This is a genomic window from Micromonospora sp. C97 (genome assembly GCF_018070385.1).
Taxonomy (GTDB): Bacteria; Actinomycetota; Actinomycetes; order Mycobacteriales; family Micromonosporaceae; genus Micromonospora; species Micromonospora parva.
The window spans coordinates 1-49,549 of the sequence record NZ_JAGPXU010000039.1; the positions used below are offsets into that span (position 1 = coordinate 1).

At 72.1% G+C, this 49,549-nt stretch carries 46 protein-coding genes and 2 pseudogenes; 27 read left to right on the forward strand and 21 right to left on the reverse strand.

The annotated features are described in order from the left end of the window. Together KBX26_RS30140 and KBX26_RS30145 are read right to left on the reverse strand one after the other, a co-directional pair. Positions 1-804 (reverse strand): annotated as a pseudogene (locus tag KBX26_RS30140) (chromosome partitioning protein); the annotation flags it as partial. 91 nt (positions 805-895) lie between these two features. Then, on the reverse strand, positions 896-1,939 hold the full coding sequence (locus tag KBX26_RS30145; RefSeq protein WP_210866957.1) for a diacylglycerol kinase family protein: 1,044 nt from the start codon (positions 1,937-1,939) through the stop codon (positions 896-898). Positions 1,940-2,063: 124 nt separating this feature from the next. Between KBX26_RS30145 and KBX26_RS30150 the strand changes: the two genes are divergently transcribed. From KBX26_RS30150 to KBX26_RS30170, 5 genes are all read left to right on the forward strand, one after another. Next, complete coding sequence (locus KBX26_RS30150; protein ID WP_030332147.1) at positions 2,064-3,353, forward strand: adenylosuccinate synthase; 1,290 nt, start codon at positions 2,064-2,066, stop codon at positions 3,351-3,353. Between the two features lie 164 nt (positions 3,354-3,517). Then, complete coding sequence (locus KBX26_RS30155; RefSeq protein WP_307857942.1) at positions 3,518-4,453, forward strand: type IV toxin-antitoxin system AbiEi family antitoxin domain-containing protein; 936 nt, start codon at positions 3,518-3,520, stop codon at positions 4,451-4,453. An 83-nt stretch (positions 4,454-4,536) separates the two neighbouring features. Beyond that, positions 4,537-5,787, forward strand: coding sequence for a phosphoribosylamine--glycine ligase (purD, locus tag KBX26_RS30160; RefSeq protein WP_210866958.1), 1,251 nt, complete (start codon positions 4,537-4,539; stop codon positions 5,785-5,787). A gap of 61 nt (positions 5,788-5,848) precedes the next feature. Beyond that, a complete protein-coding gene (locus tag KBX26_RS30165) occupies positions 5,849-6,370 on the forward strand; it encodes a SigE family RNA polymerase sigma factor (RefSeq protein ID WP_030332153.1) in 522 nt (173 codons plus the stop codon). After that, a complete protein-coding gene (locus tag KBX26_RS30170) occupies positions 6,363-7,148 on the forward strand; it encodes a hypothetical protein (protein ID WP_210866959.1) in 786 nt (261 codons plus the stop codon). Before KBX26_RS30165 ends, KBX26_RS30170 begins: the two co-directional genes overlap by 8 nt. Before the next feature lie 19 nt (positions 7,149-7,167). Here KBX26_RS30170 and KBX26_RS30175 read toward each other — a convergent pair whose 3' ends face one another. The 3 genes from KBX26_RS30175 to KBX26_RS30185 form a co-directional block, all read right to left on the reverse strand. Continuing rightward, positions 7,168-8,730, reverse strand: a complete 1,563-nt coding sequence (locus KBX26_RS30175; RefSeq protein WP_210866976.1) for an AMP-binding protein — start codon at positions 8,728-8,730, stop codon at positions 7,168-7,170. Positions 8,731-8,924: 194 nt separating this feature from the next. Next, positions 8,925-10,139, reverse strand: a complete 1,215-nt coding sequence (locus KBX26_RS30180; RefSeq protein ID WP_030332158.1) for an acyl-CoA dehydrogenase family protein — start codon at positions 10,137-10,139, stop codon at positions 8,925-8,927. 1 nt (position 10,140) lies between these two features. Further along, the gene (locus KBX26_RS30185; protein WP_179781631.1) at positions 10,141-10,593 is read right to left on the reverse strand and encodes an SCP2 sterol-binding domain-containing protein; all 453 of its coding nucleotides are present in this window, start codon (positions 10,591-10,593) and stop codon (positions 10,141-10,143) included. A gap of 68 nt (positions 10,594-10,661) precedes the next feature. Here KBX26_RS30185 and KBX26_RS30190 point away from each other — a divergent pair, with 68 nt between their 5' ends. Next, a complete protein-coding gene (locus KBX26_RS30190; RefSeq protein ID WP_030332161.1) occupies positions 10,662-11,300 on the forward strand; it encodes a TetR/AcrR family transcriptional regulator in 639 nt (212 codons plus the stop codon). Here KBX26_RS30190 and KBX26_RS30195 read toward each other — a convergent pair. Continuing rightward, entirely contained in the window at positions 11,275-11,946 is a 672-nt protein-coding gene (locus tag KBX26_RS30195; protein WP_210866977.1) for a DedA family protein, read from the reverse strand. The two genes, KBX26_RS30190 and KBX26_RS30195, sit on opposite strands and share 26 nt — an antisense overlap. Positions 11,947-12,113: 167 nt before the next feature. Between KBX26_RS30195 and KBX26_RS32845 the strand changes: the two genes are divergently transcribed. Together KBX26_RS32845 and KBX26_RS30205 are read left to right on the forward strand one after the other, a co-directional pair. Then, positions 12,114-13,265: a sensor histidine kinase gene (locus KBX26_RS32845; protein WP_210866960.1), complete on the forward strand. Its 1,152-nt coding sequence runs from the start codon at positions 12,114-12,116 to the stop codon at positions 13,263-13,265. Next, entirely contained in the window at positions 13,262-13,903 is a 642-nt protein-coding gene (locus KBX26_RS30205) for a response regulator transcription factor (RefSeq protein WP_030332168.1), read from the forward strand. Before KBX26_RS32845 ends, KBX26_RS30205 begins: the two co-directional genes overlap by 4 nt. Positions 13,904-13,928: 25 nt before the next feature. On the opposite strand, the gene KBX26_RS30210 is transcribed toward KBX26_RS30205, so the two are convergent. From KBX26_RS30210 to KBX26_RS30240, 7 genes are all read right to left on the reverse strand, one after another. Beyond that, the gene (locus KBX26_RS30210) at positions 13,929-14,546 is read right to left on the reverse strand and encodes a DedA family protein (protein WP_030332169.1); all 618 of its coding nucleotides are present in this window, start codon (positions 14,544-14,546) and stop codon (positions 13,929-13,931) included. A 186-nt stretch (positions 14,547-14,732) separates the two neighbouring features. Continuing rightward, positions 14,733-15,995, reverse strand: a complete 1,263-nt coding sequence (locus tag KBX26_RS30215) for an adenylosuccinate synthetase (RefSeq protein ID WP_210866961.1) — start codon at positions 15,993-15,995, stop codon at positions 14,733-14,735. After that, positions 15,992-16,951 carry a hypothetical protein gene (locus KBX26_RS30220; protein ID WP_210866962.1) on the reverse strand — a complete coding sequence of 320 codons (960 nt, stop codon included), beginning with the start codon at positions 16,949-16,951 and terminating at the stop codon, positions 15,992-15,994. The genes KBX26_RS30215 and KBX26_RS30220 overlap by 4 nt, the downstream gene beginning before the upstream one ends. Before the next feature lie 9 nt (positions 16,952-16,960). Next, positions 16,961-17,932 (reverse strand): serine/threonine protein kinase, encoded by a 972-nt coding sequence (locus KBX26_RS30225; protein ID WP_210866963.1) that lies wholly within the window; start codon positions 17,930-17,932, stop codon positions 16,961-16,963. Beyond that, positions 17,929-18,681, reverse strand: a complete 753-nt coding sequence (locus KBX26_RS30230; protein ID WP_210866964.1) for an NUDIX domain-containing protein — start codon at positions 18,679-18,681, stop codon at positions 17,929-17,931. The genes KBX26_RS30225 and KBX26_RS30230 overlap by 4 nt, the downstream gene beginning before the upstream one ends. Before the next feature lie 129 nt (positions 18,682-18,810). Then, a complete protein-coding gene (locus tag KBX26_RS30235; protein ID WP_210866965.1) occupies positions 18,811-19,677 on the reverse strand; it encodes a MaoC/PaaZ C-terminal domain-containing protein in 867 nt (288 codons plus the stop codon). Further along, positions 19,677-21,038 (reverse strand): 3-oxoacyl-ACP reductase, encoded by a 1,362-nt coding sequence (locus KBX26_RS30240; protein ID WP_210866966.1) that lies wholly within the window; start codon positions 21,036-21,038, stop codon positions 19,677-19,679. Before KBX26_RS30240 ends, KBX26_RS30235 begins: the two co-directional genes overlap by 1 nt. 55 nt (positions 21,039-21,093) lie before the next feature. Here KBX26_RS30240 and KBX26_RS30245 point away from each other — a divergent pair, with 55 nt between their 5' ends. The 4 genes from KBX26_RS30245 (at position 21,094) to purB (ending at position 27,455) form a co-directional block, all read left to right on the forward strand. Then, entirely contained in the window at positions 21,094-22,386 is a 1,293-nt protein-coding gene (locus KBX26_RS30245) for an acetyl-CoA C-acetyltransferase (protein WP_210862532.1), read from the forward strand. A 159-nt stretch (positions 22,387-22,545) separates the two neighbouring features. After that, on the forward strand, positions 22,546-23,580 hold the full coding sequence (locus tag KBX26_RS30250; protein ID WP_307857943.1) for a glycosyltransferase family 2 protein: 1,035 nt from the start codon (positions 22,546-22,548) through the stop codon (positions 23,578-23,580). Continuing rightward, positions 23,573-25,969, forward strand: coding sequence for a hypothetical protein (locus tag KBX26_RS30255; RefSeq protein ID WP_210866967.1), 2,397 nt, complete (start codon positions 23,573-23,575; stop codon positions 25,967-25,969). Before KBX26_RS30250 ends, KBX26_RS30255 begins: the two co-directional genes overlap by 8 nt. Positions 25,970-26,030: 61 nt before the next feature. Next, entirely contained in the window at positions 26,031-27,455 is a 1,425-nt protein-coding gene (gene purB, locus KBX26_RS30260; RefSeq protein WP_030332189.1) for an adenylosuccinate lyase, read from the forward strand. 102 nt (positions 27,456-27,557) lie between these two features. Here the strand turns inward: purB and KBX26_RS30265 are convergent, their stop codons facing one another. Further along, positions 27,558-28,121, reverse strand: a complete 564-nt coding sequence (locus tag KBX26_RS30265) for a YbjQ family protein (RefSeq protein WP_081883826.1) — start codon at positions 28,119-28,121, stop codon at positions 27,558-27,560. Between the two features lie 24 nt (positions 28,122-28,145). Beyond that, positions 28,146-28,826 (reverse strand): trypsin-like serine protease, encoded by a 681-nt coding sequence (locus KBX26_RS30270; RefSeq protein WP_210866968.1) that lies wholly within the window; start codon positions 28,824-28,826, stop codon positions 28,146-28,148. Positions 28,827-29,182: 356 nt separating this feature from the next. Between KBX26_RS30270 and purS the strand changes: the two genes are divergently transcribed. Genes purS through KBX26_RS30290 form a run of 4 tightly spaced genes read left to right on the forward strand, consistent with a single transcriptional unit; the run spans position 29,183 to position 33,611 of the window. Next, complete coding sequence (purS, locus tag KBX26_RS30275; protein ID WP_030332194.1) at positions 29,183-29,446, forward strand: phosphoribosylformylglycinamidine synthase subunit PurS; 264 nt, start codon at positions 29,183-29,185, stop codon at positions 29,444-29,446. Then, positions 29,443-30,126, forward strand: coding sequence for a phosphoribosylformylglycinamidine synthase subunit PurQ (purQ, locus tag KBX26_RS30280; protein WP_210866969.1), 684 nt, complete (start codon positions 29,443-29,445; stop codon positions 30,124-30,126). Before purS ends, purQ begins: the two co-directional genes overlap by 4 nt. 55 nt (positions 30,127-30,181) lie before the next feature. Further along, on the forward strand, positions 30,182-32,851 hold the full coding sequence (gene purL, locus KBX26_RS30285) for a phosphoribosylformylglycinamidine synthase subunit PurL (RefSeq protein WP_210866970.1): 2,670 nt from the start codon (positions 30,182-30,184) through the stop codon (positions 32,849-32,851). Positions 32,852-32,855: 4 nt separating this feature from the next. Then, positions 32,856-33,611, forward strand: a complete 756-nt coding sequence (locus tag KBX26_RS30290) for a 2-phosphosulfolactate phosphatase (protein WP_210863906.1) — start codon at positions 32,856-32,858, stop codon at positions 33,609-33,611. Positions 33,612-33,973: 362 nt separating this feature from the next. Here KBX26_RS30290 and KBX26_RS30295 read toward each other — a convergent pair whose 3' ends face one another. Then, positions 33,974-35,995 (reverse strand): hypothetical protein, encoded by a 2,022-nt coding sequence (locus KBX26_RS30295; RefSeq protein WP_210866971.1) that lies wholly within the window; start codon positions 35,993-35,995, stop codon positions 33,974-33,976. A 161-nt stretch (positions 35,996-36,156) separates the two neighbouring features. Here KBX26_RS30295 and KBX26_RS30300 point away from each other — a divergent pair, with 161 nt between their 5' ends. From KBX26_RS30300 to amcA, 5 genes are all read left to right on the forward strand, one after another. Next, positions 36,157-36,510, forward strand: coding sequence for a sterol carrier family protein (locus tag KBX26_RS30300; protein WP_030332202.1), 354 nt, complete (start codon positions 36,157-36,159; stop codon positions 36,508-36,510). 170 nt (positions 36,511-36,680) lie between these two features. Further along, the gene (gene purF, locus KBX26_RS30305; protein ID WP_210858206.1) at positions 36,681-38,219 is read left to right on the forward strand and encodes an amidophosphoribosyltransferase; all 1,539 of its coding nucleotides are present in this window, start codon (positions 36,681-36,683) and stop codon (positions 38,217-38,219) included. 57 nt (positions 38,220-38,276) lie between these two features. Further along, the gene (gene purM / locus KBX26_RS30310) at positions 38,277-39,431 is read left to right on the forward strand and encodes a phosphoribosylformylglycinamidine cyclo-ligase (protein ID WP_030332204.1); all 1,155 of its coding nucleotides are present in this window, start codon (positions 38,277-38,279) and stop codon (positions 39,429-39,431) included. Between the two features lie 130 nt (positions 39,432-39,561). Beyond that, positions 39,562-40,665 (forward strand): cyclophane-forming radical SAM peptide maturase AmcB, encoded by a 1,104-nt coding sequence (gene amcB, locus KBX26_RS30315; protein ID WP_307857945.1) that lies wholly within the window; start codon positions 39,562-39,564, stop codon positions 40,663-40,665. Continuing rightward, a complete protein-coding gene (gene amcA, locus KBX26_RS30320; protein ID WP_030332206.1) occupies positions 40,634-40,861 on the forward strand; it encodes a multiple cyclophane-containing RiPP AmcA in 228 nt (75 codons plus the stop codon). The genes amcB and amcA overlap by 32 nt, the downstream gene beginning before the upstream one ends. Positions 40,862-40,997: 136 nt before the next feature. Here the strand turns inward: amcA and KBX26_RS30325 are convergent, their stop codons facing one another. After that, complete coding sequence (locus KBX26_RS30325) at positions 40,998-41,213, reverse strand: DUF3073 domain-containing protein (RefSeq protein WP_030332207.1); 216 nt, start codon at positions 41,211-41,213, stop codon at positions 40,998-41,000. Between the two features lie 300 nt (positions 41,214-41,513). Then, entirely contained in the window at positions 41,514-42,596 is a 1,083-nt protein-coding gene (locus tag KBX26_RS30330; protein WP_030332208.1) for a Glu/Leu/Phe/Val dehydrogenase dimerization domain-containing protein, read from the reverse strand. A 193-nt stretch (positions 42,597-42,789) separates the two neighbouring features. Here KBX26_RS30330 and KBX26_RS30335 point away from each other — a divergent pair, with 193 nt between their 5' ends. Together KBX26_RS30335 and KBX26_RS30340 are read left to right on the forward strand one after the other, a co-directional pair. Next, the gene (locus KBX26_RS30335; protein WP_030332210.1) at positions 42,790-43,629 is read left to right on the forward strand and encodes a hypothetical protein; all 840 of its coding nucleotides are present in this window, start codon (positions 42,790-42,792) and stop codon (positions 43,627-43,629) included. Positions 43,630-43,879: 250 nt separating this feature from the next. Beyond that, positions 43,880-44,089, forward strand: coding sequence for a BldC family transcriptional regulator (locus tag KBX26_RS30340; RefSeq protein ID WP_007073996.1), 210 nt, complete (start codon positions 43,880-43,882; stop codon positions 44,087-44,089). A gap of 84 nt (positions 44,090-44,173) precedes the next feature. On the opposite strand, the gene KBX26_RS30345 is transcribed toward KBX26_RS30340, so the two are convergent. Continuing rightward, a complete protein-coding gene (locus KBX26_RS30345) occupies positions 44,174-44,563 on the reverse strand; it encodes a PPOX class F420-dependent oxidoreductase (protein WP_030332212.1) in 390 nt (129 codons plus the stop codon). Positions 44,564-44,617: 54 nt separating this feature from the next. On the opposite strand from KBX26_RS30345, the gene KBX26_RS30350 reads away from it, so the two are divergent. After that, a complete protein-coding gene (locus KBX26_RS30350) occupies positions 44,618-45,397 on the forward strand; it encodes a bifunctional 2-polyprenyl-6-hydroxyphenol methylase/3-demethylubiquinol 3-O-methyltransferase UbiG (protein WP_030332213.1) in 780 nt (259 codons plus the stop codon). Positions 45,398-45,446: 49 nt separating this feature from the next. Here the strand turns inward: KBX26_RS30350 and KBX26_RS30355 are convergent, their stop codons facing one another. Beyond that, positions 45,447-45,734: a hypothetical protein gene (locus tag KBX26_RS30355; protein WP_030332216.1), complete on the reverse strand. Its 288-nt coding sequence runs from the start codon at positions 45,732-45,734 to the stop codon at positions 45,447-45,449. Between the two features lie 177 nt (positions 45,735-45,911). On the opposite strand from KBX26_RS30355, the gene KBX26_RS30360 reads away from it, so the two are divergent. Then, positions 45,912-46,769 (forward strand): 3-hydroxyacyl-CoA dehydrogenase family protein, encoded by an 858-nt coding sequence (locus KBX26_RS30360; protein ID WP_210866973.1) that lies wholly within the window; start codon positions 45,912-45,914, stop codon positions 46,767-46,769. Next, positions 46,766-47,509, forward strand: a complete 744-nt coding sequence (locus KBX26_RS30365) for an enoyl-CoA hydratase/isomerase family protein (RefSeq protein WP_210866974.1) — start codon at positions 46,766-46,768, stop codon at positions 47,507-47,509. The genes KBX26_RS30360 and KBX26_RS30365 overlap by 4 nt, the downstream gene beginning before the upstream one ends. Before the next feature lie 66 nt (positions 47,510-47,575). Here the strand turns inward: KBX26_RS30365 and KBX26_RS30370 are convergent, their stop codons facing one another. Next, positions 47,576-48,919 carry an ABC transporter substrate-binding protein gene (locus tag KBX26_RS30370; RefSeq protein ID WP_030332221.1) on the reverse strand — a complete coding sequence of 448 codons (1,344 nt, stop codon included), beginning with the start codon at positions 48,917-48,919 and terminating at the stop codon, positions 47,576-47,578. 156 nt (positions 48,920-49,075) lie between these two features. Here KBX26_RS30370 and KBX26_RS30375 point away from each other — a divergent pair. Further along, positions 49,076-49,429: pseudogene (locus KBX26_RS30375) on the forward strand (hypothetical protein); the annotation flags it as partial. Positions 49,430-49,549: the final 120 nt, after the last annotated feature.

Sequence of the window (49,549 nt, forward strand, 5' to 3'; positions counted from 1 at the left end):
GCCGGCACCCGGGTCACCCCGTCGGCCTCCTGGTACGGCTGCCCCGGCGTACCGGCGGGTGAACCCTGCTGCCAGGGCGGTGGGTACCAACCCGGCGAGGGCGGGAACGGTCCCGGCGGTGGGGTCGGTGGCTGCGGGGCGATCCAGGGTGAAGGGCAGGTCCAGGTCGACACCCCCCGGCGCGACCGGAGCGGCGGTCGGAGCCCGGTCGCCGGGCGGTTCGTGCGCCTCCCCGGCCCGGCTGGCCACGTCGGGCGCGGCACCGGCCACGTCGTGCGGGGCGGGTCGGCCGTCCCCCGGCGCGGGGGCGACGTTCGGAACCGCAGCGGCAGCGGTCGCGGGCAGGCCGGCGTCACCTGACCCGCCGTTGCTTCCGGGGCCGGGTGCCGGCGGTGTCGGCTGGCCGACGGTCGCTGGCGGCGGGGGCACGGCAGCCGGATCGGTCGCCGGTGGCCAGCTCGGCTGCGCCGGCGCCCAACCCGACCCGACGCCGGACGGGCCGCCGGGCCCCCAGCCGGGGGCCGGGACGGCGCCGGTGAGCGACGGGTAGTCCGACGGCGAGGGCGGTGACTGGGCCGGGGCGCCGGGCTGGCCGGGAACCGGCGGTCGCCCGATCGGAGGCGCGGCCACCGGTGGCGTGACCGGCGCTGTGACCGGCGACGGCCCACCCCGTTGCTCGGCGACCGCAGCCCAGGGCGGGGCGGTGCCCCGGTCGCCCGGATCCGGCGGCCAGAGTGGTTCGATATCCCGCTCCGGCGCCGGCTGCTGGCCGGGCACCTGCGCCCGGTCGGCGTTCTCGTCCATTACGGCCCTCCCCAGTCCTCCTGCGAGGATAGGCCCATTCGCCGGGCAGGGCCGATCGGCGCAGGCGGGTCGGCCGGTCGATGCGTCGAGGTCAGCTCGACCAGACCGCCCAGGCCCCCGGCTCGATCCACCAGGAACGCTTGCGGGTCAGTTCGCCCTCGACACCATCGTCGAGGTACGGCACCTTGCCCTCCCGGGGCAGCACCGACACCGCCCGTCCACGGGCCCGCCGAACTTCGAGGCGTACCCGCTTGCGTCCCCAGGCCGAGCGGACGACAACCGGCACGGCCACCGCGACCTCGACCTGGCCGTCGGCCGGGTCCGGCGCGGTCAGCAGCGTGACGTCGTCGAGCGTCGCGTACCCGCCGGCGTTGCCGACCGCGCAGGCCAGCAGCGGTTCCGCGCCGTCGGTGAGAATGGTGTCGTCGACCTCCACCCGGGCGCGCCAGTGCAGCGGCCGGCCGGCGTCGTCGGCGGCGCCGAGCAGCGCGCCGTCCAGGGTCACCGAGCCGCCGTCGTTGCGGAGCAGGTCCAGTCGGCGCGGCGTGCCGTCCAGCACCGCGGCGGCCACCGCCGCCGGGTCCCGGGGCAGCCCGAGCTGCGCCGCCAGGTCCCGGTGGGTGCCGCCACGGGCCGGGTCGAGCGGGAGTACGGCCACCGGCGGCAGGTCGGGCAGGGTCCGGTTGCCGGGCAGGTCCGCCGGGCGCTTGCTGGGCGCCGGGGCGTACCGCTTGACCAGCCGGCGCAGCACGGCCCGCAACTGCCCGTCGCTGGCCGTGGCGACGACCAGCCGGGTCTTGCTGTCCGGGTCCGGCCAGGTGAGGCCGTCCGGGCGGGCCGGGCCGTCGAACCGGGCCAACACCGCGTCGATCTCGGCGTCGGAGCGGGCGGTGATCGTCTCCACCCGGGCGCCCCGGGCGTTCAGCGCGTCGGCGCAGGCCAGCACCGGCACCCGTGGCCGTTCCGTCGCGCACTTTTCGGCTTCGGCCTGATCGCTGCTTGGCCGGCCGGCGTCGGTCTGGCCCGTCGGGGCGGTGTCGGCCCCCGTCGCGCCGCCACAGCAGGCCCCGCCGCTGCCACAGGCCCCGGGAGCGTCCCGCTCCGAACCGAGGGTGAGCAGCACCACGTCGTACACGGAAGGAGCCTCCTGCCTCTCGACGCGACCCCTGCCGGCCACGCCGTCATTACTTGTTAACCTGACACCCCGGGCTCGCCGAGCGGTCGCCACCTGGCACCCGAGCCTTCTGGAGGCGGAAAAGATGCCAGCGATCGTGCTCATCGGCGCTCAGTGGGGCGACGAGGGCAAGGGCAAGGTTACCGACCTGCTGGGTGAGCGGGTCGACTACGTCGTGCGCTACTCCGGCGGCAACAACGCCGGACACACGGTGATCACCCCGGACGGCCAGAAGTACGCGCTGCACCTGATGCCGTCCGGTGCGCTCTCACCGGACGCGATGATCATCATCGGCAACGGTGTGGTGGTCGACCCGAAGGTGCTGCTCGCCGAGATCGACGGCCTGGCCGAGCGCGGCGTCGACGTGTCCCGGCTGCGGATCTCCGGCGACGCGCACCTGATCATGCCGCACCACCGGGCGCTGGACCGGGTCATCGAGCGCTACCTCGGCTCGTCCCGGATCGGCACCACCGGCCGTGGCATCGGCCCGGCGTACGGGGACAAGGTCGCCCGGATCGGCATCCGCCTCCAGGACCTGCTCGACCCGGGCATCCTGCGCAAGAAGCTGGAACTCGCGCTGCGCGAGAAGAACCAGATCCTGTTCAAGGTCTACAACCGCAAGGCGATCGACCTCGAGGCGACAGTCGAGGAGTACCTGGAGTACGCGGAGCGGCTCAAGCCGTACATCGCGGAGACCCGGGCGATGCTGTGGGACGCCCTGGACCGGGGCGAGACGGTGCTGCTGGAGGGCGCCCAGGCCACCATGCTCGACATGGACCACGGCACCTACCCGTTCGTGACCTCGTCCAACCCGACCGCCGGTGGCGCCTGCGTGGGCGCGGGCATCCCGCCGACCGCGATCAACAAGGTCATCGCGGTGAGCAAGGCGTACACCACCCGGGTCGGTGCCGGGCCGTTCCCGACCGAGCTGTTCGACGCCAACGGGGACCACCTGCGCAAGATCGGCGCGGAGTACGGCACCACCACCGGGCGGGAGCGTCGGTGCGGGTGGTTCGACGCTGTCGTGGCCCGGTACGCCTGCCGCCTCAACGGCGTCACCGACCTGGTCATCACGAAGCTGGACGTGCTCACCGGCCTGCCCAAGGTGCCGATCTGCGTCGGCTACGAGATCAACGGCGTGCGGGTCGACGACATGCCGATGAGCCAGACGGACTTCCACCACGCCAAGCCGGTCTTCGAGGAGCTCGACGGCTGGTGGGAGGACATCACCAAGGCCCGCACCGCCGAAGACCTGCCGGAGAACGCCCGCCGCTACATCGCCCGGGTCGAGGAACTCTGCAACACCAGGGTGAGCGTCGTAGGCGTAGGCCCAGGCCGAGAAGAAAACGTCCACCTCCACCCCCTCCTCCCCTAACCCACCCCCACCCCCCTTTCTGCGCGTTGATCATGAGGTTGACGGAGTGTTCGATCTACGAATGCCCCGTTAACCTCATGATCGACGGGAGAGCTGGCGGGTTTTGTCCACAGGGTTATCCACAGGGGTGGTCGGGTGGCTGGTGAACGGCCAGCGTGGTCGTCGTGGATCGTGCAGACCTTGTACGCGTCATCGCCGGCGACCAGGATGGCTTGATCACTCGAGCGCAGGCGTTGCGTGCCGGCTTCAGTCGACACGACATCGACCATCTGGTGACCGTCGGGCGGTGGCGACCACTCGCACGAGCGGTCTACCTGGTCCGTAGCCGCTCCATCGAATCACCGGACCGTCAGTGTCGTATCCGCGCCGCTGTGCTCTCGTTGGGCCCGCAGGCTCACGCGGTGTTCGGTACAGCGGCAGAGCTGCACGGCATTGCCGGTCTGCCGCGTCGCGACGAAATCCACGCGGCGCTTCCGGGCAGGGCGGCGAAGCTGGCGCGGGTGTCGGACCCTGCAATCGTGCTGCACCAACTCGAACACCCTCTGGGCGCCGTGGTGCAGGTGAACGGAATCGCGGCTACGGAGCCACGGCTGACCGTGTCCGAGATCATCCTGCGGGAGTGCCGGTACTCGGCGGTCTCGGTGCTCGATTCCGCCCTCAACCGGGGGCTACTCACGCCCGAATGCCTGGCAACCATTCCAGCGCTGATTCGAGGCCGACGTGGTGCGGTCGCAGCACGCGGCTACCTAGCTGAGGCGGATGGCCGGGCACAGTCGCCGCTGGAGACTCGCTCTCGACTGCGATGCGTCGACGGGGGAGTTCCACCGGACACGCTGCAGTTGGAGGTGCGTGACGACGACGGCTATCTGCTCGGCATCGGCGACCTGGGCTGGCGCGGTCCAAGGCTGATCGCCGAGGCGGACGGCCGAGACGCGCACGGCACCCCGGAGGCCGCCTACGCCGACCGTCGTCGCCAGAACCGCCTGGTCAATGCCGGCTGGACCATCCTCCGTTTCACCTGGCAGGACACCCTCCACCCCACCTACATCCCCCAAACGGTCCGCCAAGCGATCGCAGCCCTTCACGCCCGTCGATCATGAGGTTAACCGGCCAGTGGATCATCAGATGGCCCGTCAACCTCATGATCAACTATGCTGAGGCGGGGGACAGTAGGATCTCGGGCGTGCGGGTTCTTTTGGTGGGTGGCGGTGGGCGGGAGCATGCGCTCGCGCTCGGGTTGGCGGCGGACGCGGGCGTTTCGGCGCTGATTGCGGCACCGGGTAATCCGGGGATCGCGAGCGTGGCCGAGCTGCGGACGGTCACTGCGACAGACCCGGCCGCGGTGGCGGCGCTGGCCGTGGAGACGGCGGCTGACCTGGTGGTGATCGGGCCGGAGGCGCCGCTGGTCGCCGGGGTCGCCGATGCGGTCCGCGCCAAGGGCATCGCCGTGTTCGGTCCGTCCGGCGCGGCCGCCCAGCTGGAGGGCTCCAAGGCGTTCGCCAAGGACGTGATGACCGCCGCCGGTGTGCCGACCGCCCGGGCGTTCGTCTGCACGGACGAGGCGAGCACCGCTCGGGCGCTGGACGAGTTCGGCGCGCCGTACGTGGTGAAGGACGACGGGCTCGCCGCCGGCAAGGGCGTGGTGGTGACCGACGACCGGGCCGCCGCGCTGGCACACGCCAACGAGTGTGGCCGGGTCGTGGTCGAGGAGTTCCTCGACGGCCCGGAGGTCAGCCTCTTCGTGGTCACCGACGGCGAGGCGGCGCTGCCGCTGGTGCCGGCACAGGACTTCAAGCGGCTCGGCGACGGCGACACCGGGCCGAACACCGGTGGCATGGGCGCGTACGCACCGCTGCCCTGGGCCCCGCCCGACCTGGTTGACGAGGTCATGCGCGACGTCGTGCACCCGACCTTGGCGGAGATGCGCCGCCGGGGCACTCCGTTCGCCGGTCTGCTCTACGTCGGGTTGGCGATCACCGCCGCCGGCCCTCGGGTGATCGAGTTCAACGCGCGTTTCGGTGACCCGGAGACCCAGGTGGTGCTGGCGCTGCTGGAGACGCCGTTGGGCGGGCTGCTGCACGCGGCGGCCACCGGCACGTTGGCCGAGCACCCGCCGCTGCGGTGGCGGGACGGCAGCGCCGTGACGGTGGTGCTGGCCTCGTCGGGTTATCCGGCCTCGCCGCGCACCGGCGACGTGATCACCGGCGCGGACGGTCCGGGCATCATCCACGCGGGCACCACCCGCCGGGCCAGCGACGGCGCGTTGCTCTCCGCCGGCGGCCGTGTTCTCTGCGGTACGGCCACCGGCGCCGACCTGGCCGCCGCGCGCGACGCCGCGTACGCGCTGGTGGACGGGGTGGAGTTGGCCGGCTCGCAGCACCGCTCCGACATTGCCGCCGCCGCCATCGACGGCCGGATCACGATTCCCGGCTGAAACCGGGCAACCCCCGGCCGCCCCGCCGCCGTTTGAGCGGTGAGACGAGGGGGTGGCCGGAATGCCGGTCGATGTCGAGGGTTACCGCGACTACGTCGGTGCGCGGCTGGAGCCGCTGCGCCGTACGGCGTACCTGCTCTGCGGTGACTGGCACACGGCCGACGACCTGGTGTCGACGGCGCTGGTCAAGTTGCTCCGGCACTGGTCGCGGGTGTCCGTCATGGCCAACCCGGACGCGTACGTCCGGCGGACCCTGCTGCGGGTCTGGCTGGACGAGCGGCGTCGGCCGTGGCGGCGGGAGGCCGCCTGGGCCGAGGTGCCGGACAGCGCGGTCGCGGCCACTGGCACCGACGGCGCGGCGGACCGCCTGACCATCCTCGCGCTGCTGGCCGAGCTGCCGCCGCGTCGCCGTGCGGTCCTCGTGCTGCGCTACTTCTGCGACCTGTCCGTCGAGGAGACCGCGCAGGAACTCGGCTGTACTCCGGGCACCGTCAAGAGCCAGTCGGCGCGTGGTATCGAGGCGATGAGAGCCCGCCTCGCCCCGATGCCGGATCGAGTCGAGGAGGTACGCAACGATGGATGAGCTTCACGACCAGCTGCGTGCGGCGGTCGCCCAGGCGCCGCCGACTCGGATCGACGTGGACGAACTGATCCTGGCCGACCGGCGTCGCCGCCAGCACCGGGCGTGGGCGTTGACCGGCTCCGGGGTTGCCGTGGCGATGATCGCATTGACGTCGACGCTGGTCACCGGACCGTACCGGGACGCGCGGGAGCCGACGGCGAACACCGGCCCGTCACTCTGTGCCCAGCCGAACGCGTCTGCCGGCGGGTCCGAGCCGCCGTTCGAGCGGTCCGGCACGGCGCACCCGTTCCCGTCGGAGCCGCCGGCCGCCGCCGTGGTCCGACTGACCGTGGCGCTGCGCACCGCCCTGAGCGTCAACCTGCCTCGTGAGCTGACTGTCGATTCGGGGGTGCCCGGGTGTCCGCTGCCGCAGCTGTCGTACGAGCGCACGATAACGGGGTACGTCTACGGGGTGACGGTCAAGCTGTCCAGGGGTGGTGACCAGGGCGATCTGGTCATCGGGATGCGTCCGACCCTCGGGGCGGTTCTTGGATGCCGGGCCGGCCCGTCCGGTAACGACTGTTCGGTCGAGCGGTTCCCGGACGGGACCGAGGCGGCCTCGGGTACCGATGCCGACTCGGCGGGTGCCGGCTCCCTTACCGCGACGGTGCTGCGTCCCGATGGGACGACGGTGGTGGTCAAGCTGGATCAACCCGGTGCGTCCGTGGACCAGCTGTTGCTGACCGAGGATCAGCTGGTGACCATTGGCCGGTGGCCGGGTTTCAACCTGTACCCGTGAGCGACGCGCCTCCCAACCGTCAGCCGTAGTAGCGGCGGAGTTCCCGGGTGAGCACCTTCCCGGTGGCGTTGCGGGGCAGGTACTTCACGAAGATCACGTCCCGGGGCACGCTGAACCGGGCCAGGAAGTGCCTGACGTATTCGCGTACCGCCTCGGGGTCGAGCGTCTCCCCGGGGTGCAGGGCGAGGAACGCGGAGAGGCGCTGGCCGTAGTCGGGGTCGGGCACGCCGATCACTGCCGCCTCGCGGACCTGTGGCAGTTGCGCGAGCAGGTCCTCCACCTCGGACGGGAAGACGTTCTCGCCGCCGGAGACGATCATGTCGTCGGCCCGGCCGTCGACGAAGAGCAGACCGTCGGCGGTGAGCCGGCCGAGGTCGCCGGTGTCGAGCAGGCCGTCGCGGGTTTCCCGGTTGGCACCGGAGGTGTAGCCCTCGAAGAGCATCTCGTTGCCGACGAAGATCCGCCCGACCTGTCCGTCCGGCACGGGTTGGCCGTCGTCGTCGAGTATCTGCAGTCTGGTGCCGTGCGGTGGACGACCGGCAGTGGTGGGCGCCTGGCGCAGGTCCCGGGGGTCGGCGATGGAGGCCCAGGAGACCTCGGTGGACCCGTAGAGGTTGTAGATGACGTCTCCGTAGACGTCCATGAACGTGGAGGCCAGCCCACCGGGCAGGGCGGAGCCGCTGACCGCGACCACGGTGAGTGGCGGGCGCGGGTCCGGCGGGGGCACCTCCAGCAGTCGCTGCAGCATCACCGGTACGGCGAAGAGCGCGTTGCACCGGTGCGCGGTCAGGGCGGCGAGCGTGGCGGTCGGGTCGAAGCGACGGTGCAGCACGATGGTGGCCCGCAGCGCCAAACAGACCTGGAGGGCGGCGAATCCCCAGGTGTGGAAGATCGGCGCGGCGATCATCACCCGGTCCCGGGCGTGCAGGGGGATACGGTCGATGATGGACACCAGCGGGCCGAAGCCGCCGGGCGTGGGCCGTCGGGCGCCCTTGGGCGTGCCGGTGGTGCCGGAGGTGAGCACGATGATCCGGCCGTCGCGTTCCGGCGGGTGCAGGTCGCCCGGGAGCGCCCCGGCCACCAACTCCTCGCGGGCGCGTTCGTCGAGCCGGGTCAGTTCGGCGGGGAGGCCGAGGACGCGCTCGGCGAACTCGTCGTCGTGCACGAGCAGCCGCAGCCGCTGTTCCTCGGTGACGGTGCCCAGTTGGGCGGCGCTGAGCCCGGTGTTGACCAGCACGGCGTCGGCGCCGAGCAGGGTGGCGGCGACGATGGTCTCGATCAGCCCGTGGTGGTTGCGGCAGAGCACGCCGATCCGGTCGCCGGCCTGGACGCCGAGCCCGGCCCGCATCGAGCGGGCCATCCGTTCGGCCCGGTCGAGCAGTTCGTGGTAGGTCAGCTCGACGCCGTCCTCGTCGATGACGGCTGGACGGCCGGGGTCCCGGGCGGCTGCTTGGCGTAGCTCGCCTGCCAGGCTCCACCCCCACGTCCGCAACGCGTTGAGCTGCGAGGCGACCCGGATCGGGCTGCCGGGGGTGAGCAGCCCACGACGGGTCAGCGTGGCGACGATGAACGGCAGGTCCATGCCGCAGACCTCCTTGGGGTGGTACGCGGACGGGGCAGCGGCTACCCCGTCCATCAGGGCTTCTTTCTTTGATCATGCACTGGGCGCGGCTGAGGGCCCAGTTGGCGTCGGCGTGGGGTGACGAAGACGGCACAGATCGTGGAATCCGGGCCGCGTCGGCCCGACCGGCGCGAGGGCGGTCGGGCCGACGGCGGTCAGCGGATCTGCATCCCGGAGATGGCCCGGGAGATGACCAGTCGTTGGATCTCCGAGGTGCCCTCGAAGATGGTGTAGATCTTGGCGTCCCGGTACCAGCGCTCGACCGGGTGGTCACGCAGGAAGCCGGCCCCGCCGAGCAGTTGCACCGCCTTCTCGGTGACCGAGACCGCCACCTCGCCGGCCTTGAGCTTGGACATCGAGCCCTCGCCGGCGGTGAACGGGCGGTTGTTGCGGCCCATCCAGGAGGCCCGCCAGACCAGCAACCGCGCCGCGTCGATCTCCATCCGCATGTCGGCCAGCGCGAACGCGACCGCCTGGTTCTCGATGATCGGGCGTCCGAACTGGACCCGGTCCTTCGCGTAGTCCAGCGCGTACTCGTAGGCGGCGCGGGCCACGCCGAGCGCCTGGGCGCCGACGGTGGGTCGGGACAACTCGAAGGTGCGCATCGCGGCCTGTCCGCTGGCCCGTTGCCCGGAGCGGGCGCGCGCCAACCGTTCGTCGAGGGCGTCCTTGCCGCCGAGCAGGCAGCGGCCGGGGACGCGTACCCCGTCGAGGAAGACGTCGGCGGTGTGGGACGCGCGGAGGCCGAGTTTGCGCAGCTTACGGGTGGCGGCCAGGCCGGGGGTGCCGGGCGGTACGACGAACGCCGCCTGGCCGCGCGAGCCGAGCGTGGGGTCGACCGAGGCGGTGACCACGTGCACGCCGGCGATGCCGCCGTTGGTGGCGTACGCCTTCTGGCCGGTGAGCACCCACTCGTCGGTGGCCTCGTCGTAGACGGCCCGGGTGCGCATCGCGCCAACGTCGGAGCCGGCTTCCGGCTCGCTGGTGCAGAACGCGGCGACGGCCGGCGAGTCGACGTCGCCGAAGCACTGCGGCACCCACTCGACCATCTGGTCGGGGGTGCCGGCGCCGTAGATGGCGGCGACGGCGAGGGAGGTGCCGAAGATGCTCAGCCCGATGCCGGCGTCACCCCAGAAGAGTTCCTCGCTGGCGATCGGCAGGGAGAGCCCGGTCGGGTCGGCCCAGCAGGTGGCGAGGAACTCGAAGCCGTAGAGGCCGACCTTGGCGGCTTCCTGGATCACCGGCCACGGGGTGTCCTCGCGTTCGTCCCACTCGGCGGCGGCTGGGCGCACGACCTCGGCGGCGAAGCCGTGCACCCAGTCGCGTAGATCCCGCTGTTCCTCGTTCAGGTCGAGCGAGAACTCAGCCATGTCAGGCCTTGGGGATGTCGAACAGGTTGGCGATGTTGGCGGCGAGGCCGAGGTCGCCCTTCGCCTTCAGCTTGCCGGTCATGAACATCATCACCGGGTTGGCGCCACCGGAGACGATCTTCAAAAACTCGACCGGGCCCATGGTGAGGCTCAGCTTCGGGTCGTGCTGCGGGGTCTCGTTGACGACGCAGGTGCCGTCGGCGATGACCACCTCGTAGGTGTCGCTGCCGCCGTCGGGCCGCCCGGTGATGACCCAGTGGATGACCGCGTTGGTGGAACCGGCCCGGTCGGCGCGGAACAGCGACGGCATCCGGCCGAACACCTCGCCGAGGACCTTGTCCCGCATGTCGCCGGACATCACCTGGGCGATCTTGTCGTCCGGAGTGGACTTGACCAGCTGGGCGAACTCCTTGGGGCCGACGTTGGCGAAGGTGGCCGGGTCGAAGTCAGTCATCAGGTGCGCCTTCCGGAAGATTTGGCTACTCGCGCGTAACCCTACGCACGAGTAGGTATGCTCGCAAGGTGTCCACCGTCCCCGCCTTCAAGCGCCTGCCACGCGCCGTCCGCGAGCAGCAGATGCTCGACGCGGCCGTCAAGGTCTTCTCCCGACGCGGCTTCCACGCCGCCAGCATGGACGAGATCGCGGAGGACGCCGGCATCTCCAAACCCATGGTCTACGCGTACCTGGGCACCAAGGAGGAGCTCTTCGTCGCCTGCCTGCACCGGGAGGGCACCCGGATGATGCAGGCCATCGCCGGGGCGGCGGCCCCCGACCTGCCAGCCGACGAGCGGCTCTGGCGCGGGCTGAGGGCGTTCTTCGGCTTCGTGGGCGCGCACCGGGACGGCTGGGCGGTGCTCTACCGGCAGGCCCGGGGCGAGCAGCCGTTCGCCGGCGAGCTGGCCACCATGCGGGCCCGGCTGGTCGATGTGGTCGCCGGGATGCTCGACCACGCGCTGCGCGCCGAGGGCCGCGAGATCGCCGCCCTCGACCTGGAGGTCGTCGCGTACGCCCTGGTCGGCGCGACCGAGTCGCTGGCCGACTGGCTCGCGGACCACCCGGACGCCGACCCGGAGAAGACCGCCACCCGGATGATGAACGTGGCCTGGCTCGGTGCCGCCCAACTCCTGCACGGCGTCACCTGGCGTCCGCCGGTCGACTGACGGCCCCGGCGCGGACCGCGTCGCCGCCCGACTCGTCGGCCCGCGCCGCACGCCGCCGACGCCCGCGGAGCCAACGCACCACCTCGACGACCACCGTCACCGTCAGCGCGAGGCCCAGACCGAGCAGGAGTCCACGCAGCGGGTCCTGCTCGAAGGCCAACCCGCCCAGATAGCCGACCAGCGCCGAGTAGAGCCCCCACGACCCTGCGGCGAGCGCGTCGAAGGCCAGAAAGCGTCGCCGGGGATAGTGCACAGCGCCCATGGTGAGGGTGACAGCGGTCCGGCCGCCCGGCACGTAGCGGGCCACGGTGAGGATCAGCCCGCCGCGCGTCGCGATTCCCCGCCGGGCCCGGTCGACGGCGGCCCGGCGTCGACTTCCGGGCGGCAGCCGGTCGAGCAGCCGCGCGCCACCGCCCCGTCCGATCGTGTACGAGACGTGGTCGCCGACCAACGCCCCGGCGGCGGCCACCAGGACCACCGCCGGCAGGTACGGCGCGCCGGAGGCCGCGAAGACTCCAGCGGTGATCACCGCCGTCTCGCTCGGCACCACCGGGAAGAAGCCGTCGAGCACCGCGATCGCGAAGATCGCCAGGTACACCCAGGGCGAGGACATCGTCTCGTGCAGCAGGTCGAGTAGATCCATGATCCTGATGCTGGTGGGAGCGGCGGCTGCCGCCATCGGCCAGTGGTCAGCCGGGCCCCACTACTTAGGTCGCATCCGGCCCCGACGGCAGGTAGGGGTCATCCCTCACGCCACCCCGGTCTGGCCGCGCGGGACGCCTCGATCCGGCCGCCGAGCCCTAAGCTCGCAGCGTGGCCTCCAGCGCCGTCGCCGTCCGGCGGGCCGTCCAGCGGTACGCCTCGGTGCTGCTCGCCGTCACCGTCGCGGCAGCCGTCTGGGCCAGCTCGACCGGCGACATCGGCGTCCGCTCCCCGCTGCCGGGCGTCGTCGCGTTCGTCCTCGCGGTCGCCTCGGGTTGGGCCGCCGGCATGATCCGGACGCGCCGCTGGCCGTTGTTCCTGGCCGCGGCGGTCGGCTGGCTGGTGCTCGCCGCCGCTGCGGCCGGGGTGGTCGCCTCGTACCAGGCGGGCCTGCGGCTGCGCGGTCGACGGCTCGCCGGCTACCTCGCCGGTGCGGCGGTGGTGCTCGCCGGTGGGGTGCTGGTCGGGCTGGAGGTGGGCGGCACCCGCCGGATCACCACCGCCACCAGCGGCAACGTGCTGATCCTCGCCGCCGGTCTGGTCGGGCTTCCGTTGGTCTTCGGCCTCTGGGTGCGGGCGCGCCGGGACACCCTCGCCGCACTGCGGGACCGGGCCGAGCGGCTGGAACGCGAGCAGGAGGCCCGCGCCGACCAGGCCCGTGCCGAGGAGCGGACCAGGATCGCCCGGGAGATGCACGACGTGGTGGCGCATCGCGTCTCGTTGATGGTGGTGCATGCCGGCGCGCTGGAGGTGACCGCCGTGGACCCGGCGACAGTCGAGGCCGCCGCGCTGATCCGGACCACCGGGCGGCAGGCGCTCACCGACCTGCGTGAGGTGCTGGGCGTGCTGCGACAGGCCGGCCCGGCCGTGCTGCCGGAGCGCGGACTGGACGCGCTGGACGAGTTGATCGGGGAGTCCCGGGCCGCCGGGCTGCGGGTGTCCCGGCAGGACGAGGGTGTGCCGACGGTGCTACCGGCGACCCTGGGGCGTACCGCGTACCGGGTGGTCCGGGAGGCGTTGACGAACGTGCGCAAGCACGCCGCCGACGCCGAGACCGTCGTGGGCCTGCACTACCTGCCGGACGGGCTGGAGGTGCTGGTCCGTAACGGTCCGTCCGAGGGTGGGACGGCGCTGCCCGGTGCCGGCCAGGGGTTGCTCGGGCTGCGTGAGCGGGTGGAGTTGCTCGGCGGCCGACTGGAGGCCCGGCCCGCGGACGGCGGCTTCCTGGTTCGGGCTCTGATCCCGCTGGCGGATGCGGCGTGATCCGGGTGGTGGTGGTCGACGACGAGCACCTGGTCCGTGCCGGCCTGCGGCTGATCCTGGAGGCGGCCGAGGACATCACCGTCGTCGGTGAGGCGGCCGACGGTGCCGGCGCGGTGGAGCAGGCGCACCGGTTACGCCCCGACGTGGTGCTGCTCGACGTGCGGATGCCGGGCGTCGACGGGCTGACCGTCGCGCCCGAGGTGGTCTCCGCCGGACCGAAGGTGATCATGTTGACCACCTTCGACCTCGACGAGTACGTGCACCGGGCGTTGCGGGCCGGGGCGGTGGGATTCCTGCTCAAGGACACCCCACCCCGCGAGCTGGCCGCCGCCGTCCGGACGGTGGCCGCCGGGAACGCGATGCTCGCCCCGACGGTGACCCGGCGCCTGATCAGCTCGTTCGCCGAGCGTGGTCCGGCCCGTCGGGAAGCGGCCCGGCAGCGACTCGCGCCGCTCACCGCGCGCGAGCTGGAGATCGTCCGGGAGGTGGCGCGCGGGCTCGGCAACGCGGAGATCGCCAGACAGCTGACGATGAGCGAGGCCACCGTGAAGGCGCACGTCAGCCGGGCGCTGGCGAAACTCCAGGCGGGCAACCGGGTGCAGCTGGCCATCCTGGTGCACGACGCCGACCTGCTCTGACGAACGGCAGGCCGATCCGGCCCGGTCAGTGGCGGGCGGCGGCGCGGCGGTGCGCCCGGTGCCGCAGCCACCGGACGCCCTCGATGCCCAGCGTGACGATCACCGAGAGGCCGATCCCGGCGAGGACGCCCTTGACGGGGTGGCGTTCGAAGGCCAGCCCACCGAAGTAGCCGAGCAACCCGCAGTACAGGGCCCAGGTGACCGCCGCGATCGCGTCGTAGAGCAGGAACGACCGGCGGGGATACCGCACCGCGCCCATGGTGAGGGTGACCGCGGTCCGGCCGCCCGGCAGGTACCGGGAGGTGGTCAGGATCAGCCCACCGCGTCGGTCCAGCGCGCGGCGCGCCCACTCGGAGCTGGCCCGTCGGCGGCTGCCGTCGGGGAATCCGGCGAGCCGGTTCGCGCCGCCACCGCGCCCGATGGCGTACGACACGTGGTCGCCGGCGCAGGCGCCCACCGCGGCGGCGACGATCACCGCCGCCAGGTTGGGGTTGCCGCTGGTGGAGAGCACGGCGGCGGTGATGACGGCCGCCTCGCCGGGTACGGCCGGGAAGAACGCGTCGACCGCCGTGAGCCCGAAGATCAACAGGTACACCCACGGTGAGGTGACCAGCTGTCGGAGCAGGTCGAGCGCGGAATCCATGCCCCCATGCTCGCCGGGTACGACCCGCCCGGTGGCCGAAGCCGCGGGATCACCCCCACCTCGCCCTGCGCCGATCTTGCACTTTGTGCCTGGACCAAACCCTGCAAGTGCCGCGTAACGACAACCGAAAGTGCAAGATCGACGGGGTGGGGTGGGGGCGGGGCGGGGTTGGGTTGGGCGGGTGGGTTAGGCCGTGCGGGCCAGGGCCTGTGGGGCGAGCAGCGGGCCGTGTGGGGTCTTGTTGTCGGCGGTGGGGCCGTGTGAGGTGAGCACCACCGGTGTGTCCAGCTCCGCGCCTACCGCTGCTGGCCAGTCCTGCGGCGCTTCGTCGTACAGCGGGCGGGAGCGCAGCAGGCGGGCGGTGAGCGCGGCCTGCCGGTCCAGGTCACCCGGTGGGCCGGGGGTGAGCCGGTCGGTCGTGTCGTAGCGGCGGCAGATCCGTAGCCCGGGGCCGGCGAGGTCGAGGTGGGTCAGCGCCAGGCCGTCGACGTTGCCCGCCGCGGCGAGGGCGTACCGGTGGGCGACCGCGTCGAAGTGGCCGAACCGGAACCTGCCCTGCCACGGGTTGGTGCCGTTGTGCCGGTCGGTGAACGGCAGCGCCGGATCCTCGGTCACCAGCGGGCCGGCCCCGTGCCGGGTGGTGACGACGCGCAACACCCCGATCCGGGTCACGTCGCCGGGCCGGCCCGCCTCGGCGAGCAGACTGTCGACGTTGGCGAACGTGGTGGTGCTCCAGGTGGTGTACGGGTGAAAGCCGTGCCACTCGTCGAGTAGCACCCCCTGCGCACCCTCGAAGACGCAGGTCCCGGTGCGCAGCGCCCCGGCCAGCCAGCTGCTGTCGACGATGGCGACCCGCCCGGCGAACCCGGTGAACGCGGGCAGGCAGTCCTCGATCGGTGGCGCGTCCAGCGGGCCCAACTCGGCGGTCAACCGGTCCCGCAGGACGGTCAGCCGACGGCGCAGCAGTGCGGGGCTGTGGCAGTCGGCGACCCGTGGCGCGTCGTCCGGGTGGGCGAGACCGTACGCGACGGCCTCGCCCACCCCCAGCCCGCAGGAGCCGTGCCGGTCGGCTCCCCGGGCGATCTCGCGGGCCCGGTTGGCGGCCCGGTGGTACGGGGTGGCGAGCAGCGCGTCCCCGTCGACGGTCAGCCGGTCGAGCGCGTCGCTCACCCCGACCGTGGCGAGGTGGTCGGCCTCGGCGGCCAGCGCCAGCGGGTCCACCACGACGTGCCGGGACAGGTGCGTACGCACACCCGGATGGAACGTGCCCGCCCCGAACTGCGCGAACGTGTGGTGCCGCCCGTCGCGCAGCACGACGTTGTGTGCCGCCTGCGCGCCCCCGTTGAAGCGGACCACCGTGTGCACTCCACGGGTGGCGCAGAGCCAGTCCACGACAGTGCCCTTGCCGGCGTCGCCGTAGCCGAGGTCGACCACCGCCAGGTGCCTCACAGCCGGGTCACCCCGCTGGCGGTGTCGCGGAACGCCGGCAGCGTCGACACCTCGGCCCGCCGTCCCCGGCCCAGGCGGGCCAGCGCCTTCGACACGGTCCCGGTGGCCGTGGAGCCGGCCCGGTCCAGGTGGCGGAGGCCCTCGTCCAGGTCGATCGCCTGTTCGCCGAGGCCGATGGTGAGTGCGATGGTCTCGCAGACGGCGTCGAGGTCGTCGAGGACGACGGCGTTCTGCCCGAGCAGGTCCCGCCAGAAGTCGAGCACCGTGGCGTTGCCGGCGTAGTGGCTGCCGGCGGGGAGCAGGTAGTAGGTGTCCCAGCGGCGGGTCACCTCGTCGACGACCTGCCGCAGCGGCACGTCCTCGGCGAGGTTGTCGCCGGTCAGGGCGGCCACCTCCCGGGCCTTCACCTGCGGGTACGCCAGCTCGTCGCCGATGATGAACAGGTAGCCGCGTCGACCGCGCTTCTCCCAGTTGTCGGTGACGGTGTGCCGGGCCATGAAGTACATGGCCAGCTCGTACGACTCGCTCATCTGCCCGCCGCCACCGCCTTCGAGGACGATCCGGCCGAGGTCGTCGTCCATCCGGTTGTCCGACTCGAACTGGCCCACCTGCAACGGCACCCGGTCGCAGGTGGCGTCGCCGATGGCGCCGAACATGATCTGCGGGTCGCTGGCGTACCCCTGCCGTTGCAGCAGCCCGAGCAGCTGCGGCAGCTTGGTCTGCAGGATCCGTGGGACCGTGCGCATCGAGCCGGTCACGTCGAAGAGCACGGCGACGGGCGTCGACCTGGGGTGTTCGGCGGAGTCGCGGCTCTCGCGCATCGCGTCGCGGGGGTCGAGCGCGGGGTGCACGGTGCGCGCTCCGCTGTCGCTGTAGGAGAAGGCGCTCTTGCCGGTGGACCGGCGGTAGCGGTCGGCGGCGTCGTACACGTCGGTGGACCAGATTCCACTGCCCATGACAGCTCCTTAGGGGGTGAGGGTGAAGGGGCGGAAGGTGCGGGGCCCGTAGAGCCGGTCCAGCACCTGGTCGAGTTCGCGCAGCAGGCCCCAGGCGTCGTCGGGCCGGTCGGGGAGGCGGCGCTGACGGCAGCCTTGGGCGAAGGTGAGCAGCTCGCGCGGCGCGTGGCGGTTGAGCAGCGAGGTCATGCAGCGGGTGGCCATCCAGATGTCGGTGCCCGGCGCGCACTGCCGCTTCTGGGCGACCTCGGGCGGGTACCAGTCCTCGTGGCCGGGCACCAGCGCCGGGATCGTGCTGCCGACGGGGGCGGAGAAGCACCAGTCGACCAGCACCACGCCGTGGGCGTCCGGCTCGATCAGGACGTGTCGCGGCACTACCGCGCCGTGCACGATGCCGGCCCGGTGGGCCAGGCCGAGCACCACCAGCAGCCGCCGCCACATCCAGGCCACGTCCCGGGCGTCCAGCCCGTCCGGGTACGCGCGCCGCACCTCGTCGAGTGTGTGCAGGCCGGATGCGGTGGCGAGCACGTTGATCCGCCGTTCGGCGCCGGTCACGCTGTCGCGGTGCCGGAATTCGTCGACGAGCCTCGGCACGTACGGCAGGTAGCGCGGGTCGCCGCGCTCGGCGATGGTGTGCAGGGCGTGCGCCTCGCGGGCCATCAGGTCGTTGTCGGTGGGCTGTCGGGGCAGCTTGAGCAGCCGGTCGTCGCCGACGTCGTAGAGGTCGGCGAGATCGCCGGAGTGGACCGGCGCGCCGAGTCGGTAGTCGCCGAGGACGGTGACCCGCCGGGCCTGCCACCGGGTGGTGACGTGGATGAAGGCTTCGGTGGCTTCGGCGCGTACCGCCGGGTCGGTCGGCAGGCGGTCGGGGTGCAGGGCCGCGACCAGCTCGCGGTAGCGGCGGGCCGACTGATCGGTGCCGAACAGGTCGGTGTCGGTGCGGGCGGCAGCGACCAGGCGGATGGCCTCGGTGGTCCTCACCGCACCGTCTCCTCGCGGGCGGGGCGCAGAAGCGCCGGGTGCAGCAGCCGGGCGTCGCCGGCCCGGTAGAGCCGGGCGCGGGGACCGCCTCGGGCCCCACCGCGCTCGGTGCTGGCGCCGGTGCTCTCCACGAAGCCCGGCACGGAGAGCACCTTGCGGTGGAAGTTGCCGGCGTGCAGCGGGTGCCCCCAGACGGTCTCGTAGACGGCCCGCAGCTCGCTGATGGTGAACTCGGCGGCGAGGAAGCGGGTGGCGAGGGGGGTGTACTCCAGCTTGGAGCGGGCCCGTTCCAGCGCGTCGTCGATGATCCGGCCGTGGTCGAAGGCGAGCTGTCGGCTGGTCAACGCGGTCACCGGCAGCCAGATCGCCTCGTCGGCGTCGCTGCCGGCGGCGGGGTCCGGCAGGTCGGGGGCGAACGCGAGGTGGGCGATCGAGACGACCCGCATCCGCGGGTCCCGGTCGGGAGCGCCATAGCTGCCCAACTGCTCCAGGTGTACGCGGCGCAGCTCCTCGCCGCCGAGCCCGGTCTCCTCGGCCAGCTCCCGTCGGGCGCCGGCGGTCAGGTCCTCGTCGGGGCGGACGAAGCCGCCGGGCAGCGCCCAGTGCCCGGCGAAGGGTGCCTCGCCGCGCCGGATCAGCAGCAGGTGCAGCGCGTCCTCGCGGATGGTCAGCGCCACCACGTCGACGGTCACGGCGACCGACGGGTAGGCCCGGGGGTCGTACGCGGCCAGGAACTCCTGCTCGTTCATCGTGTCACTCTCATTCTGAGAACATCTCGCTGTGAGAACAACTTAGCGCATGGGGGCGCCGTTGCCAAGAGGGCGCAATCAGCGCACGGACGCTTCGGTGCGTTCAGCGCACGGGACGCTTCGGTGCGCTCAGCGCAGATGACCCGCCAGGTGTGGTCGGCCACGCGAGTCGTGCAGTGTGAAGCCGCCGTCCGGCAGCAGCGCGAAGCTCACAGTGCTCGGCAGCGGCACGGGCAGCTTGAAGGCGACCTCGACGGTGTACGCGTCGGGCAGTCGGGCCTCCAGCGCGGCCAGGCAGCGCGCCTTGCTCCACATGCCGTGCGCGATCGGCCGGCGGAAACCGAACAGCCGCGCCCCGAGTCGGGACGTGTGGATCGGGTTGTGGTCGCCGGAGACCCGCGCGTACTCCGTACCGATGCGCGGGTCCACCCGCCAGCGGGCGGTGGCCGTCGGCGGCGCGGGCCGTTCGCCCCGGTCGCGTCCGCCGGGCGTGCGCTCCCGACCGAGGTACGTCGAGACGCCGCGCCACACCTCCTCCCCGTCGACCGAGCCGACCAGCACCACGTCGACCTGCCGCCCCCGGTCGTGTGGGCGCAGATTCTCCGCGTACGTGGTGAAGTCGAGGGTCTCGTCGCCGGTGATCGGGCGGTGCACGGTGATCCGGTTGCCCACGTGCACCAGACCGAGCAGCGGGACGGGGAAGTCCGGCGCGGTCATCAGGCGTAGGGCCAGCGGGAAGCCCATGACGTGCGGAAACGTCGCGGGCAGCCGATCGCTCAGCCGGAACCCGCAGACCCGGTCGTAGTCGGCCAACCGCCCCCGGTCCACTGTCACCCCGCCCACCGTCAACTCGACCGCCGGCAGGTCGGGCCCTCGCCGCCCGCCCCCGAGGCCCGGCAGCGCGCCGAGCAACGCCCGTCGGTGCAGCGCCCCGGCCGCCGGCATCCGAGCCAGCTCGACACTGGTACGACCGCCCGGTCCCGACTGCCCGCCCATCACGCCCCCAGCAGGCTCTGCCCGCACACCCGGACCACGTTTCCGCTGACCGCGCCGCTGGCCGGCCAGGCCAGCCAACCGATCGTCTCGGCCACGTCCACCGGCAACCCGCCCTGGGCCAGGCTGTTCATCCGCCGGCCCGCCTCGCGGACCACCAGCGGGATGCGCGCGGTGAGCCGGGTCTCGATGAAGCCCGGGGCCACCGCGTTGACGCTGATCCCCCGTTCCCGCAGGGTCGGGGCCAGTGAGTCGACCAACCCGATCACGCCAGCCTTGCTGGTGGCGTAGTTGGTCTGCCCCCGGTTGCCGGCGATCCCGGCGATCGAGGAGACCGAGATGATTCGTCCGCCGGTCGGGATCAGCTCCCGCTCCAGCAGCACGTCGTTGATCCGCTCCTGGCTGGAGAGGTTGACGTCGATGACCTGGTCCCACCGGTCGGCGTCCATCCGGCCGAGCGTCTTGTCCCGGGTGATGCCGGCGTTGTGCACCACCACGTCGACCCGGCCGTGCCGGCTGGCCAGGTGCTCGGCGAGTCGGGTCGGCGCGTCCGGCGCGGTCAGGTCGAGTTGGACGGCGGTGCCGCCGATGTCGTTCGCCACCGCGGCGAGCGCGTCGCCGGCCGCCGGGATGTCCAGGGCCACCACCGTCGCGCCGTCGCGGGCCAGCACCTTGGCCAGCGCCGCGCCGATGCCCCGCGCGGCGCCGGTGACCAGCACCACCTGACCGTCCAGTGGGCGGTCCCAGTCGGCCGGGGTGCTCGCCGTGCCGCCGCCGACCCGGACGACCTGCCCCGACACGTACGCGGACCGCCCGGACAGCAGGAAACGGAGGGTCGATTCGAGGCTGGTGGCAGTGCCCGCGGCGAGGGTCGGGCCGTCGGCGCGGCTCACGTAGACGAGTTGCGCGGTGCTGCCCCGGCCGAATTCCTTGCCGATGCTGCGGACCAGACCTTCGAGGGCGCGCTGGGCCGTCGCCTCGCGGGGTGTCGCGCACTCCCGTGGCGGGGTGCCCAGCACGATCACCCGACCGCTGGGCAGCACGGCCCGGGCCTGCGGGTGGAAGAAGTCGTAGAGCTGGCGCAGCTCGGTCGAGTCGGTGACCCCGGTGGCGTCGAAGAGCAGTGCCCCGTACCGCTGCCCGGTGGCTGCCGGGTCGGCCAGCTCGACCCCGGCGGCGGTCAGCATCTTGGCGAGCGGCTCGGCGAGCCGGCCGCCGGTGGCCGCGCCGAGCAGCGCCGGCCCGGGCAGCAGCGGGTCGCCGGGGTGGTGCCGGCGCAGTCGGGGCGGGTCGGGCAGCCCGAGGCGCTTGACCAGCGCGCGGCCGGCGGCCGATTGGACGAAGCTCGCGTACCTGTCGGTCATGGGCGTAGCCTACTGGCGAGTAGGGTTTGAGCAACACATCTTGAGGAGGCGGATCGTGCAGAGCATCCGGCGGGTCGCGGTCATCGGGGGCAACCGCATCCCCTTCGCCCGTTCCAACTCCCGCTACGCGGACGCGTCGAACGCCGACCTGCTCGGCGCGGCGCTCGACGGCCTGGTCGCCCGCTACGGCCTGGCCGGGCAGCGGGTCGGCGAGGTGGTGACCGGAGCGGTGCTCAAGCACTCCCGCGACTTCAACCTCACCCGCGAGGTCGTCCTCGGCTCCCGGCTCGACCCGCACACCCCGGCGTACGACATCCAGCAGGCGTGCGGCACCGGCCTGGAGGCGACGATCCTGGTCGCCAACAAGATCGCCCTCGGCCAGCTCGACGTGGGCATCGCCGGCGGCGTGGACACCACCTCCGACGCCCCGCTCGCCGTCAACGAGGAGATGCGCCGCACGCTGCTCAAGCTCAACAGCGCCCGCACCCTGGGCGAACGGCTCAAGATCGCGGCGAAGCTGCGCCCGCTCCAGCCGTTCAAGCCGGACATCCCGCGCAACGCCGAGCCGCGTACCGGCCTGTCCATGGGTGAGCACGCCGCCCGAACCGCAGTGCGGTGGCAGATCGACAGGCGATCCCAGGACGAGCTGGCGCTGCGCTCGCACCAGCGGCTCGCCGCCGCGTACGACAGGGGCTTCTTCGACGACCTGATGACGCCGTACCTGGGGCTGACCCGCGACGCGAACCTGCGCCCGGACACCAGCGTGGAGAAGCTCGGCTCGCTCAAGCCGGTCTTCGGCACCCGTGGCCCGGACGCCGAGCACGCCACCATGACCGCCGGCAACTCGTCGCCCCTCACCGACGGCGCATCCACTGTGCTGCTGGCCAGCGAGGAGTGGGCGGCGGCGCACAACCTGCCGGTGCTGGCCTGGTTCAGCTGGTCGGAGACGGCGGCTGTGGACTTCGTCCACGGCGACGAGGGCCTGCTGATGGCACCCGCGTACGCGGTCCCCCGGATGCTGGCCCGCGCCGGCCTGACGTTGCAGGACTTCGACTACTACGAGATCCACGAGGCGTTCGCGTCGCAGGTGCTGGCCACCCTCGCCGCCTGGGAGTCGCCGGAGTTCTGCAAGGACCGGCTCGGCCTGGACGCGCCGCTGGGCGCGGTCGACACCGACCGGCTCAACGTCAACGGCTCGTCGCTGGCTGCCGGGCACCCGTTCGCCGCCACCGGCGGGCGGATCGTTGCCACACTGGCCAAACTGCTGGCCGAGAAGGGCAGCGGACGCGGGCTGATCTCCATCTGCGCCGCCGGCGGTCAGGGCGTGACAGCCATCCTGGAGCGCTGAACGCACGGTCCGTCCCTTATCGGGACGCCTGCCGGCGGGCGTTAACGGACCGTTCAGGAGTTGGTCCGCTGGCCGAGGGTTTACCACGCGATCGTGATCGTTGCCGCGCTCCCGGCGCGGGAACTGCTCACTCCTGCGTGCGGAACGGGGCGTGTCACCGTGGAGTCAGCCCTCAGCCGGACGACCACCCTCTCGGTGGTCATCCCGATGTTCAACGAGGCTGCGGTCATCCCAGCGCTGGTCGCCCGGCTGCGACCGGTGCTCGACGCGCTCGCCGTCGACTACGAGGTGGTCGCCGTCGACGACGGCAGCCGGGACGACACCGTGTCGGCGCTCTTCGACCACGGCCGGGAGTGGCCGCAACTGCGGGTGCTCCGGCTGCGGCGCAACAGTGGCCACCAGGCGGCGTTGACCGCCGGCCTGCACCGGGCCGTCGGCCAGTGGGTGGTCAGCCTCGACGCCGATCTCCAGGATCCGCCGGAGACCATCGCCGAGATGCTCCGGGTGGCCCGCGAGGACGGGGTGGATGTCGTCTACGGCGTTCGCGCCGACCGCAGCACCGACACGATGTTCAAGCGCAACACCGCCCGCGGCTACTACTGGGCGATGCGCCGGCTCGTCGGCGTCGACCTGCCCGCGCAGGCCGGCGACTTCCGGTTGCTCAGCCGGGACGTGATCGAGGTGCTGCGCCGGTTGCCCGAACGCGCCCCGGTCTATCGGCTGCTGGTGCCGTCGCTCGGCTTCCCCAGCGCCGAGGTGCGCTACGACCGGGAGGCCCGCGCCGCCGGCGAGACGAAGTATCCGCTGCGCCGGATGATGGCCCTGGCCTGGGAGAGCACCGCGAACTTCTCCGCCGCGCCGCTGCGCCTGGCCACCTGGCTGGGGATGTCCAGCTTCCTGCTCTGCCTCGCGCTGATCGTGTTCGGCATGGTCGTGCACGTCTCCGGCGCCACCATCCCCGGCTGGACGTCGATGTTCGTCGCGGTGCTGCTGCTCAGTGGGGTGCAGTTGATCTGCCTCGGCCTGTTGGGTGACTACGTCGGCCGGATCTACGCCACGGTGCAGAACCGGCCCGCGTTCCACATCGGGTTCGACTCCCGGGACGAGCGGGATGAGCCCGCGGGTGCGAAGCCCGTCGCACGGGGCGACGACCGTACGCCGAGCTTCGATTCGGTGGTCGGCGTCCGTGGCTGACACCCTGGTGGCCGAGCGGATCGACACCCCGACCCCGACGTCGCGCCGGACCGTTCTCGTGCCGCTGCTCAGCACGCTCCCGTGGGCGCTGGTGATCGCCGCGCTGCTCGTGGCCTGGTCGCGCGGCGGCGTGCCCACCCTGGACGTCGCGCGGTTCGGCGCGTACTGGGTCCTCGCGTTGGTGCTTCCCGGGACCCTGGTGCACCGCGCGCTGCGCGGCAGCCGGGGCAACCTCCCGGAGGACCTCGGCTACGGCGCGGCCACCGGCCTGCTGTTGGAGATCATCGCCTGGGCGTTGGCCGCCGCGACCGGTCAGCAGTCCCTGTTGCGGTGGTGGCCGCTGCCCGTCCTCGTCGCGTTCGCCGCCGTCCCCCGGCTGCGCCGGCACTGGCGGGTCGGCGGGCGCCGTCCACTGCCGCTGGCCTGGCACTGGGGGATGGGAGCGGCGCTGCTGCTGGTGCTGGCCTGGGGCTACACCCAGTGGCGGATGGTTCCGCTGCCGCCGGTGTACGGCAGCTACTACCAGGACGTGCTCTACCACCTGGGTCTGGTGCAGGAGCTGACCCGGGCGATGCCGTTCGAGTTGCCGCACGTCGCCGGGGAGGCGCTGCGCTACCACTACCTGTCCGACGCGCACATCGCCAGCGGCAGCATGATCACCGGAATCTCGCCGGCGGTGGTGCTGCTGCGACTCTGGCTGGTGCCGGTGATCGGTACGGCGGTGCTGCTCGCGGCCGGGCTCGCCCGCGACCTGAGCGGGGCCGTCTGGGCCGGTCCGGTGGCCGCCCTCGCCGCCTTCACCGGGAGCACTGTCACGCTCGGCTCGCCAGTCGGCGTATCCGGCGAGATGCCACTGTCATACGCCAGCCCTTCCCAGACGTACGCGCTGGTGCCGCTGCTGCTGCTCGCCGGGCTGGTCGTCGACGTGGCCCGGGGGCGGTCCCTCGGCGCGGCCTGGCCGCTGGTTCCGGTGCTCGGGCTGGTCTGTGCCGGGGCGAAGTCCAGCGCGGTGCCGCCGCTGATCGCCGGCCTGGGTCTCACCGTCGTCGTGTTCTGGTGGCGCAGGCGACAGGTCCCCCGACCGGCACTGGTGGCGCTGGCCTGCCTGGTGGCGGCGATGGCGCTCGGTTTCCGGCTGTTCGCCGGTGGCGGGGCGGGCACCTTGCGCGTGCAGGCGTTGGCGTTGCTGCACTTCATCGCCCCGTACGCGGAGACCCTCGGCACGGGTGACGGAATCTGGCCGAGCGCGCCGCTGCCGCCGGGCATCAACGACGGCGGTGTTCTCGGCTGGCTGCTGGCGTTCGCCGTGGTCGCCTGGTGGGTGCTGGGTCAGACGCCCCGGTGGGTGGGCATGGGCCTGCTCGTCGACGGTGGGCACCGGGCCGATCCGGCCGTCTGGCTGCTCGCCGGCACGGTACTGGCCGGGGCGGGAGCCACCTGGGTGTTCCAGCACCCGTCGATCAGTCAGATCTACTTCTGGATGGGGGTCATCCCGGTCGGTGTCGTGCTGACCACCTGGTCCCTCGCCCAGGCGCGGGCGCCCTGGCCGGTGCTGGTGGTGCCCGCCGTGGCCGGCGCGCTGGCGGGGCTCGCCACGGCCGGCACGGTGGTGGGCTTCGCCGTGCCGAGGATCAGCCGTCCCGGCACCCCCACCACCTCGACCGTCGAGGGCTGGCTGCGGGTGCTGGGTCTCTCGGCGGCCCGGTACGTGCTGTTCGTGGCGGTGGCCGCCGCGCTCGCCGTCGGGGTGGCCGCCCTGTGGCGGCGCCGCGTCCCGTCGTCGGTCCCGGGGCGGGCAGCCCCGGCGGGTCGTCGGCGGGCGGCGGCGATCGCCCTGGCCGGGGTGACCGCGGCGATGCTCGGTGCCAGCGCCGCCGTCGTCGTGGGCGGGACCGTCCGTTCGGTGCTGACCGAGCCGGTGCCGGCGACCGTGCCGCAGGCGTACGCGCTGACCGCCGACGAGATGCGCGCGGCGCTGTGGCTGGACGACAACGCCGCCGACGACGACGTGGTCGCCACCAACGTGCACTGTCGGCCGGTGCGGACCACCCCGCACTGCGACGCCCGCGCGTTCTGGGTGACCGGCCTGGGCGGGCACCGCACGGTGGTGGAGAGCTGGGGCTACACCGACGAGGTGGTGGCCGCGCACGGCGTCGAGAACCTCGGGTACGCCCGACAGAGCTTCCCCGATCAGGCGTTGCTCGCGCTCAACGACGGGGTGTTCAGCAGGCCGACCCGGGCGGACCTGGACCGGCTCCGCACCGAGCACGGGGTCCGGTGGCTCTTCGCCGACAGCCGGGCGGGCGCGGTGTCGGCGGAGCTGGCCGGGTTGGCGCAGGTCCGGCTGGTCGCCGGCCCGGTCACCGTCTACGAGCTGAACCGCCAGTGACGACCTGAGCACCCCCGGCCCGGTCCCGGCGTCCACCAGCGGGTGCGGGACAATGAGGTACGTGACGACGATCCCCAACGTGCTGGCCAACCGGTACGCCTCGCCCGAACTGGCAGCCCTCTGGTCCCCGGAGGAGAAGGTCCGGATGGAGCGGCGGCTCTGGCTCGCCGTGCTCCGCGCCCAGCGCGACCTGGGCGTGCCGGTGCCGGACGGCGTGGTCGAGGCGTACGAGCGGGTGCTCGACCAGGTCGACCTCGCCTCGATCGCGCAGCGGGAGCGGGTCACCCGGCACGACGTGAAGGCCCGGATCGAGGAGTTCAGCGCGCTCGCCGGGCACGAGCACGTGCACAAGGGGATGACCTCCCGGGACCTCACCGAGAACGTCGAGCAGCTACAGGTGCGCGCCTCGCTGGAGCTGATCCGCGACCGGGTGGTGGCCACCCTGGCCCGGCTCGCCTTCCTGGCGTACGAGCACTCCGAGCTGGTGATGACCGGCCGTTCGCACAACGTCGCCGCCCAGGCCACCACGCTGGGCAAGCGCTTCGCGTCGGCGGCGGAGGAGCTGCTGATCGCGTACGACCGGCTGGAGGAGCTGATCGCCCGCTACCCGCTGCGGGGGATCAAGGGACCGGTCGGCACGGCAGCCGACCAGCTCGACCTCTTCGACGGCGACGCCGACAAGGTGGCCGAGTTGGAGCGGCGGGTCGCCGAGCACCTGGGGTTCTCCCGGGTGCTGGACAGTGTCGGGCAGGTCTATCCGCGTTCACTCGACTTCGACGTGCTGGCCGCGCTGGCACAGACCGCCGCCGCGCCGTCGTCGCTGGCCACCACGATCCGGTTGATGGTCGGCCAGGAGCTGGCGACCGAGGGCTTCAAGCCGGGTCAGGTCGGTTCGAGCGCGATGCCGCACAAGATGAACACCCGCTCGTCGGAGCGGGTGAACGGCTTCGCCGTGATCATCCGGGGTTACCTGTCGATGGTCGGCGAGTTGGCCGGTGACCAGTGGAACGAGGGGGACGTGTCCTGCTCGGTGGTCCGCCGGGTGGCGTTGCCGGACGCGTTCTTCGCCGCCGACGGGCTGTTCCAGACGTTCCTCACCGTGCTCGACGAGTTCGGCGCGTACCCGGCGGTGATCAACCGGGAGCTGGAGCGGTTCCTGCCCTTCCTGGCCACCACGAAGATCCTGGTCGCGGCGGTCCGTCGGGGCGTCGGCCGGGAGGTCGCCCACGAGGTGATCAAGGAGCACGCGGTGGCGGTGGCGCTGGCGATGCGCGAGAAGGGCGCACCGGAGAACGACCTCTTCGACCGCCTGGCGGCGGACGGCCGGCTCGGCCTGTCCCGCGCCGACATCGACACCCTGGTCGCCGACCGCAACGCCTTCGTCGGTGCCGCCCAGGCCCAGGTAGCAGCGGTGACCCGCCGGATCACCAAGGTGGTGCAAACCCACCCCGACGCCGCGACCTACAGCCCACCCCCCATCCTCTAACCCCAGCCCCCCATCCTCTCGTGGTGATCAAGAGGTTTGCGTCAACTTCGATCTCCCTGGTGACCGAAACCTCTTGATCAACAGGGCAGGGTGGGCCGGGTGTCAGTCGCCGGTCGGGGTTTCGGCGGCGGTTCTCAGGTTGGGGGCGCTGGCGGGTTCGGCGATGCCGCCGGGAGATCCGGTGAAGCCCGCCGGCTCCGCGGTCTCCGCGGCGACCGCCGGCTGGTCGGCCGGCATGACCTCGGGCATCTTGGGTACGGCGACCACGGCCGTCCCGTACGCGCAGATCTCCATCCACATCTCGCCGCAGTCCCGGCTGTCGAATCGCATGCCGATCACCGCGTTCGCGCCGAGCCGCAGGGCCTCCTCGCCGAGGCGGGCCACCGAGTCGGTGCGCCACCGGGTCAGGTTGTCCGGGGCCATCGGGTCGTACGCGCCGCCGCGCAGGTTCTTGACCCCCTCGCGGTACGGGTTGCGCGTCCTGGCCATCGATGACACCACCTCACCGAGAATCTGGCGGATCTCGTAGCCGGGCAGTTGCTCTGTCGTCACGACCAGCACGTTTCCGATGCTGTCAGGAGTGGCGCGACCCGATCGTGTGCATTGTTCACCTGATCGGATGCTGCAAAACAGCGCGGCGCGGACGGCCGGCACGTGGCCGACCATCCGCGCCGCGCCGGGCGCTAACCGTCAGACACCGGCCACCGAGGTGATCCAGGCCCGGTTGTACGCAACACTGCCGTAGTTCTGGATGCTCGACCCGTCGGCGGTGGAGGCGACGCCGACCTGCTGGCCGTTGTAGAACTGCGGGCCGCCGGAGTCACCGCGCCAGGCGTTGCCGTTGATCCGGGTGCTGCGGATCGCCTGGCCGCCGTACGCGTCGGTGACGCTGTTACTGGTCACCCGGACGCTGGCGGTCTTCAGCTGGGTGGACGCCGAGCAGCCGCTGTAGCAGGTCATGCCCCAGCCGTAGATCGAGTTCGTCGAGTTGATCGGCGGGTTGCTGCTGGCCAGGCTCACCGCCGAGGTGCTGACGGTGCTGGAGAGCCGCATGAGCGCGAGGTCGTAGCGGGTGTAGGTGGCGCTGACCGTGCGGGTGACCCCGCCGGAGGTGCGGTTCACGCTTCCGATGCGCACCGACATGGTGCCGCTGATGCAGTGCCGGGCGGTGAGCACCCACTGCGCGGCGATGACGCTGCCGGAGCAGGTGAACGAGCCGTTGCTGAGCACCGCGGCGGCCCAGGGCGCGGACGAGACGGTGCTGCCGCCGATGATGAGTGGACTGACCGGGGCGGCGGACGCTGCGGACGTGACGCCGAGGGCGCCGACCAGTGCGGTGCTGAGGACGGCGAGCAGGGGGCGGATGCGCATCGGGTGGACTCCTTGGGCGGGGCGGACCCGGGGTCGCCGGGTGCGGATGGGGCGGCAACGGGGATTCCCGTGGACGCATGAATCGACCTACGTCGATGTACAGTAGGTCCCGCCGCGATCATTATCAAGGACCTGATCGAGTTTGATCAATGTAACGATTCAGCCACCCGCAGCGCCGTATATGTCCTGCTGAGGCCACCTGTAGCGCCTGACGGGCCACCCTGGGCGCCGATAGTGTTGAGCACTGCCTGAACTCCAGCCGGCCGGTGCGCCCGCGGCGATATCTGCCAGGTACGCTGGCTGCGCTCGCCCATTGTGGGTCGGCACCCAACTGCGTACACAGTCAGGAGTGCCCAGTGCCTCGCGTCGTCGTCGACGTCATGCTCAAGCCCGAGATCCTCGATCCGCAGGGCCAGGCCGTCGCAAACGCGCTGCCCCGGCTCGGCGTCAGTGACGTCGCCTCGGTTCGGATCGGCAGGCGGATCGAGATCGAGTTCACCGGTGAACCGGACCTGGACCGCGCTCGGGAAATTGCCGACAAACTGCTCGCCAACCCGGTCATCGAGGACTTCACCGTCCGCCTGGTCGAGGCCGACGAGACCGCGGATGCCCGCTCGTGACCGCCCGGGTCGGTGTGGTCACCTTCCCCGGCTCGCTCGACGACGGGGACGCGGCCCGGGCCGTCCGGATCGCTGGCGCTGAGCCGGTCCGGCTCTGGCACGGTGACCCGCAGCTGCACGGGGTCGACGCGGTCGTCCTGCCCGGCGGGTTCTCCTACGGTGACTACCTGCGGTGCGGTGCCATCGCCCGGTTCGCCCCGGTGATGGAGACGATCGTGGACGCCGCCCGGGGCGGTCTGCCGGTGCTCGGCATCTGCAACGGCTTCCAGATCCTCTGCGAGGCGCACCTGCTTCCCGGCGCGCTCACCCGCAACCAGCACCTGCACTTCCGCAACCGGGACCAGGTCCTGCGCATCGAGTCGGTCGGGACGGCGTGGACCAACGCGTTCCAGCCCGGCCAGGAGGTGCTCATCCCGGTCAAGAACGGCGAGGGCTGCTACGTCGCGGACACCGCGACGCTGGACCAGCTCGAAGCCGAGGGCCGGGTGGTCGCCCGCTACATCGGTGGCAACCCCAACGGGTCCCAGCGCGACATCGCCGCGATCACCAACGCCGCCGGCAACGTGGTCGGCATCATGCCGCACCCCGAGCACGCGGTGGAGGCGCTCACTGGCCCTTCGCTGGACGGTCTCGGCTTCTTCACGTCGGCCCTCAAGCACCTGGTCGGGGCACCAGCATGATCATCGGTCAGCTCAACCGCCGGCCTGGCGGGCCCGAGCGCAGCGAGGAGAGGTCATGACCACCCATCCGGACCCGGTACGGGACACACCGGAGGCGTACTCCGCACCGGCGCAGCCGACCGAGCCGAGCCCGGCCCAGCCGGTCGCGCCCGCGACCGCTCCCGCCCAGCCGGCCACCGCAGTCTGGGCCGAGGGCGTGGACACCGTGCCGCGCGCCGGTGGCACCCCGGGCGAGCTTCAGCCGTACACCGAGCTGGGCCTGCGCGACGACGAGTACGACCGGATCCGGCAGATCCTCGGCCGCCGGCCCACGCAGTCCGAGCTGGCGATGTACTCGATCATGTGGAGCGAGCACTGCTCCTACAAGTCGAGCAAGGTGCACCTGCGCCAGTTCGGCGAGAAGGCCCCGCAGAGCGACCGGCTGCTCGCCGGCATCGGTGAGAACGCCGGCGTCGTGCAGGTCTCCGACGAGCTGGCGGTGACCTTCAAGGTCGAGTCGCACAACCACCCGAGCTTCGTCGAGCCGTACCAGGGTGCGGCGACCGGCGTCGGCGGCATCGTCCGCGACATCCTCGCCATGGGTGCCCGCCCGGTCGCCGTGATGGACCCGCTGCGCTTCGGTGCCGCGGACCACCCGGACACCGCCCGGGTGCTCACCGGTGTGGTCGCCGGCGTCGGCGGCTACGGCAACTGCCTGGGCCTGCCCAACATCGGTGGCGAGCTGGTCTTCGACCCCTCCTACCAGGGCAATCCGCTGCTCAACGCGCTCTGCCTGGGCGTGCTGCCGGTCAACCGGTTGCAGAACAAGGCGGCCGCCGGGCCGGGCAACGTTGTCGTGCTGATGGGCGCCAAGACCGGCCGCGACGGCATCGGCGGCGTCTCGGTGCTGGCCAGCGCCACCTTCGACGAGGGCAGCGAGGCCCGCCGCCCCGCCGTGCAGGTCGGTGACCCGTTCACCGAGAAGCTGCTCATCGAGGCGTGCCTCGAGCTGTACGACGGCCAACTGGTCGTCGGCATCCAGGACCTCGGCGGCGCCGGCCTGACCTGCGCGCTCACCGAGACCGCCGCCGCTGCCGGCACCGGCATGCGGGTCTGGCTGGAGCGGGTCCCGCTGCGCGAGCCTTCCATGGACCCGCACGAGATCCTCGCCAGCGAGTCGCAGGAGCGGATGCTGCTGGTCGTCGAGCCGGACAAGCTCGACGCGGTGCTCAAGACCTGCGAGAAGTGGGGCGTCCTCGCCACCGCCATCGGTGAGGTCACCGCACCGGAGCCGGACGGCCGCCCGGGTCGACTGCTGATCACCTGGCAGGACCACCTGGTCGTCGACGTGCCGCCGGGTTCGCTCGTCGACGACGGCCCGGTCTACGCCCGCCCGATGCGGGAGCCCGCCGACCTGATCCTGCTCCAGGCCGACCGCGCCGAGACGCTGCCCCGCCCGGCCGACCCGGAGGCGCTGCGGGAGACCGTGCTGCGCATGATCGCGTCGCCGAACCTGGCCGACAAGACCTGGGTCACCGAGCAGTACGACCGCTACGTGCTGGGCAACACAGTGCTCGCCCAGCCGGAGGACGGCGGCGTGATCCGGATCGACGAGCGGACCGGTCTCGGCGTGGCGCTGTCGGTGGACGGCAACGGCCGCTACGCCCGACTGGACCCGTACAACGGCACCAAGCTGGCCCTGGCCGAGGCGTACCGGAACGTGGCGGTGACCGGCGCGAAGCCGATCGCCGTGACCAACTGCCTCAACTTCGGCTCCCCCGAGGACCCGGGCGTGATGTGGCAGTTCGCCGAGGCCGTGCGCGGTCTGGCGGACGGCTGCCTGGAGCTGGGCATCCCGGTGACCGGCGGCAACGTCAGCTTCTACAACCAGACCGGTGCAGCGGCCATCCACCCGACCCCGGTGGTCGGCGTGCTCGGTGTGCTGGACAACGTCGCCGATCGGGTGCCGATGGGCTTCGTGCCGCGCGCCGGTGGCGACCACGACCAGCTCTACCTGCTCGGCGAGACGAACGTGGAGCTGTCCGGCTCGGAGTGGGCCTGGGTGACGCACGAGCACCTCGGCGGCATCCCGCCGCAGGTCGACCTCGCGCGGGAGAAGGCGCTCGCCGAGCTGCTGGCCGAGGCGGCCCGCGTCGGTCACCTCAGCTCGGCACACGACCTCTCCGACGGTGGCCTCGCCCAGAGCCTGGTCGAGTCCTGCCTGCGGCGGGGGGTCGGTGCCCGGATCGCGGTGCCGGAGCAGTTCGCCGAGGGATCCATGCCGTTCGTCTACCTGTTCAGCGAGTCCGCCACGCGGGCGCTGGTGTCGGTGCCGCGTGGCCACGACAAGGCGTTCGCGGCGCTCTGCGCCGAGCGGGGCGTGCCGTTCGAGCTGATCGGCGTCACCGACCCGTCCGGTGGGGCGCTTGAGGTGCACGGCCAGTTCCGGATCGGCCTGGACGAGCTGCGCGCCGCGCACACCGAGACGTTGCCGCGCCTCTTCGGGGGTTCGGCGGCCGTCGAGGTGCCCGCGCCGGCCGCCGGTGTGGCGGGTGCGGTCGAGGCTGTTCCGCTGCCGGGCGAGCCGGCCGAGCCGGTCGACGCGGCCGAGGTGGTCTCCGAGCCGATCGCCTCGTCGGGCCCGTCCCCGGAGACCGGGGCGGTCGAGCCGATCGGATCAGAACAGCCCGCTGCGGCGTCCGAGTCTGACCCCGGTGTCACCGAGCCGTCGACCGACGAGCGCTGAGGCGTTGACGGCCGCTGTCTACGGCCAACCCGGATCCGGTGCCCGGTTCGACTGGGGGCTGACCGGGGCGGCCGAGCTCGGTCGGGTCTGCGCGGCGCTGGTGGTGGTGGACGTTCTGTCGTTCACCACCACCGTGGAGGTGGCGGTCGCCCGGGGCATGCGGGTGCACCCGTTCCCCTGGGGTGAGCAGGCCGCCGAGTACGCCGTCCGGGTCGGCGCGACCGCTGCCGTCGGGCGGCGGCAGACGACCCCGGACCATCCGTGGTCGCTCTCGCCCGCCGCGCTGAGCACCGCACCCGTGGTGGCGGACCTCGTGCTGCCCTCGCCGAACGGCTCCGCCATCAGCGCCGCCGCCAGCGCCACCGGCCTGCCGGTGGTCGCGGCGTGCCTGCGCAACGCACGCGCCGTCGGGGGTTGGCTGCGCCGCCAGGGGTACGGCACTGTGGACGCCCCGATCGGCGTGATCGCCTCGGGGGAGCAGTGGCCGGACGGGTCGCTGCGCCCGTCGGTGGAGGACCAACTCGGTGCCGCGTCGGTGCTGGACGCCCTCTCCGGCGTACCGGGTGGGCTGTCGGTGGAGGCGGCCATGGCGCTCGCCGCGCTGGCGAGCACCCCGGATGTGCCCGCCGCCGTGCGGGGCAGCGTCTCCGGGCGGGAGTTGACCGAGACCGGCTTCGCCGCGGACGTGGAGGTTGCCGTCCAGATCGGCGTGTCGGACGTGGTGCCGGTGCTCCACCAGGGCGTCTTCTCCGCTGCCTGAGCGAGCCGGCGAGGCCGGTCGCCCGCCAGCCAGGCCTGCCGTCCGCCGACGTCGGCTAGGCCTGACGCCTACCCCCCCCGCCGGCTAGGCCTCGTCCGCCGACGTCGGCTACGCCGTGGCCCCGCCCGCACCGGTCGTCTGCTGCCGGCGATGATCGACTCGCGTTTCAGAAAATCGGGGTGTCCGGGTCGGTGGGACACCCCGACTCCCTGAAACGCGAGTGGATCTACTGCTGAGCAGGGGCGCTGCAACAGCCGGCCTGGAGCAGGAGCAGGGTAGGTCCTGGGACGGCGGCCGCCGTCTGCCACGACGAAACGGCCACCCGGATCTCCGGGTGGCCGTTTCGCTGCGCTGTGGTGGGGTCAGTCGTCCAGCCAGTCGAGGCGGCGACCGCCGCGCTCGGTCGGCGGCGGGGTGTCCGGTCGGTTCCGCCCGGCGGGTTGGCCGTAGCCGCCCTGGTCGTAGCCACGGTCGTCGTAGCCGCCGCCGCGCTGCGCCGGAGGCTCCTGGCCGTAGCTGCCGCCCTGGTCGTACCCGCCGGCGGGCTGGCCATAGCCGCCCTGGTCGTAGCCACGGTCGTCGTAGCCGCCGCCGCGCTGCGCCGGAGGCTCCTGGCCGTAGCTGCCGCCCTGGTCGTACCCGCCGGCCGGTTGGCCGTAGCCACCCTGGTCGTACCCGCCAGCCTCCGGGCCGCCGTACCCCGCGGTCGGCTCAGCGGCGCGACCACCGTACGGGGCGGGATCGGGCTGGCCGTACGCCTGCCCCTGATCTGGCTGGTAGACGCCGGTGGCGTACGGGTCGGCCGGGGCCGGGTACTGGGTGCTGTCGCCGGTGTACCGGCCGGTCGGCTCGTCGAACCGCTCGCCGTAGGCCGCTCCGCCAGCGGGAGCCGGCGGGTAGGCGGCGGTGCCGCCCGGGGCGTCGTAGTCACGACTGCCGTAGCCGCCACCGGAGGCCGGGGCATTGCCGTAGCCGCCGCCAGAGGCGGGCGCGCCGCCGTAGCCGGCACCGGAACCGGGCGCGGCACCGTAACCGTCACCGGCCGCACCGGCGCCGTAGCCGCCCTCCGGGCCGGGAGCGCCGTAGCCGCCACCCGAAGCGGGCGCGTTGCCGTAGCCGCCGGCACCGTAACCACCGGGCGCTGGCTCGTCGCCGTAGCCGGCACCGCCCCAGCCCTGCTGGCCCGCGCCGCCGTACGCCTGCGCGGGCGCGCCGTACGGGTCCGGCGGAACGTCGTCGACCACCGGGCGGTGCATCATCGTCGGGGCCTCGCTCAGCGCCGCGCCGCCGACCATCGTCGGGTCCGGCCCACCGCCGGGACGACCGCCGACCACCCGGGTCTGGTCGTCGGCACCGCGGAATCCGCCCCGCGAGGGCGGCACCACACCGCCGCCACCGGCGGCGTCCGGAGCGTCGTCGTCGCCGTTCTCGCGGCGCTTCATCCAGAGCAGCACGATCGTGCCGACACCGGCGGCGACCAGGAGACCACCGAGCAGGATGATGAGGTACGAGCCGATGCCGCCGCTGTCCTCGGTGTTCGCGGCGTTCGCCGGAGCACCCTGGCTGGGCTCCTCGGTGGGTTCCTCCTCCTCGGTGCCCTCCTCGACCGGCTCATCGCTCGGAGTGGCCTCGGGGGTGGCGGACGGGGTGGCGCTGGGCGTCACCTCGACCCTGATCGCGAGGCTGATCCGTTGCCCGGTGACGGCCTGCCCGGCGGCGGCGTTGATGGTCTTGGTGGCCACCACGTTGTCGAAGCTGGCGCCGAGATCGATCCGGCCGGGTGCGATCGGCTTGTCGGTGGTGCCGGTGAAGCGGAAGTCGCCGCTGCCGTTGCTGGTGGTGTCGAGCTGCCGGCCGGTGCTGTCACGCAGCATGACCACCGCGTTCGCGACCGCCTTGCTGTCCGCCTGCGAGATCACCTTGCCGGAGATCGACCGCACGGTCTGGTTCTGCGGCGGCGGCGGCGGAGCGGCCTTGCCCTTCACGGTCAGCGAGACGGTGGCGGTGTCCGGGCCGGAGTCGGCCTCGACGGCCACCGTGACGGTGGCGGTCGCGTCACCAGCGTTGTCGTTGGCCGCGATCCGGACCAGCTGCGACCTCGGCTGATTGCCCAGGCCCGGAAGATCAATCTCGCCACAACCGCTGGCGCACCGAACGCCCGAAGGCAGGCCGGCGAGGCTGATCGTCGCCTTGTCGTCGCCGTTACCCGGAGTGACGCGCACAGTGATCGTGGCATCGCTGCCGGCGTTCACGGTGATCGAGCCGGGGGAGACTTCGACATCAGCGGCCATGGCCGGTGTGGCGGGGACGGCGAGCAGAGCGCCGGCAACCAGCGCTACGACCACACCGGCCCGCTGCTTCCAGGCACGTCGGTGTGTTGACACGTCCACCGCCTTCCGGGCTGACTTCCCTCTGACCGGCGGGGCGCCGGGCCGGGGATCATCACGGTACGAATACGCCGTCGGCAACTATGCCTTGTCCGACTGCATGAGCGCGACCCAGGGCCAGCGTCGCGTCTCTGGCCCGGGGGTCGTATCGTCCCGTCGTGTCCTCTCCGCACAGTAAGTCCGCTGCCGTTACGGCCGCGTTGTCGGCGCTCGACGAGGGGCGTACACCCGAACGGCCGGTGTTCCGCGAGGCGGTCCGGTCGTTGTTGGCCGTCCTCGCGGAGCGCGCCCCCGGCCGATCGGTGGAGGTGCGCGTACCACCATACGGGGCGATCCAGTGCGTACCGGGGCCTCGACACACCAGAGGAAACCCACCAAACGTGGTCGAGATGGCCCCGAACACCTGGTTGGAGCTGGCGACCGGCAGGGTTGGCTGGGCGGAGGCGGTCACCGACGGTCGCGTGCAGATGAGCGGCAACCGCGCGGACCTGTCGGCGTATCTGCCCCTCTAGTCGTCCGGATGTCCCACTCAGCGTGACGCTCAGCAGGGAAATCGTGACTATCTGTACTGACTGCGATTCGCGTACACTGTCAGGCGACGACAGTGGTCCCGGCAGAGGAGTGTGGATCCGCCCGTGATCCCCGCCCGGCCCGGTCCAGACCCAGCATGAGGGAGCGGTAGGTGCCCCGAGGCGACGGCCGGCTGAGCCACGACCTTGATCCCCAACGACCTGGCCCCCAGGATGCCTGCGGCGTCTTCGGCGTCTGGGCCCCCGGCGAAGAGGTCGCCAATCTGACCTATTTCGGCCTCTACGCCCTGCAGCACCGCGGCCAGGAGGCGGCGGGCATCGCGGTGAGCGACGGTTCCGGCGTGGTGGTCTACAAGGACCTCGGCCTGGTGGCGCAGGTCTTCGACGAGCCCACCCTGGCGAGCCTGCGCGGTCACCTGGCGATCGGGCACGCGCGATACTCCACCACCGGCGCGTCGAACTGGGAGAACGCCCAGCCGACGATCCGGTCGACCACCTCCGGGACGACCATCGCGCTGGCCCACAACGGCAACCTGGTCAACACCGCCGAGCTGGAGAAGGAGGTCGCCGAGCGCGGCCTCGTCGCGGACGGTTCGACGAACGACACCTCCCTCGTGACGATGCTGCTGGCCAGCCGACCGGATCTGTCGGTCGAGGCGGCGGCCATGGAGGTGCTGCCGCAGCTGCGCGGCGCGTTCAGCTTCGTCTTCATGGACGAGTCGACCCTCTACGCGGCCCGCGACGCCCACGGTGTCCGCCCGCTGGTGCTCGGCCGCCTGGAGCGCGGCTGGGTGGTCGCCAGCGAGACGGCCGCGCTGGACATCGTCGGTGCCAGCGTGGTGCGCGAGGTCGAGCCGGGCGAGCTGATCGCGATCGACGAGAACGGCCTGCGCTCGACGCGGTTCGCCGCGCCGGAGCCGAAGGGCTGCCTCTTCGAGTACGTCTACATCGCCCGCCCGGACGCCACGATCGCCGGGCGCAACATCCATGCGGCGCGGGTGCAGATCGGCCGGCAGCTCGCCAAGGAGCACCCGGTCGAGGCTGACCTGGTGATCCCGGTGCCCGAGTCGGGCACTCCCGCCGCGATCGGTTACGCGGAGGCGTCCGGCATCACCTACGGTGCCGGCCTGATGAAGAACCCGTACGTGGGTCGTACCTTCATTCAGCCGTCGCAGACCCTGCGTCAGCTCGGCATCCGGCTCAAGCTCAACCCCTTGCGGGAGAACGTCCGCGGCAAGCGCCTGGTGGTCGTGGACGACTCGATCGTGCGCGGCAACACCCAGCGCGCCATCGTGCGGATGCTGCGTGAGGCGGGTGCGCTGGAGGTGCACGTCCGGATCTCCTCCCCACCGGTGAGCTGGCCGTGCTTTTACGGCATCGACTTCGCCACCCGGGCGGAGCTGCTGGCCAACGGGTTGGACAACGACGGCATCCGGCGCTCCATCGGCGCCGACACGCTGGGCTTCGTTTCCCTTCCTGGCCTGATCGCCGCGACCGAGCAGCCGAAGACCCGGTTGTGTCGGGCGTGTTTCGATGGGGAGTACCCGATCGAGCTGCCGGCCGGCAACCTGATCGGAAAGCACGTGCTCGAAGGGGTGGGCCGACGCGTCGCCAACTCGACGCCGGAGGCCCTGCCCACCAACGGCTCGTCCGTCGCCACTCCGGGTGGCGTTACCGCAAACCGCCCGTAGCACCAACCGGCGCGGCCCGGCTACCGCCGGCGGCACCGAGAACCAAAGGGGAGAACCGTGACGCACGTGTCCGAGCGCAGCGGCGCAGGAAGCAGCCCGACCGGCGCCGGCGGCGACCGCCAGCCGTGGACGGGCGGCGCAGGCCGCCAAGCGCGCAAACGCTCGGTCTCGTACGCCGACGCCGGCGTCTCCATCGACGCGGGTGACCGCGCGGTGGAGCTGCTCAAGTCGAAGGTCCGGCAGACCCGTCGCCCCGAGGTGCTCGGTGACCTCGGTGGCTTCGCCGGCCTGTTCCGGCTGGACACGAAGAAGTACAAGAGCCCGATCCTGGCGTCCTCCACCGACGGGGTGGGCACCAAGCTGGTGATCGCCCAGCAGATGGACATTCACGACACGGTCGGCATCGACCTGGTCGCGATGGTCGTCGACGACCTGGTGGCCTGCGGCGCCGAGCCGCTGTTCCTGCTCGACTACATCGCCACCGGTGAGGTCGTTCCGGACAAGGTCGCCGAGATCGGCGCGGGCATCGCGGACGGCTGCCGTTACGCCGGCTGCGCGCTGCTGGGCGGGGAGACCGCCGAGCACCCCGGCGTCCTGCGCCCGGACGAGTACGACATCTCCGCGACCGGTGTGGGTGTGGTCGAGGAAGCCGACATCCTCAGCCCCGAGCGGGTCGAGGTGGGCGACGTGGTGATCGCCATGCGCTCCTCCGGCCTGCACTCCAACGGATACTCGCTGGTCCGGCACGTGCTGCTCGGCGCGGCCCGGATGCGTCTGGACATCGTGATCGACGACTTCGGTCGGCAGCGGACCCTCGGTGAGGAGCTGCTCACCCCGACCAAGATCTACGCCAAGGACTGCCTCAAGCTGATCGCCGAGGCCGAGGTGCGGGCGCTGTCCCACATCACCGGTGGCGGCATCCCCGGCAACCTGGTCCGGGTGCTGCCCGAGAACGTCGACGCGGTGGTCAACCGGTCCACCTGGAAGCCGCAGCCGATCTTCGATCTGATCCAGACGAAGGGCCGGATCGACGACCAGGACATGGAGTCGACCTTCAACATGGGCGTCGGCATGTTCGCGATCGTGTCGGCCGAGGACGCCGACCGCGCGCTGGCCACCCTGACCGGCCGTGGCGTCGAGGCGTGGCAGGCCGGCGAGATCATCGAGGGCACCGGCAACGTGCAGATGGTGGGTCAGCACACCCGAGGATGATCACCCTCCGGTGATCGTACGGGCACCTGATCAGGGCTTCACCCGAGTGGCCAATGCCGCCTAGCCTGAAGGGCACCCTCAGGCTAGGCGGAGGAGGGCGATGGCTGCTCGGGGACAGTCGTTCAGCGGGATGCGCGGTCTGGCCGCCGTCCCGTCGTACGTCGTGATGCAGCCCACGACCCTCTGCAACCTCGACTGCGCGTACTGCTACCTGCCGTTTCGGGCGGCCGACCGCCGGATGCCGGTGGCGGTGGCCGAGGCGGTCGCGGCAGCGGTGAACCCGTGGGCGGCGACCGGTCGCTTCTCGGTGGTGTGGCATGGCGGCGAGCCACTGGCCGCCGGTCGGGAGCACCTGGCCGATCTGATCGCGCCGTTCGGGCCCGAGGTCGAGCACCATGTGCAGACCAACGCCACCCTCATCGACGACGACTGGTGTGACTTCTTCGTCCGGCACGAGATGCGGGTGAGCGTGAGCGTCGATGGGCCCCGGGCGCGCAACGGCGACCGGGTCAACCGGGGCGGTCAGCCGGCGTACGACCGGATCCTGCACGGCATCGCGGCGCTGCGCCGGCGCGGTCTGCCCTTCTCCGCGCTGGCGGTGGTGTCCCGCCCGGAGCCGGGGCTCGCCACCGAGCTGTACGACTACTTCCTTGAGTTGGGCTGCGACGTGCTGGGCATCAACATCGAGGAGACCGAGGGTGTCAACACCCGCGACAACCGCCACGACCCGTTGGCGGTGTCGGCGTTCTGGGCGGAGCTGGTCGGGGCGTGGCGCCGGGAGCCCCGGATCCACCTCCGCGAGATCGAGTGGTCGTTGCGCTACGCCGCGGCGGTGCTCGACAACTCGGCGGACGGGCTGCTGCCCCGGCAACTGGACCCGATCCCGACGATCGGTCACGACGGCTCGGTGATCGTGCTGTCGCCCGAGCTGGCCGGCTTCACCGATCCCCGTTACGGCGACTTCAGCAGCGGCAACGTGCTGACGACCCCGTTGGCGCAGATCCTCGGCGACGCGGCGGCAACGCCGTGGGTGAGGGAGTTCCTGGCCGGGGTGGAGGCGTGTCGGACGTCCTGCCCGTACTTCGGTTTCTGCGGCGGTGGTCACGCCGCCAACCGCTACTTCGAGCTGGGGCGTTTCGACGGTACGGAGACCGAGCACTGCCGCAACAGCAAGATCCGCCTATTGGAGGGAGTGTTGGAGCATGCCCGAGATCACCAGGCACCGGCGGCCTGAGCACGAAGCGGACGACGGAGTGACCAAACGGGTGCGGGACGCGGGTCCCGCGCTGGTCGCGCTGCTCCAGGAGGCCGAGGACGCACGGCGGCTGCGCGCGGAGGTGTCGGGCGGAGACGGCTCCAGCGCGGTCTGCGCATGGAACCACTTCGAGAACATCCCGACGTTCTACAACTGGAACAACCGCCCGCGCTGAGGGGAGCCGTTGTCAGGGGCCTGTCGAGCGGCCGGATGGCTCCGGTCGGGCCAGGCCCCTGATCGTCGGCGACTGCACCTGCACAGGACGTGCGTGAGCACGCGGGGGTTACCGCGTGCTCAGCTGCGTCGAGAGGTCAGCGGGTCGGACGGACCCAGGGATCCGGATCGTCGTCCGCGTGATCCTCATCATCGTCGTCGACGAACTCTTTAGAGTCGTCGTCGAAGTGGTGCTCAGACTTACCAGCACCCGCCAGTTCGCGCTGCAAGGCGGTGAGGTCGGTGTTCGGGGAGTGGTACTTCAACTCCCGCGCCACCTTAGTCTGCTTGGCCTTAGCACGGCCGCGCCCCATGGCTCGACCCCCTCGCACAGAATGCGGGGCAGCCCGAAGGCGGGCCCCGATGACGTCAGGCATCTCTCGTGGCTCTTACGGTACATGGGGATGCCAACGTTCGGCACCTCGGGTTACCGTCAGCCGGCTCTGCGCGTCGCGTCGATCCGGCCGTCACCCAGTGTACCGGGTAAGGAGCGGAACGGTTAGCGCCCGTGACACCGGACAAACCGCATCAAAATTGACCCGGGCTCAGCTTACCCAGCCATGCCGGCAGCCGGGGCCCGGAGGCGGATCTCGTCGATCCGCCTCCGGGAAGCCTCAGCGCAGGTGGATGGCGCGCAGCCGGCCGACGTCCGCCATCCGCCGCTCGGCCAGCCGGTCGGCGGCCACCGCCGGCGGCACGCCCTCCGCGTCAGCCAGGTGCAGGATCTCGCGGGTGGTGTCGTAGATCCGGGTCGCCCGCAGCTTCGCCCGCTCGAAGTTGAAGCCCTCGATCTCGTCGGCCACCTGGATGACGCCGCCCGCGTTGACCACGTAGTCCGGGGTGTAGAGGATGCCCCGGTCGGCCAGCAGCTTTTCGATGCCCGGGTGAGCGAGTTGGTTGTTCGCCGCTCCGGTCACCACCTTGGCGCGCAACGCCGGCACGGTGTCGTCGTTCAGGGCGCCGCCCAGCGCGCACGGTGCGTACACGTCGAGATCCGCGGCGACCAGCGCGCTGGAGTCGTCGACGAGGGTGACCTGCGGGTGGTTGGTGCGCACCCACGTCAGCGCCTTCGGGTTGACGTCGGTGGCGACCACCTCGGCGCCGTCCTCCAGCAGGTGCCCGGTGAGGTACTTGCCGACCTTGCCCAGGCCGGCCACGCCGACCCGCCGGCCGCGCAGGCTCGGGGTGCCCCACACGTGCTCGGCCGCGGCGCGCATCCCCTGGAAGACACCCCAGGCGGTGAGGATCGACGAGTCACCGGCCCCGCCGTGCTCCACGCTGCGCCCGGTCACGTACCGGGTCTCGCGGGCCACGACGTCCATGTCCGCCACGTAGGTGCCGACGTCGCAGGCGGTGTAGTAGCGGCCACCCAGCGACTCCACGAAGCGGCCGTACGCACGCAGCAGCGCCTCGCTCTTGATCTGCTCCGGGTCGCCCCAGATGACCGCCTTGCCGCCGCCCAGGTCCAGCCCGGCGAGCGCGTTCTTGTACGCCATCCCACGGGACAGGTCCAGCACGTCGGCGAGGGCCTCGTCCTCGCTCGCGTACGGGTAGAAGCGGGTGCCGCCGAGCGCCGGGCCCAGCGCGGTGGAGTAGATCCCGATGATCGCCTTCAGGCCGCTCTGCTTGTCCTGGCAGAACACGACCTGTTCGTGACCTGTCGATCCCGGGTCGTCGGTGCTGGCGAATACGCCCATGGTTGGCTCCTACTGTGGTGTGCGTCCTTGTGGGGCGCGGACCTGGTGGACCCCGGCGGGGATGCTGCCGGTGTGATCGAGCCTAGTATCGGCCGCCGCGCGGGCGCTCGACACGCCTGCGCCGTCCCACGGTGCGGCGCGCGTGCTCCGGCCGCTGACCGCGTACGGGCGTGGTTCGTGGGAGGATCGCGCGGTGCCGTCGCTCTTCGCTTCTTACCTGCGCGTGTACGAACCGTTGGCCGCCTTCGATCGAGACCGGCAGAGCTACTGGCGCCGGTACGTCTCGGAGGGGCGCGCGATCGGCCCGGTCGAAGGGCCCGGTCGGCAGCGGACGGCGGTGATCGAGGCGCTGGGCGCCGGCTGGACCCGGCTGCCCGACCTGCCGGAGGAGGCGTACGTCCTGGAGACGGACGACAGCCTGCTGGTCTGCCCGTGGAACTTGCGCATCCGGGTCGCTGAGGCCGCGCTCAGCGCCCGGGACGGGGTGCCCTCGGTGCTCGCCGACGCCTTCGTGCCGCCGGTGCTCGCGGGGCAGGCCAGGGCGGTGGTGGATGACTGGCGCAGTGGCGCCCGGGTGCTGGAGCACGGGGTGCCCCGGGTGCACGAGCAGATCGCCACCTGGGGCGTACCGCTGCGGTGGTTCGTGCTCTTCGACCCGACGGAGCGGGACCTGGTCACCCAGCCGGGCCGGCGGGCGCTGCGCTACCGCACCGAGATCTCCAAGGCCCGACGCCGTTCGTCCCGGGCGTTGTCGGTGCTGCGCAAGTCGGTGGGCGAGGCGCCGATCACCGAGGCGGTGGAGGAGGCGGCCCGCTGGCTGGAGGAGTTCCACCCACGGTCCATGGTCGAGTTGGACTACGGGGGTCTGGTCGACCTGCTCTCCGACGAGACCCTGGCCGCTGACGACTCGCCCGAGCTGGTCGCCGGCGGCCTCGCCGGGCTGTCGCGCGGCGAGGCCGAGGAGGCGTCCGCCGCGTACGACAAGTTGGTGGCACGGTGGCGCGCGGTGCAGCTGCTGGAGCGGTGCAACTAGGGCATATCACCCTAGGAGCGCTCCCAAGGTGAGTTGCGCTCGTAGTTGACGCATCACGAACCGTGATCATGAGTCCCAATAAGGTACTTTCTGCCGTGTAAAAGTCGTAAAAATCGGGCATGGTTCATCCGTCCGTCTAGGGACCTTCATCCGTTCGGCCCATGTCGGACATCGGGGACTAGCCGGACCATGGGAGACGCGTCGGCCGGCGGGACCCCGGCCGATGTCTATACATGTGGAGGAGTGACCGATGGCATCGCGAACGCACGAACCAGAGCCGCTACTCACGCCGGCCGAGGTGGCGTCGATGTTCCGGGTCGACCCGAAGACGGTGACCCGTTGGGCCAAGGCTGGCAAGCTCAGTGCCATCCGCACCCTGGGTGGCCACCGTCGGTACCGCGAGTCGGAGGTCAGGGCGCTGCTGCAGGGCCAGATCCCGCAGCAGCGGCAGGGCGACTGAGCCGGCAACAGTTTTTGGGCAGGGGCGGTGGATCTCGATCCGCCGCCCCTTTCCATGCCCGCCGAGCACGACGCCGGCAGCGGATCAGCGCCGCGGCTCGGCCAACGTCACCCGGATGCCGACCGTGCCGCCCTCGCCGCGGCGCAACCGGCTGCCCAACAGGCTCAGCCGACCGATCAGGCGGTACTTGTGCTTGAGCAGGTCGCGGACCCGACCGGTGTCACCACCCCCGTAGATCGTCGCGTGAGCTGACACCTCCGCCCCGTGTGGCCGACCGCGCACGTCGCACGGCGCCACCGTCACGTCGCCGTTGCGGCGGATCCGCTTCACCTTCCCCGAGTCGGCCCGGGTCCAGACCGCCAACGCGTCACCGTCGCGTACCGCCCAGACCGGGGTCGGCACCGCCCGACCGTCCTTACGGAAGGTCGTGAGCAGGATGTACTTCTCGGCCGACAGCCGGTCCAGCATGGTCACGCCGCCAGGATACGACCGGCGCGGGCCGCTGAGTGGCCAGATAGCGTGAACGTCGTGACGGTTGAGCCTCTAATCGGTGACGTGATCGGCGAACTGCTGCAGGACACGCTCGCCGTGGCCACCGGAGTGGGCCCCCGACCCCTGGTCGGTGGCCGGCTACCGCGACCGGTCATCGAGATCATCGAACGGGACGACGGGCTGATCAACGGCGCTCCGGCCGCGCACTACCTGGACGGGCCGGCGCAGTGGCAGCCGTACGACCACCGCGCGGTGGACCGGGCGCACGGCGAGATGCTGGACATCGGCACCGGAGCCGGCCGCATCGCGCTGCACCTCCAGGAGCGCGGCGTACCGGTCACCGGGCTGGACACCTCCGCCGGCGCGCTGGAGGTGTGCCGGCGGCGCGGGGTCCGGCGGCTGGTGCACGGCACCGTCGAGACGCACGTCGCCGACGGCGCCCGGTACGACACGTTCCTGCTGCTCGGTAACAACCTCGGACTGTTCGAGGGGCGGGAGCGCGCCCCCGGGTTCCTGGCCGCGCTCGCCGCGCTGGCCCGACCCGGGGCACAGATCATCGCGCAGGGCACCGACCCGTACGGCACCCGCGACCCGGTGCACACCGGCTACCACGAGCGCAACCGTCGGCGCGGCCGGCTCGGTGGCCAACTGCGGCTGCGGCTGCGCTACCGCGAGTTGAGCACCGAATGGTTCGACTACCTGGTCTGCTCGGCGGACGAGTTCGCCGCCCTGGTGCACGGCACCGGCTGGCGGTTGACCGATGTGGACGACCGCGACGCCCCCTACTACCTGGCCACCCTGCGCCTCGTCGGCTGAGCGACGGCCCCCGCGTTCCGCGGCGCGGAGGCGGGGGCCGTCGTACGTCTCAGACCTGGACGGTCGGGGGGAGCTGCTCGGGCGGCAGACCGCCGTCGCCGTCGACCACCTCGTCCGGCTGGCCGTCCTCGTCGATGTCGACCATGGTGATGTCCACCTTGCCGTCGCCGTCGGTGTCGAACTGGAACAGGTCGGCCTTGCCGTCGCCGTCGGTGTCCACCACCCACACGTCGGTCTGACCGTCGTTGTTGGTGTCGGCGCGCAACAGTTCGACCCGCTCGTCGCCTCGGGTCTCCACGATCTCCCCCTCGGTGACGCTCTCCGGTGCCTGGCTCATCTCGATGCGGTCCTTCCCTCGGTTGACGGGCCGTCAGTACCCGATCCGGCGCTCCCCCACGCATGGGCCGGGTCGTCGCGCTGTCTACTGTCGCAGCATGAGCGAGCGGAGCGGGCGGGACACCCGGGCCGGCGTGGCGGCGACCCCGCGCGTCGGCGGGCGGGGCAGGGAGGCGTGATGAGCGATCGTTTCGTGGTCGTCGGGGCCGGCACCATGGGGCTCGGAATCGCGTACGTGGCGGCCGGCGCCGGACACGCCGTCGAGGTGGTCGAGGTGGACCCCGAGCGGGGCGCGGCCGCGCAGAACCGGCTCGCCGAGCTGTGGGAGCGGGCGGTGCAGCGCGGGAAGCTGAGCGCCGACGAGGCCGCCGCGAACCGACAGCGGGTGACGCTGCGCCCCACCCTCGCCGAGGTGGCACCCGCCCCCCAGGTGATCGTGGAGGCGGTGCCGGAGCGCCTCGATCTGAAGCGGGCGGTGCTGCGGGATGCCGCCGCGCTGCGCCCGGAGCTGCTGGGGAGCAACACCTCCAGCATCGCCATCGGCGCGCTGGCCGCCGGGCTGGACGCGCCCGAGCGCTTCCTCGGCCTGCACTTCTTCAACCCGGTCTGGGCGATGACGCTGCTGGAGATCGTGGTCGGCCCGGCCACCGCCGAGGAGACCACCGCCGCGGCCGTCGCGCTCGCCGGCCGGCTGGGCAAGGACCCCGTCGTCGTACGCGACCTGCCCGGCTTCGCCACCTCCCGGCTCGGGGTCACCCTCGGCCTGGAGGCGATCCGGATGGTCGCCGACGAGGTGGCCAGCCCGGCGGACATCGACAAGGCCATGGTGCTCGGCTACCGGCATCCGATCGGGCCGTTGGAGCTCACCGACCTGGTCGGCCTGGACGTGCGGTTGGACATCGCCCGCACCCTCCAGGCCGCGTACGGGGACCGGTTCGCGCCGCCGCCGCTGCTGGAGGAGATGGTGGCCGCCGGGCGGCTGGGTAAGAAGTCAGGGCACGGCTTCTACCGCTGGGAAGGCGGTGTCAAACAGTGAGCGGGCTGCGGATCGAGGAGCGGCCGGACCGGCTGATGGTCACCCTGGACCGGCCGGAGAAGCGCAACGCCATCGACGCCGACCTGATCGCCGAGCTGCACCAGGTCTGCGCCGAGCTGGAAGCCCGTCCGCGTCTGCTGCTGCTCACCGGTGGCACGGCGGGCATCTTCGCCGGTGGCGCCGACATCGGCCAGCTCCGCGAGAGGGGTCGCACCGACGCCCTCGCCGCGATCAACTCGGCCGCCTTCGCCCGCATCCGGGCGCTGCCGATGCCGACGGTGGCGGCCGTCGACGGCCCGGCGTTGGGCGGTGGCGCGGAGCTGGCGTACGCCTGCGATCTGCGGGTGTGCACGGGCCGGGCGGTCTTCGGGCAGCCGGAGGTGCGGTTGGGCATCCTGGCCGGCGCCGGCGCGACCCACCGGCTGCCCGCGTTGATCGGCGAGGGTCGGGCCAAGGAGCTGCTCTTCACCGGCCGGCGGGTGGACGCCGAGGAGGCGCTGCGGATCGGCCTGGTGAACCGGGTGGTGGACAAGCCCGACGAGCTGCTGCCGGTGGCGCACGCGGTGCTGGACGAGATCGCCCTGGGTTCACCGTTGGCCGTGCGGCTGACCAAGCTGGCGGTGGACGCGCCGGCCGCCGCGCACCCGCACCTCGACCTGGTCAGCCAGGCGGTGCTCTTCGAGGACGAGGAGAAGCACCGCCGGATGACCGAGTTCCTGCAGCGCCGCCGGCCCCGCTGACCCCGTACCCGAAAACGGCCGCACCGGCGGGAAGCCGGTGCGGCCGTCGTGGGCCTCGGATCCTGCTTACTGCCCGATCTGCACCCCGGCGTCGGCCAGGCCGCGGATCACCTGGGCGGACTCACCGAAACCGATGATCAGTACGGCGTCCGCACCGAACTCCTTGATCTCCTTCGCGCCGCCGCTGAAGTCGACCGGGGCCGCCTTCGCGTCGGCCGGCGGCTCGTACGTCAGCAGCTTGAGCCGGTCGTCGGGAATGCCCGCCTTGGCCAGCTCGTCGCGGACGGTGGCCTGCAGGCCCTCGCCGTAGGAGTCCTTGCGGGCGACGATGACGATCTTCTGGGACCCGTCGCGGAGGATCACGTCGGCCAGTGCCCGGCCCTGGAGGCTGTCCGGCGGGGCGGTGCGGAAGTAGAGGCCCTTGTCCTCCACGTCGGTCAGGCCGCTGTCGGTGTTGGACGGGGAGAAGAGGATCTTCCCGGCCTGCACCACGTCCGGCAGCACCTCCCGGGAGATACCCGAACCACCCGCGCCGATGATCACGCTGACGCCGTCCGTCACGTGCTTGGCCACCGTCGCCTTGGCCACCGCCGGGCTGGTGCCGTCGTCGCCGTCCTTCCACGTCACCGGCTTGCCCAGGGCGCCACCCGCGGCGTTGATCTCCTTGATCGCCAGCGCGGCGCCGGCGGCCATCGGGGGATAGGCGATCGCGAGGTCACCGGTCTTCGGCAGCAGGCCGCCCAGGACCAGCGGCTCCTGGTCGGGGTCCCCACCGGCGCGCTGCTTCTTCGGCCTCGGCGGCGTCTTGGTGCTCGCCGCCGACTCGATGCCGGCGCCGACGAACTCGGTCTTGCCGTCGTTGATCTGCTGCCCGTCGAAGGTCAGCGTGGCGTAGCTCGCGGTGGCCGGCTCGCCCTTGTCGGTGAACCCCGCCCGGGTCAGCGAGACGCTGCGGTACTCGATGTCCTGCCCGTTACGGGCCAACGCGAGACAGCTGGCGGGGTCCTCGCAGCGCTGCCCGTCGTTGGTCACACCGACGATCTGCTTGGCGATGTCCGCCGGGTTGGTGCTGCCGGCCAACTGCGCGGCGAGCACGGCGATCACCACCGCGTCGTACGTCTCGGCGGAGTAGAGGTAGTCCGTCAGCGCCGGATTGACGGCCCGTAGCCGGCTCTTGAAGTCGTCGGGCAGCGGGGTGAGCGGCGTGGTGCCCTTCATCCCGTCGACGAGGCTCGCCCGTTCCTTCAACTCGGCAGGATAGGAGTTGAGCATGTTGCCGTCCGTGCCGTAGAGGCGCACCTGTTGGGCGCTTGCCTCCTCGGGCTTGTCATCCCCGCAAGCGCTCGTGGCGAGCAGGATCGTCGCGCAGGCAGCCAGTGTGGCTACCCGCGAGCGGCGTGTTACGAACATGGGTCGTCCTTCCTCCGGCGAAGGTCCGCTGCGCACATTAGCGTGCCGAGGCCGGCGGCGGGACCGTGGAGGCGGCGTAATGCGCAGGTCGCTCGCATTGAACACGGACAGTGACGGTTGCTGGGGGACTTGACCACCCGTCCTACTGTGCGCTGAGTGACCGACCTACCACAGCAGACGTTCGATGACGCGGCCGCCGTGCTCCGTTCGGCGCTGACCGGCGATGGAGACGCGGTGGTGGGAGCGTTCGACGCGGTCGTCGACCGGGCCGGCCTGAGCGGCGCGTACGGGGTCGCCTGGTGCCTGGCGGCGACAATGCTCGGTGACGCGCCGGCGGCGAGCGGGGCGGCGCTCGACTTCCCGGGGATCGACCAGGCCGGGTACGACACCCGCTGGGTGGCCCGCTTCGTCAGTGCGTACGCGAATCAGGACGAACCCACCGGTGAGGCCCTGTTCGGCGCGGCGGCGGCGGATGGGCTGCTCCCGGACTGCCTGCTGACGCTTGCCGGCCGACGACCACCCCGCGGCCTTCCGGCGCTCCTGGCTGGCCGGTTTCGCCGAGGTGGTGGGCGGCCGACTCTGGGCGGCCGAAACCGCGGCGGCCAGCGAGTCGGGTACGCCGTCGATGGC

What these genes read in the sequence shown, in the direction of transcription:
- KBX26_RS30150 (WP_030332147.1), top strand. Translation starts at nt 2,064, where the DNA reads ATGCCAGCGATCGTGCTCATCGGCGCTCAGTGGGGCGACGAGGGCAAG.
- KBX26_RS30165 (WP_030332153.1), top strand. Translation starts at nt 5,849, where the DNA reads ATGCCGGTCGATGTCGAGGGTTACCGCGACTACGTCGGTGCGCGGCTG.
- KBX26_RS30170 (WP_210866959.1), top strand. Translation starts at nt 6,363, where the DNA reads ATGGATGAGCTTCACGACCAGCTGCGTGCGGCGGTCGCCCAGGCGCCG.
- KBX26_RS30175 (WP_210866976.1), bottom strand. Translation starts at nt 8,730, where the DNA reads ATGGACCTGCCGTTCATCGTCGCCACGCTGACCCGTCGTGGGCTGCTC.
- KBX26_RS30180 (WP_030332158.1), bottom strand. Translation starts at nt 10,139, where the DNA reads ATGGCTGAGTTCTCGCTCGACCTGAACGAGGAACAGCGGGATCTACGC.
- KBX26_RS30185 (WP_179781631.1), bottom strand. Translation starts at nt 10,593, where the DNA reads ATGACTGACTTCGACCCGGCCACCTTCGCCAACGTCGGCCCCAAGGAG.
- KBX26_RS30210 (WP_030332169.1), bottom strand. Translation starts at nt 14,546, where the DNA reads ATGGATTCCGCGCTCGACCTGCTCCGACAGCTGGTCACCTCACCGTGG.
- KBX26_RS30220 (WP_210866962.1), bottom strand. Translation starts at nt 16,951, where the DNA reads ATGGGCAGTGGAATCTGGTCCACCGACGTGTACGACGCCGCCGACCGC.
- KBX26_RS30230 (WP_210866964.1), bottom strand. Translation starts at nt 18,681, where the DNA reads ATGAACGAGCAGGAGTTCCTGGCCGCGTACGACCCCCGGGCCTACCCG.
- KBX26_RS30235 (WP_210866965.1), bottom strand. Translation starts at nt 19,677, where the DNA reads ATGGGCGGGCAGTCGGGACCGGGCGGTCGTACCAGTGTCGAGCTGGCT.
- KBX26_RS30240 (WP_210866966.1), bottom strand. Translation starts at nt 21,038, where the DNA reads ATGACCGACAGGTACGCGAGCTTCGTCCAATCGGCCGCCGGCCGCGCG.
- KBX26_RS30265 (WP_081883826.1), bottom strand. Translation starts at nt 28,121, where the DNA reads ATGGTCGGCCACGTGCCGGCCGTCCGCGCCGCGCTGTTTTGCAGCATC.
- KBX26_RS30270 (WP_210866968.1), bottom strand. Translation starts at nt 28,826, where the DNA reads ATGCGCATCCGCCCCCTGCTCGCCGTCCTCAGCACCGCACTGGTCGGC.
- purL (WP_210866970.1), top strand. Translation starts at nt 30,182, where the DNA reads ATGACCACCCATCCGGACCCGGTACGGGACACACCGGAGGCGTACTCC.
- amcB (WP_307857945.1), top strand. Translation starts at nt 39,562, where the DNA reads ATGCGCGGTCTGGCCGCCGTCCCGTCGTACGTCGTGATGCAGCCCACG.
- amcA (WP_030332206.1), top strand. Translation starts at nt 40,634, where the DNA reads ATGCCCGAGATCACCAGGCACCGGCGGCCTGAGCACGAAGCGGACGAC.
- KBX26_RS30325 (WP_030332207.1), bottom strand. Translation starts at nt 41,213, where the DNA reads ATGGGGCGCGGCCGTGCTAAGGCCAAGCAGACTAAGGTGGCGCGGGAG.
- KBX26_RS30330 (WP_030332208.1), bottom strand. Translation starts at nt 42,596, where the DNA reads ATGGGCGTATTCGCCAGCACCGACGACCCGGGATCGACAGGTCACGAA.
- KBX26_RS30340 (WP_007073996.1), top strand. Translation starts at nt 43,880, where the DNA reads ATGGCATCGCGAACGCACGAACCAGAGCCGCTACTCACGCCGGCCGAG.
- KBX26_RS30355 (WP_030332216.1), bottom strand. Translation starts at nt 45,734, where the DNA reads ATGAGCCAGGCACCGGAGAGCGTCACCGAGGGGGAGATCGTGGAGACC.
- KBX26_RS30360 (WP_210866973.1), top strand. Translation starts at nt 45,912, where the DNA reads ATGAGCGATCGTTTCGTGGTCGTCGGGGCCGGCACCATGGGGCTCGGA.
- KBX26_RS30370 (WP_030332221.1), bottom strand. Translation starts at nt 48,919, where the DNA reads ATGTTCGTAACACGCCGCTCGCGGGTAGCCACACTGGCTGCCTGCGCG.